This is a genomic window from Thermosynechococcus sp. M3746_W2019_013, assembly GCF_015296045.1.
Lineage (GTDB): Bacteria > Cyanobacteriota > Cyanobacteriia > Thermosynechococcales > Thermosynechococcaceae > Thermosynechococcus.
In genome coordinates, this window is the sequence record NZ_DVDW01000051.1 from 1 (window position 1) to 54,848 (window position 54,848).

61 protein-coding genes, 1 tRNA gene and 1 riboswitch (1 of these 63 running past the window's edge) are annotated in these 54,848 nt (G+C 53.7%); of the genes, 35 read left to right on the forward strand and 27 right to left on the reverse strand.

Going from position 1 to position 54,848, the window contains the following annotated elements; genetic code table 11:
• Positions 1–168 precede the first annotated feature (168 nt).
• The gene (locus IGQ16_RS09250) at positions 169–1,389 is read left to right on the forward strand and encodes a YcjF family protein (protein ID WP_297061176.1); all 1,221 of its coding nucleotides are present in this window, start codon (positions 169–171) and stop codon (positions 1,387–1,389) included.
• Here the strand turns inward: IGQ16_RS09250 and IGQ16_RS09255 are convergent.
• The gene (locus tag IGQ16_RS09255; RefSeq protein ID WP_255325300.1) at positions 1,357–2,130 is read right to left on the reverse strand and encodes a WecB/TagA/CpsF family glycosyltransferase; all 774 of its coding nucleotides are present in this window, start codon (positions 2,128–2,130) and stop codon (positions 1,357–1,359) included. The two genes, IGQ16_RS09250 and IGQ16_RS09255, sit on opposite strands and share 33 nt — an antisense overlap.
• Positions 2,131–2,238: 108 nt before the next feature.
• Between IGQ16_RS09255 and IGQ16_RS09260 the strand changes: the two genes are divergently transcribed.
• Positions 2,239–2,802: a J domain-containing protein gene (locus tag IGQ16_RS09260; protein ID WP_297040731.1), complete on the forward strand. Its 564-nt coding sequence runs from the start codon at positions 2,239–2,241 to the stop codon at positions 2,800–2,802.
• On the opposite strand, the gene IGQ16_RS09265 is transcribed toward IGQ16_RS09260, so the two are convergent.
• The 4 genes from IGQ16_RS09265 to ndhC are packed head-to-tail and all read right to left on the reverse strand — an operon-like array spanning position 2,799 to position 5,151.
• On the reverse strand, positions 2,799–3,083 hold the full coding sequence (locus IGQ16_RS09265; RefSeq protein ID WP_297061178.1) for a DUF3288 family protein: 285 nt from the start codon (positions 3,081–3,083) through the stop codon (positions 2,799–2,801). The genes IGQ16_RS09260 and IGQ16_RS09265 overlap by 4 nt on opposite strands.
• Before the next feature lie 41 nt (positions 3,084–3,124).
• The gene (dprA, locus tag IGQ16_RS09270) at positions 3,125–4,240 is read right to left on the reverse strand and encodes a DNA-processing protein DprA (protein WP_297061181.1); all 1,116 of its coding nucleotides are present in this window, start codon (positions 4,238–4,240) and stop codon (positions 3,125–3,127) included.
• A gap of 6 nt (positions 4,241–4,246) precedes the next feature.
• A complete protein-coding gene (locus tag IGQ16_RS09275) occupies positions 4,247–4,753 on the reverse strand; it encodes an NAD(P)H-quinone oxidoreductase subunit J (protein ID WP_024124286.1) in 507 nt (168 codons plus the stop codon).
• A 35-nt stretch (positions 4,754–4,788) separates the two neighbouring features.
• Complete coding sequence (gene ndhC, locus IGQ16_RS09280) at positions 4,789–5,151, reverse strand: photosynthetic/respiratory NAD(P)H-quinone oxidoreductase subunit C (RefSeq protein WP_041429010.1); 363 nt, start codon at positions 5,149–5,151, stop codon at positions 4,789–4,791.
• A 114-nt stretch (positions 5,152–5,265) separates the two neighbouring features.
• Here ndhC and IGQ16_RS09285 point away from each other — a divergent pair, with 114 nt between their 5' ends.
• Positions 5,266–6,255: a carbohydrate kinase gene (locus IGQ16_RS09285; protein ID WP_024124284.1), complete on the forward strand. Its 990-nt coding sequence runs from the start codon at positions 5,266–5,268 to the stop codon at positions 6,253–6,255.
• Here IGQ16_RS09285 and IGQ16_RS09290 read toward each other — a convergent pair.
• From IGQ16_RS09290 to IGQ16_RS09320, 7 genes are all read right to left on the reverse strand, one after another.
• On the reverse strand, positions 6,197–6,445 hold the full coding sequence (locus tag IGQ16_RS09290; protein ID WP_297061186.1) for a hypothetical protein: 249 nt from the start codon (positions 6,443–6,445) through the stop codon (positions 6,197–6,199). The genes IGQ16_RS09285 and IGQ16_RS09290 overlap by 59 nt on opposite strands.
• 272 nt (positions 6,446–6,717) lie before the next feature.
• On the reverse strand, positions 6,718–7,860 hold the full coding sequence (gene acsF, locus IGQ16_RS09295) for a magnesium-protoporphyrin IX monomethyl ester (oxidative) cyclase (protein WP_041429009.1): 1,143 nt from the start codon (positions 7,858–7,860) through the stop codon (positions 6,718–6,720).
• Between the two features lie 86 nt (positions 7,861–7,946).
• Complete coding sequence (locus tag IGQ16_RS09300; RefSeq protein ID WP_024124281.1) at positions 7,947–8,315, reverse strand: Npun_F0494 family protein; 369 nt, start codon at positions 8,313–8,315, stop codon at positions 7,947–7,949.
• Between the two features lie 24 nt (positions 8,316–8,339).
• Positions 8,340–8,918: a hypothetical protein gene (locus IGQ16_RS09305; RefSeq protein WP_041429005.1), complete on the reverse strand. Its 579-nt coding sequence runs from the start codon at positions 8,916–8,918 to the stop codon at positions 8,340–8,342.
• A 394-nt stretch (positions 8,919–9,312) separates the two neighbouring features.
• Entirely contained in the window at positions 9,313–10,059 is a 747-nt protein-coding gene (locus IGQ16_RS09310) for a dienelactone hydrolase family protein (RefSeq protein WP_225871794.1), read from the reverse strand.
• A 13-nt stretch (positions 10,060–10,072) separates the two neighbouring features.
• Complete coding sequence (locus IGQ16_RS09315) at positions 10,073–10,258, reverse strand: hypothetical protein (protein ID WP_024124278.1); 186 nt, start codon at positions 10,256–10,258, stop codon at positions 10,073–10,075.
• Between the two features lie 26 nt (positions 10,259–10,284).
• Positions 10,285–10,869, reverse strand: a complete 585-nt coding sequence (locus IGQ16_RS09320) for a thylakoid membrane photosystem I accumulation factor (protein WP_297041003.1) — start codon at positions 10,867–10,869, stop codon at positions 10,285–10,287.
• A 172-nt stretch (positions 10,870–11,041) separates the two neighbouring features.
• On the opposite strand from IGQ16_RS09320, the gene IGQ16_RS09325 reads away from it, so the two are divergent.
• From IGQ16_RS09325 to IGQ16_RS09340, 4 genes are read left to right on the forward strand one after another with little or no spacing between them, the layout of a single operon-like run.
• Positions 11,042–11,803 carry a hypothetical protein gene (locus IGQ16_RS09325; RefSeq protein WP_024124276.1) on the forward strand — a complete coding sequence of 254 codons (762 nt, stop codon included), beginning with the start codon at positions 11,042–11,044 and terminating at the stop codon, positions 11,801–11,803.
• On the forward strand, positions 11,800–12,279 hold the full coding sequence (locus tag IGQ16_RS09330; protein WP_024124275.1) for a carboxypeptidase regulatory-like domain-containing protein: 480 nt from the start codon (positions 11,800–11,802) through the stop codon (positions 12,277–12,279). The genes IGQ16_RS09325 and IGQ16_RS09330 overlap by 4 nt, the downstream gene beginning before the upstream one ends.
• Complete coding sequence (cbiM, locus tag IGQ16_RS09335; RefSeq protein ID WP_024124274.1) at positions 12,279–12,965, forward strand: cobalt transporter CbiM; 687 nt, start codon at positions 12,279–12,281, stop codon at positions 12,963–12,965. The genes IGQ16_RS09330 and cbiM overlap by 1 nt, the downstream gene beginning before the upstream one ends.
• Positions 12,928–13,857, forward strand: coding sequence for an AEC family transporter (locus IGQ16_RS09340; protein ID WP_297061189.1), 930 nt, complete (start codon positions 12,928–12,930; stop codon positions 13,855–13,857). The genes cbiM and IGQ16_RS09340 overlap by 38 nt, the downstream gene beginning before the upstream one ends.
• A gap of 11 nt (positions 13,858–13,868) precedes the next feature.
• On the opposite strand, the gene petM is transcribed toward IGQ16_RS09340, so the two are convergent.
• Together petM and IGQ16_RS09350 are read right to left on the reverse strand one after the other, a co-directional pair.
• Entirely contained in the window at positions 13,869–13,970 is a 102-nt protein-coding gene (petM, locus tag IGQ16_RS09345; RefSeq protein WP_011057256.1) for a cytochrome b6-f complex subunit PetM, read from the reverse strand.
• Between the two features lie 86 nt (positions 13,971–14,056).
• Positions 14,057–14,419, reverse strand: coding sequence for a hypothetical protein (locus tag IGQ16_RS09350; RefSeq protein ID WP_297061191.1), 363 nt, complete (start codon positions 14,417–14,419; stop codon positions 14,057–14,059).
• Between the two features lie 110 nt (positions 14,420–14,529).
• Between IGQ16_RS09350 and bchD the strand changes: the two genes are divergently transcribed.
• Positions 14,530–16,527, forward strand: coding sequence for a magnesium chelatase ATPase subunit D (gene bchD, locus IGQ16_RS09355; protein ID WP_297061271.1), 1,998 nt, complete (start codon positions 14,530–14,532; stop codon positions 16,525–16,527).
• A 75-nt stretch (positions 16,528–16,602) separates the two neighbouring features.
• On the opposite strand, the gene groL is transcribed toward bchD, so the two are convergent.
• On the reverse strand, positions 16,603–18,234 hold the full coding sequence (gene groL / locus IGQ16_RS09360) for a chaperonin GroEL (protein WP_297061193.1): 1,632 nt from the start codon (positions 18,232–18,234) through the stop codon (positions 16,603–16,605).
• A 173-nt stretch (positions 18,235–18,407) separates the two neighbouring features.
• Here groL and IGQ16_RS09365 point away from each other — a divergent pair, with 173 nt between their 5' ends.
• The 10 genes from IGQ16_RS09365 to fni all read left to right on the forward strand — a co-directional run bounded on the left by IGQ16_RS09365 (position 18,408) and on the right by fni (position 25,730).
• Entirely contained in the window at positions 18,408–18,581 is a 174-nt protein-coding gene (locus tag IGQ16_RS09365) for a CAP domain-containing protein (protein WP_162147156.1), read from the forward strand.
• Positions 18,560–18,808: a CAP domain-containing protein gene (locus IGQ16_RS09370; protein ID WP_051372761.1), complete on the forward strand. Its 249-nt coding sequence runs from the start codon at positions 18,560–18,562 to the stop codon at positions 18,806–18,808. Before IGQ16_RS09365 ends, IGQ16_RS09370 begins: the two co-directional genes overlap by 22 nt.
• 64 nt (positions 18,809–18,872) lie before the next feature.
• A complete protein-coding gene (locus tag IGQ16_RS09375; protein ID WP_024124270.1) occupies positions 18,873–19,118 on the forward strand; it encodes a chlororespiratory reduction protein 7 in 246 nt (81 codons plus the stop codon).
• Positions 19,119–19,292: 174 nt separating this feature from the next.
• Positions 19,293–19,763 carry a hypothetical protein gene (locus IGQ16_RS09380; protein WP_051372760.1) on the forward strand — a complete coding sequence of 157 codons (471 nt, stop codon included), beginning with the start codon at positions 19,293–19,295 and terminating at the stop codon, positions 19,761–19,763.
• A gap of 19 nt (positions 19,764–19,782) precedes the next feature.
• Positions 19,783–20,670: an acetylglutamate kinase gene (argB, locus tag IGQ16_RS09385; RefSeq protein WP_024124268.1), complete on the forward strand. Its 888-nt coding sequence runs from the start codon at positions 19,783–19,785 to the stop codon at positions 20,668–20,670.
• Between the two features lie 66 nt (positions 20,671–20,736).
• Positions 20,737–21,075, forward strand: a complete 339-nt coding sequence (locus tag IGQ16_RS09390; RefSeq protein ID WP_297061196.1) for a hypothetical protein — start codon at positions 20,737–20,739, stop codon at positions 21,073–21,075.
• A 123-nt stretch (positions 21,076–21,198) separates the two neighbouring features.
• Positions 21,199–22,500 carry a carboxyl-terminal processing protease CtpC gene (gene ctpC, locus IGQ16_RS09395; protein WP_024124266.1) on the forward strand — a complete coding sequence of 434 codons (1,302 nt, stop codon included), beginning with the start codon at positions 21,199–21,201 and terminating at the stop codon, positions 22,498–22,500.
• 9 nt (positions 22,501–22,509) lie between these two features.
• Positions 22,510–23,406 (forward strand): cation diffusion facilitator family transporter, encoded by an 897-nt coding sequence (locus IGQ16_RS09400; RefSeq protein ID WP_297061199.1) that lies wholly within the window; start codon positions 22,510–22,512, stop codon positions 23,404–23,406.
• A gap of 56 nt (positions 23,407–23,462) precedes the next feature.
• Positions 23,463–24,599 carry a geranylgeranyl reductase family protein gene (locus IGQ16_RS09405; RefSeq protein WP_024124264.1) on the forward strand — a complete coding sequence of 379 codons (1,137 nt, stop codon included), beginning with the start codon at positions 23,463–23,465 and terminating at the stop codon, positions 24,597–24,599.
• A gap of 69 nt (positions 24,600–24,668) precedes the next feature.
• Positions 24,669–25,730, forward strand: coding sequence for a type 2 isopentenyl-diphosphate Delta-isomerase (gene fni, locus IGQ16_RS09410; protein ID WP_367116123.1), 1,062 nt, complete (start codon positions 24,669–24,671; stop codon positions 25,728–25,730).
• Here the strand turns inward: fni and IGQ16_RS09415 are convergent.
• Positions 25,727–26,437 carry a DUF2232 domain-containing protein gene (locus IGQ16_RS09415; RefSeq protein WP_297061201.1) on the reverse strand — a complete coding sequence of 237 codons (711 nt, stop codon included), beginning with the start codon at positions 26,435–26,437 and terminating at the stop codon, positions 25,727–25,729. The genes fni and IGQ16_RS09415 overlap by 4 nt on opposite strands.
• 136 nt (positions 26,438–26,573) lie before the next feature.
• On the opposite strand from IGQ16_RS09415, the gene egtC reads away from it, so the two are divergent.
• The 8 genes from egtC to IGQ16_RS09455 all read left to right on the forward strand — a co-directional run bounded on the left by egtC (position 26,574) and on the right by IGQ16_RS09455 (position 35,707).
• Positions 26,574–27,356: an ergothioneine biosynthesis protein EgtC gene (egtC, locus tag IGQ16_RS09420; protein ID WP_024124261.1), complete on the forward strand. Its 783-nt coding sequence runs from the start codon at positions 26,574–26,576 to the stop codon at positions 27,354–27,356.
• The gene (locus IGQ16_RS09425; RefSeq protein WP_297061204.1) at positions 27,331–28,455 is read left to right on the forward strand and encodes an SUMF1/EgtB/PvdO family nonheme iron enzyme; all 1,125 of its coding nucleotides are present in this window, start codon (positions 27,331–27,333) and stop codon (positions 28,453–28,455) included. Before egtC ends, IGQ16_RS09425 begins: the two co-directional genes overlap by 26 nt.
• An 83-nt stretch (positions 28,456–28,538) precedes the next feature.
• A complete protein-coding gene (locus tag IGQ16_RS09430; protein ID WP_297040854.1) occupies positions 28,539–30,065 on the forward strand; it encodes a peptide ligase PGM1-related protein in 1,527 nt (508 codons plus the stop codon).
• Between the two features lie 32 nt (positions 30,066–30,097).
• Positions 30,098–30,242: riboswitch (cobalamin riboswitch) on the forward strand.
• Between the two features lie 32 nt (positions 30,243–30,274).
• Complete coding sequence (locus tag IGQ16_RS09435) at positions 30,275–31,297, forward strand: sirohydrochlorin chelatase (protein ID WP_024124258.1); 1,023 nt, start codon at positions 30,275–30,277, stop codon at positions 31,295–31,297.
• A 127-nt stretch (positions 31,298–31,424) separates the two neighbouring features.
• Positions 31,425–33,032, forward strand: a complete 1,608-nt coding sequence (locus IGQ16_RS09440) for a 2-isopropylmalate synthase (RefSeq protein ID WP_297061275.1) — start codon at positions 31,425–31,427, stop codon at positions 33,030–33,032.
• Positions 33,033–33,035: 3 nt separating this feature from the next.
• Entirely contained in the window at positions 33,036–33,509 is a 474-nt protein-coding gene (locus IGQ16_RS09445) for a hypothetical protein (protein ID WP_297040856.1), read from the forward strand.
• A gap of 97 nt (positions 33,510–33,606) precedes the next feature.
• Complete coding sequence (locus IGQ16_RS09450; RefSeq protein WP_297061209.1) at positions 33,607–34,926, forward strand: AAA family ATPase; 1,320 nt, start codon at positions 33,607–33,609, stop codon at positions 34,924–34,926.
• Positions 34,919–35,707 (forward strand): hypothetical protein, encoded by a 789-nt coding sequence (locus IGQ16_RS09455; RefSeq protein ID WP_024124254.1) that lies wholly within the window; start codon positions 34,919–34,921, stop codon positions 35,705–35,707. The genes IGQ16_RS09450 and IGQ16_RS09455 overlap by 8 nt, the downstream gene beginning before the upstream one ends.
• A 231-nt stretch (positions 35,708–35,938) precedes the next feature.
• Here IGQ16_RS09455 and IGQ16_RS09460 read toward each other — a convergent pair.
• The 5 genes from IGQ16_RS09460 to clpB all read right to left on the reverse strand — a co-directional run bounded on the left by IGQ16_RS09460 (position 35,939) and on the right by clpB (position 41,928).
• A tRNA-Pro gene (locus IGQ16_RS09460) sits at positions 35,939–36,012 on the reverse strand.
• Positions 36,013–36,050: 38 nt separating this feature from the next.
• Complete coding sequence (locus tag IGQ16_RS09465; protein ID WP_297040857.1) at positions 36,051–36,935, reverse strand: alpha/beta fold hydrolase; 885 nt, start codon at positions 36,933–36,935, stop codon at positions 36,051–36,053.
• A complete protein-coding gene (locus tag IGQ16_RS09470) occupies positions 36,936–37,685 on the reverse strand; it encodes a creatininase family protein (RefSeq protein WP_024124252.1) in 750 nt (249 codons plus the stop codon).
• A gap of 9 nt (positions 37,686–37,694) precedes the next feature.
• Positions 37,695–38,945 (reverse strand): MFS transporter, encoded by a 1,251-nt coding sequence (locus tag IGQ16_RS09475; protein ID WP_297061211.1) that lies wholly within the window; start codon positions 38,943–38,945, stop codon positions 37,695–37,697.
• Positions 38,946–39,312: 367 nt separating this feature from the next.
• Positions 39,313–41,928, reverse strand: coding sequence for an ATP-dependent chaperone ClpB (gene clpB, locus IGQ16_RS09480; RefSeq protein WP_297061213.1), 2,616 nt, complete (start codon positions 41,926–41,928; stop codon positions 39,313–39,315).
• Positions 41,929–42,154: 226 nt separating this feature from the next.
• Between clpB and IGQ16_RS09485 the strand changes: the two genes are divergently transcribed.
• The gene (locus tag IGQ16_RS09485; protein WP_024124250.1) at positions 42,155–42,742 is read left to right on the forward strand and encodes a photosystem I assembly protein Ycf4; all 588 of its coding nucleotides are present in this window, start codon (positions 42,155–42,157) and stop codon (positions 42,740–42,742) included.
• Between the two features lie 2 nt (positions 42,743–42,744).
• Here the strand turns inward: IGQ16_RS09485 and psbN are convergent, their stop codons facing one another.
• Positions 42,745–42,876 carry a photosystem II reaction center protein PsbN gene (psbN, locus tag IGQ16_RS09490; protein WP_011057227.1) on the reverse strand — a complete coding sequence of 44 codons (132 nt, stop codon included), beginning with the start codon at positions 42,874–42,876 and terminating at the stop codon, positions 42,745–42,747.
• Positions 42,877–42,962: 86 nt separating this feature from the next.
• Between psbN and psbH the strand changes: the two genes are divergently transcribed.
• From psbH to IGQ16_RS09515, 5 genes are all read left to right on the forward strand, one after another.
• Positions 42,963–43,163 carry a photosystem II reaction center protein PsbH gene (gene psbH, locus IGQ16_RS09495; RefSeq protein ID WP_024124249.1) on the forward strand — a complete coding sequence of 67 codons (201 nt, stop codon included), beginning with the start codon at positions 42,963–42,965 and terminating at the stop codon, positions 43,161–43,163.
• Positions 43,164–43,166: 3 nt separating this feature from the next.
• Positions 43,167–43,400 (forward strand): TatA/E family twin arginine-targeting protein translocase, encoded by a 234-nt coding sequence (locus tag IGQ16_RS09500; RefSeq protein WP_024124248.1) that lies wholly within the window; start codon positions 43,167–43,169, stop codon positions 43,398–43,400.
• A 5-nt stretch (positions 43,401–43,405) separates the two neighbouring features.
• Complete coding sequence (pth, locus tag IGQ16_RS09505) at positions 43,406–44,023, forward strand: aminoacyl-tRNA hydrolase (protein WP_024124247.1); 618 nt, start codon at positions 43,406–43,408, stop codon at positions 44,021–44,023.
• Between the two features lie 72 nt (positions 44,024–44,095).
• Positions 44,096–45,313 carry an ABC transporter permease gene (locus IGQ16_RS09510; protein ID WP_041428988.1) on the forward strand — a complete coding sequence of 406 codons (1,218 nt, stop codon included), beginning with the start codon at positions 44,096–44,098 and terminating at the stop codon, positions 45,311–45,313.
• 130 nt (positions 45,314–45,443) lie between these two features.
• A complete protein-coding gene (locus tag IGQ16_RS09515) occupies positions 45,444–46,262 on the forward strand; it encodes a carbohydrate ABC transporter permease (protein ID WP_024124245.1) in 819 nt (272 codons plus the stop codon).
• Here the strand turns inward: IGQ16_RS09515 and IGQ16_RS09520 are convergent.
• Genes IGQ16_RS09520 through IGQ16_RS09530 form a run of 3 tightly spaced genes read right to left on the reverse strand, consistent with a single transcriptional unit; the run spans position 46,259 to position 49,807 of the window.
• Positions 46,259–47,026: an NAD-binding protein gene (locus IGQ16_RS09520; protein WP_024124244.1), complete on the reverse strand. Its 768-nt coding sequence runs from the start codon at positions 47,024–47,026 to the stop codon at positions 46,259–46,261. The genes IGQ16_RS09515 and IGQ16_RS09520 overlap by 4 nt on opposite strands.
• The gene (locus tag IGQ16_RS09525) at positions 47,023–48,072 is read right to left on the reverse strand and encodes a TrkA family potassium uptake protein (protein WP_024124243.1); all 1,050 of its coding nucleotides are present in this window, start codon (positions 48,070–48,072) and stop codon (positions 47,023–47,025) included. Before IGQ16_RS09525 ends, IGQ16_RS09520 begins: the two co-directional genes overlap by 4 nt.
• Before the next feature lie 4 nt (positions 48,073–48,076).
• Positions 48,077–49,807, reverse strand: a complete 1,731-nt coding sequence (locus IGQ16_RS09530) for a succinate dehydrogenase/fumarate reductase flavoprotein subunit (RefSeq protein WP_297040975.1) — start codon at positions 49,805–49,807, stop codon at positions 48,077–48,079.
• Positions 49,808–50,110: 303 nt separating this feature from the next.
• Between IGQ16_RS09530 and IGQ16_RS09535 the strand changes: the two genes are divergently transcribed.
• The 3 genes from IGQ16_RS09535 (at position 50,111) to IGQ16_RS09545 (ending at position 53,826) form a co-directional block, all read left to right on the forward strand.
• Complete coding sequence (locus IGQ16_RS09535; protein ID WP_024124241.1) at positions 50,111–50,602, forward strand: GNAT family N-acetyltransferase; 492 nt, start codon at positions 50,111–50,113, stop codon at positions 50,600–50,602.
• Entirely contained in the window at positions 50,568–51,986 is a 1,419-nt protein-coding gene (gene dacB, locus IGQ16_RS09540; RefSeq protein ID WP_297061217.1) for a D-alanyl-D-alanine carboxypeptidase/D-alanyl-D-alanine-endopeptidase, read from the forward strand. Before IGQ16_RS09535 ends, dacB begins: the two co-directional genes overlap by 35 nt.
• Before the next feature lie 103 nt (positions 51,987–52,089).
• Entirely contained in the window at positions 52,090–53,826 is a 1,737-nt protein-coding gene (locus IGQ16_RS09545) for a diflavin flavoprotein (RefSeq protein WP_024124239.1), read from the forward strand.
• A gap of 9 nt (positions 53,827–53,835) precedes the next feature.
• Here the strand turns inward: IGQ16_RS09545 and IGQ16_RS09550 are convergent, their stop codons facing one another.
• Together IGQ16_RS09550 and IGQ16_RS09555 are read right to left on the reverse strand one after the other, a co-directional pair.
• Positions 53,836–54,285 carry a hemerythrin family protein gene (locus IGQ16_RS09550; RefSeq protein WP_024124238.1) on the reverse strand — a complete coding sequence of 150 codons (450 nt, stop codon included), beginning with the start codon at positions 54,283–54,285 and terminating at the stop codon, positions 53,836–53,838.
• 119 nt (positions 54,286–54,404) lie between these two features.
• A protein-coding gene (locus IGQ16_RS09555) for a class I SAM-dependent methyltransferase (RefSeq protein ID WP_024124237.1) crosses the window boundary here: on the reverse strand, positions 54,405–54,848 show its final stretch. The gene runs 639 nt beyond the window's last position; only the last 444 of its 1,083 coding nucleotides appear in the window; its start codon lies beyond the right edge, outside the window; its stop codon occupies positions 54,405–54,407.

Genomic DNA, 54,848 nt, shown 5'->3' on the forward strand with positions numbered 1-54,848 from the left:
GTTCTGTCATGCACCCCTCCTCATGCATTCTGCATAACATCGGAACCCGCTTCACTTGAAAGGCGGGCACAAAATTCAGGCTGCATTTCCTCAAGCTTCGCCAATTTGAGTGCTGCTCACCAGTCAAGGTAAGCTAACAAACAGAGGATCTTGCTTGGGGTAAAGGACATGGCTGTTGCTGCCGCTATCATTCTCTTGTTGTTGAGTGGCTGGGTCAATGACCATCCCTGGGGATGGCTACTGATTCTCAGTTTGGGGTTGGGCTATTGGTACTGGCGCCGATCGCCCGCTGCGCCAAACGTGGCTTCCCCTCAATCTCCCTTAGATCCCCAATTAATTGAAAAGCAACTGGCAGAGACTCAGAGCCTTTTGCAGGAACTTCCCCCAGAGGGCCAAGCCTCTCTCCAATCGACCCATCGCCAACTCCAGCAGCGGTTAGATAACCCAAGGGTTGAGGTGTGCGTCCTTGGGCAGTCGGCCTATGCTGTCAATGAGGTGTACCATGCCGTCGCCACACTACTTAATCGCTGTAGCCTTCAGCAGCAAACCCTGGCCACTGTTCCCCAAGCGGACTTAGTGCTTTTGACGGTAAGGGGTGCCCTCACCGCCAGTGAGTTTGAGATGCTGCGGGTGTTGCAAGCAGGACATTATCACGTGCTTGTGGTGTGGGACCCAGAAACGGTGCAGGAGCGCGATCGCGTGGCCCTGTGTCTAAAACAGCAATTGCGAGATCTCCAGATGCCGGAGGAGCAACTCGTTCCCTTTACAGCGCAGGCCCCTGAATCGTTGACCTCAAGACTCCTACAGTACCTCAGCCAGGAGCAAGCCAACCTTGTCCTAGCCGGTACCTATCGCCGTGCCCAACAACTCCATCAACAGGCACAAGCTGCCCTCAATCGCTATCGCCAAGAACGAGCCACCCCCATCATTGAGCGCTACCAATGGCTGGCGGCAGCGGCAACGGCGGTGAATCCCCTCCCCCTTTTGGATCTCGTTATGGCCGGCGGGCTCTTGGTGCGCCTCACCTGGGACTTAGGCCAAATCTACCAGCGCTCCTTCCGGTTGGCGGATGCTGAACCCCTGGCTAAGGAGCTATTGCGGCTCATGGTGCAATTGGGGGCTGTGGAACTGTCGACCCAGTCCCTAGGGCAGTGGCTCAAGGGCAATTCCCTCACCTATCTGGCGGGGAGTTGTTTGCAGGGGGCAACGGCAGCCTACGTGTTGCGCTTGAGTGGTCTGAGCTTGATTCATTACTTTGAGACTGCTCCCCAAGCGCCATCCCTACCCTTGGTGGCTCGCTTGCAGCAAAGTCTTCGGTGGGCACAGCAACAGGTGGGACGCTCTCCCTTGCAAACCCTAGGACACTCTCTTGGTTTGCCGTCGGCGTAGCCAGTGGCGCAGGAGTTGCCCCGCAAAAAGCACAACAAATGCGGGATTGTTCATCAGATAGCGCTGCCAGAGGCGGCGGGGTTCCTGCAGCAGGCGAAAGAGCCACTCTAAACCGATCGCCATCATCCAGCGCGGTGCTTGCGCCACAGTGCCACTGTGAAAGTTGAAGGCCGCTCCCACACCCACCAAGACAACGGGCAAAAAAGGGCTTTGGCGAGCCATCCACTCCTCCTGCTTTGGACAACCAAGGCTGATAAAGACCAAATTAGCCCGGCTATCAAGGATGCGCTGGCGATCGCTGGCCTCCTCCTCAGGGGTCAAGGAACGAAAGGGAGGGGCGTAGGCACCCGCCAACTGGAGATTAGGAAAGCGCTGCCGCAGATTCCGCTGTAGCCGCTCTAACACGAGGGGTTCACTACCGTAGAGGAAAATACGCCAGCCTGCCCTTTGAGCGCGATCGCACAGAGCCAGCATCAAATCAGGACCATAGACCCGCTCTGCTTGCGGAAAACCCAACAGCCGTAGGCCCCACACCAAAGGCATGCCGTCAGAAGTCACCAGTTGGGCACCATTGATCACCCGCTGGAAGGGCGATCGCCACACCCCCGTCATGACCACATGGACATTGGCAGCCACCACATAGCCCCCCTGGCCTTGACCAATCCATTCAGCCACGAGATCACAGGCTTGGCTGTAAGTAGTGACATCAATCCGTGTTCCTAAAATGTGTACTGACGGCACGTTGGAGCTACTCCGCATCTTTCACTTGATTCCAGCGTAGGGGAATGATGGCAGAATTAAAGTGAAGATCCGACAATGCAATGCAAATCTCATGTTGCGTCCTGCCGAATGAATCTAGACGAGTGCTATCGCATTCTGGAGCTGTCGCAGGGAGCGTCCTTAGCCCAAGTTAAATCCGCCTATCGCCGGCTAGCACGACGCTATCATCCCGATGTCAACCCCGGCGATCGCACGGCCCATGAGAAGTTTATTCTCCTCCAACAGGCCTATGAAAAACTAGTGCGGGTGCTGCCCGCCCGCCCTATCCCCGTCAAATCAGAACCGCAAACTCGCCCGCCCCAAACACCGCCACCTCTGTCTGCCTTTGACATTGAACTGAAACACGCCAGCTACCGCCAACTTCAGGAATTCCTCAAATATCGCTGCTATCAACGTGCCATCTCCCTTGTGGAAGGGTTGGCCAGGCGACTGCCCCAAGATGCAGAAGTACGGCAGTGGCAAGCCGTCACCTATCAGTGCTGGGCGCGGCAACTCATTCGCGATCGCCAACCCCAAGCGGCACGGGAATACTTGCACCGAGCCCTAAAAGCAGATCCGGATAACCGTAGCCTTTGGCAAGCAGTCGAAAAGGACTTTCGTACCCTTGATCGCCTCTACGGCAAAGCAATCTAAGTCCAATCCTCCTGTTTATTGCTGCCCACCTTGTAAACGCCGCCGCGAGCGTGGATGGCACGGGTACGCTTAAAGAGTTCTTCCTGCGTCAGTTGCCATTTTTCTAGCAGCTCCGCCATTAATTTCTTATTTGTCTCGGCCCCGGGGAAGCCATCGTAGCGAATCAGCAATCGCCCCAATTCCGCTAAGTTGTAATCACTGATGCCCTCTTGCCGCAGACGCTCGAGGACTAACCGATCTTGAGCTTCGCGAGGATGTTGTAGGTTCTGGGAGTTGATCATTGCAGCCTCCAAGTGACAAGTTCAATGTTTTAACAAATGTTTTAACAGCCAATTCTGCGATAGCGATTCCCTGGCTGCTGCTCTACGCAGCCCATCAGCTCTAGATGGATTAATTCTGCCATGACTACCCCCGTGTCCAAGGACACTCGGTGCACAATGTCATCGAAGGCAACACTATGGCTGCCTTGGCTCAGCTGTTGAATCGCCTCCAAAATCTGTTGCTGCGGGAGCGATAGCGCTGAGGAGGGTGTCGGATCAAGGGGGGGTGTATGCCCTAATAATTGTTCAAGGAGCGCTTCTTCTCCCAAAATAATGTGTGCCCCCTCATTCACTAAACTAAGGGCACCCTTGGCCCGGTGGTTATCCAGGTGCCCCGGCAGCACATAGACATCGCGACCATACTCGGCCGCATAGCGAGCAGTAATCAGAGCACCGGATTTGTAGGGGGCCTCTGCAATAATCACCGCCCGGCACAGGCCGGCAATGATGCGATTGCGGCGGGGAAATTGGGGGCGATCGGCACCCACGCCCCTAGGGTACTCGCTCAAGAATCCCCCGCGTTCATGAATCTGGTAGTAAAGGGAACCATTTTCCGGGGGGTAGATCATATCCACCCCCGTCGCCAAGACCGCCAGTGTGGCACCGCCAGCATCTAAGCAGCCACGATGTGCTGCCCCATCAATGCCTGCAGCCATTCCCGAAACAACAATCAAGCCAGCCCGCGCAAGCGCATACCCCAGCTTCTGCGCCCACCGTTGGGCATATTCTGAAGGATCACGGGTACCGACAATGGCAACGCTTGGTGTGGGTTGACTGAGAATTTCTAAAATACGGTTACCACCATAGTAAAGCAAGGGGGGTGGATCAGGAATGTCCCGCAACAGCGGTGGATAATGGGGGTCACTCAGCACCCAATGGTGGGGATTTAGCTGGCAATGGTGTGCGTAGAGGGTTAGGGGTTGGCACTGCTGCCGATACTGGGCGATCGCCCCTTGGAGTTTAGGACCAATCCCCTCTACTTGTCCAATAGCTGCTATGGGGGCTTCCCAAGCAGTTTTCAAATCCCCAAAGTGCTGCCAGAGTCGTTTGAGTAATATCGGACCCAGGCCAGGTACCTGTGACCAGCTATACCAGTAGGCAGCATCAGGGGGAACCAAGGGAGCTTAGTAGGCTTCCTGCAATTCGTAAAAGTCAGGGGTGATATAGTCTTTGCGCAACGGCCAACCTACCCAATCCTCGGGCATGAGGATGCGCTTCAAGTTTGGGTGCCCTTCATAGACAATGCCAAACATATCGTAGGACTCCCGCTCTTGCCAGTCGGCGGTTTTCCAAATCCAGTACACTGACGGCAGCCGCGGATCATGGCGGGGCAAAAAGACCTTAATGCACACTTCAGGGGGACGATCAGCGTTGTCTGTGAGCTTGACTAGATGGTAGGTGCTTACCAAATCTTGGCCGGGACCCGAGTCATAGGCGGCTTGGCAGCGCAAGTAGTTGAAGCCATCGGCATAGAGGGCTTGGCAGACCGCCAGCAGGCGATCGCGATCGACTTTAATCATTTCTACACCAGAGGCATCCCTACCGAGGGATTCCACACTTAGGTTTTGAGACTGTAGGAGACGGCCCACAGGGCCAGCTTCAACAATGGGGGCTTGGGGGGTGTCACTCATGTTCGCTGCTCCAACTTAAACGGCTATCGACTCACTCAGGACCATTCGAGGGCACGTTTGCGCCATGCATAAACCAGAGCCACGATCAGAATGGCAATGAAAATCAAGGCTTCAATGAAGGCCAGCAATCCCAACTGATGGAAGGCCACTGCCCAGGGATACAAAAAGACCGTCTCCACATCAAAAATAACAAAGACCAGGGCAAACATGTAGTAGCGCACATTAAACTGAATCCAGGCGCCACCAATGGGTTCCATCCCCGATTCGTAGGTGGTCAAGCGGATCAGCCGCCCCGATTTGGGACGCAATAGTGCAGAGGCAGCCAAGGCCAGTACCGGCACCAGACTACAGATAATCAAAAAGCCGAGAAAATATTCGTAACCACTGAGAACAAACACAGTTGCCGTGTCCCTCGATCTTGGAATCGCTACCATTTTGACACACTCCCCTAGCGATCGCTAGGCTAGGGATCAATAGAAAAAACTAAATTGCCCTATAGCGAATCATTAGCAATGTCCCAACCAACTGTCCTCTGTGCTGGCGAAGTTCTCTTTGATTGTTTAGAACTCCCCCCCGCTCCCCCCCAATGTTTTCTGGGGGGTGCCCCGGCTAATGTTGCCTGTGGTTTAGTGAAGTTGGGAGTGAGTGCGGCCTTTTTAGGAGCTGTGGGAGAGGATGCCTTGGGCCAGCGAGCCTGTGCCGAATTGGCCGCCTTGGGCGTCAATATCGAAGCGGTTGAGCGGGTAGCTGGGCTGCCGACGCGGCAAGTGCGGGTTCAATTGGTGGGGGGCGATCGCCGGTTTGTCGGGTTTGCGCCAGCGGGAACCTCTGTCTTTGCGGATATGCAGTTCTGCGGCCAGCAGGTCTCCCCATCCTTACTGACTGGGGCACGATTTTTTGTCACTGGGACGCTCGGACTCGCCAGTGAACCCACCGCCACGACCATTGACCATCTGGTGCAACGACTGCGGCAAAAAGGTGCCTTGGTTCTCATTGATGCCAATTGGCGACCGATCTTTTGGCCTGATCCAAGGGTTGCTCCTGAGCGCATTTGTCCTTTTCTGGCACAGGCGCATTTCCTAAAACTTGCCAAGGAGGAGGCGGAATTATTTTTCTCTGACAGCGATCCCCAAGTTGTTTACCGTGCACTTTGGGGGAGGGCGCCTGACCATGGGGTGGTCATTACTGACGGGGATCAAGCTATTCGCTACTTTTGGCACGAAAATCAAGGGGAATTAGAACCCCCCTCGATGTCAGTTGTGGATACCACTGGTGCCGGTGATGGCTTTGTTGCGGGTTGGATTGCCCAATTATGGCAGGGCACTCCAGAAACCTACCGTGATCCCGAATGGCAAGCGGCCTGTTTAGAATTTGCCACGGTGGTGGGGGCCCTAGTGACGACCAAACGGGGAGCGATCGCGGGTCAACCGACCCTTGCTGAGGTTACGCAATGGCTTCGGGATCATCCCCAGAGAAAAATACGAACACACTCAACGGCCTAGCAGTGGTTGATGGTCTGGCGGCGATCGCTGGCTCATTCCCACGGGCAGGGATGGCTGCCCCCAAGGGACAGGCCCGCCAAAATCCCCGCACTGGCACATTCAGTTTTTCGCAGGTACCACCGCGTCGCCCTTCGGAATAATAAAAGCGACAAAAGCGGCAAGTTGTGGGAGTGACAATTGGGCTATCCATCGCGGGGATCAACTCCGAAGTAAAATCTTTAGACTCTCTACCTTCCATCCTATGAAATTGTCCTCAGGGACTTTTTCAGCGATCACAGGGTCAAAGGGGCCTAGGAAGTGAGTTTTAGCGATCCCCAGTGGTCAAAACTGCTTTTAGATTCTTTTCATACTCCCGCAATACTCCGTAATAATACGGATATCAATCGTAGGAAAAATAAAAAAAAGTTGAGTCCGCAGACTCAACCCATGGAGATCACACTAATTTCTAACCAAGGGAAGAAATTAACGCACAGTAACTGGTGTCGGTTCCTTGGTGGGGATTAAGAATAACTTGATCATCTGCCACAGATTTGACAGATAAAGGGGAAGTTTTTTGAGGAAGCCCCCGTTTTGCTTGGCAATTTCTGTGAGCTTAGCGTTGTTTTCGACACACCGCTCTAACCGCTGATAAAATTCTGGATGATCGACATCGAGAATCACCGGGAAAACACGGCCTGCGGTTTCATTGGTTTTGGCAATGACCTCGCGATCGTACTCGCGGGCATCCAAGCCAATAGCAGCATAGAACTTCGACCGCTGCAAATCGTTGAGATACATTGTGGCAAAGACCGACAGCAGGAAGAAGCGGCACCACAGTTTTGGTGGTAGCCAGCAGACCATGAAGTAGCGTGCCCATTTCTGACCAGAGAGGGAGAGGGGGATTTCCTTAATCTTTTGCCAGAAGGTGCGTGGCCGATCCAGCATTTGCGGTTGGGAACGCATCACGGCATCAAAAAAGTCACCGTGGCGGTTTTCGTCTTGGCACCAGTTTTCAAAGAAGCGGAAGATGGGATAGATGCGATGTTCGGGGTGCTTCTCCAGATGGCGGTAAATCGTAATGTAGCGCCAGTAGCCAATCTTCTCAGAGAGGTAGGTAGCGTAGAAGATGAATTCCGGTTCAAAGTAGGTGTAGCTGCGGTGCTGGGTCAAAAAGCCCAAATCCAAGGACAGGTTAAAGTCAGCCATGGCTTTGTTGAGGAACCCAGCGTGGCGGGCTTCATCGCGAGACATAAGGGCAAAGCACTCCGCCAGTAGGGGGTTGCGATCCTTGAGCTTGCGGCTGAGTTCTTTGTAGAGGAGAAAGCCAGAAAATTCGGCTGTGCAGGAGCGCTCCAAAAATTCAATGAATAACTGGCGAGTTTCGCCATCAATGTGATCCCAAGACTGTTCAAATTCTTCGTCCCGCACAAAATGGTGGCGGTTGTAGTCGCAGCGGAATTCCTCAAGGATGGCCTCAAGTTCTGCTTTGTTTTCAGTAATATCCATGTTGGCCATCGCTTCAAAGTCGGTGGTGTAGAAGCGGGGCGTGAGGATGGTTTCTTTGGCAGGGGCTTTGATACCCGGCCGCAGTTCTTCAAACTGTGGTTTGGCGACGGTATTGACCATAAAAAGCTGCGTCTCGCTTTTGCTAACGGCACTCATAGAGCATGGTAGCGAAAATCACCGATGCGTTACAGGTCGTTACAGAACCGTTACATTCCCCACCAGCGGCTGAGTTGATTGCGCCAGCGATCGCCCCAAGAGGCCGACCATGTGGGTTGGCGATAGTTTTGAATTAACTGTTGCCCCAAGGGAGTGAGGCGGTAGCGATCGGTGAGGCCTTGGCCGTCTACTTCGCGGCGCAGTAAACCGACGCGGATCAACCAGTCCAATTCTGCTTCTGCTACGAGCGCGGGCAAAGGCGATCGCGTGAATCCGGATTTGAGACCCGCCGCTCCAGCAATTTCTAAAAGCGCTACACTCCGCTGCTGCATTGTTTGAAACAAGGGCGGCAAAAAGGGACTACAGCGCAGGGCGCGATCGGCCCGTGCCAAAACCTTCGGAGAATACGCGATCGCCACAGGGTATCTCCTTAACAGAAAACCTCAATAGCCGCTATCAATGAAGGTTGCTCGCTCATGCACTGATGATGTATTGGCAGGGGGTGTCCGAGGTGATTGAGCCGCTGGAGAAGTTGATGGCGAGGAGGCGGCTTCTGCCTCCTGACGACGGCGATCAGGCAAAATCACCCGCTCCATGATGAACTCAATTGTGCCCCTGCGTACCCATCCCCGTGCCACCAAAATATCGCCAAGTCTTGCCCCTGTGGCTCGCTGATCTGCTAAGGCGACTTCAATTTGCGCCGGTGTCACCAATTCTGCCTCGACGAGATAGTTCCCCAAGCGCTTCGTGTAGCTGTCATCATGGGGACGCTGGGCAGCGGCGGGCTTTTTCGGATGTGCCTCAGTCTCTGCTGTCACGCCCGGCAGGCTCTCAAAATCACGCCGATCTCCCGCTAGGGCAACCAAACACTCCTTGATTTTCATGAGAATTTCCGCCGCCCGGCGGGGTTGATTTTGCTGGGCCGCCTGCTCCAAGAGTCGAGCTTCTGCCTCAATCAGCGTTTGTCGTGATGCCACTGCTGCGACTTGTAAAATGCGTGCCTGCTGCTGAAGCACAGCCATATTCCCTTCAAAAAGCGCTTTTTTACACTGTTTGAGAACAAGAGCTCCCTGCTTCAGTAGGACTTTGTGGGTAGGAGTAGTCATAGACAGCAACAGTGGGGATGAAGATTTTTGTAAAAAATCTTAAATTTTGACAAATGTCTTTGGTATTGTTTAGGTAAGGGGGAACAGTGCCGAACCCAACTTAATTATTTATACTATAGCCCTTTGTATTGAACCCATGCTGCTGCAACTACATCAAACAACGACATCAAAGTAAAGGTTCTGTAAAGGTTCTGTAAAGATGAGGTAACACAGCCCTCTTCGACAACACAGGGGATGTCAAGGAGCTTTGAGCCTCTCTGAGGGTGGCTTTCAGAGTGTTGAGCATGTTGCATCCTTGTGAAAAGGACTTTCATTGTCGCGATTGCTGCCGTAGGACGGTGTTGAAGAGTTCTTTCACCTGTTCCCAGGCATCCCGCGCTGCTGCTGCATCGTAGCTCTCCCGTTGATCGCAGAAAAAGCCATGATCCGCAGGATAGATGAAGATGTGGTGGCGAATGCCATGGTGGCGCAGCGCTGTTTCAATTTGTTTCACCTGCTCCATGGGAATACTTTGGTCGCGATCGCCAAAGAAGGCATAGAGCGTACCGCGAATTTTGGGTGTAATTTCAATCGTGGGTAGGCCACCGCCGGGGGTCATGGTTGTAATCCCAGCACCGTAGAATGAGGCCGTGGCTTTAATGTCCGGCAACTGGGCCACCAGATAGGCCACATGCCCCCCAAAGCAAAAGCCAATCGTACCAATGGCATCTCTATCCACCTTTTCGAGGCCACGCAGATAGGCAATGGTGGCTTGGGTGTCACTGAGGAGTTCCTCGGCTTTGGTTTGGTTTTTGTACTGTCGCCCCAAATCAATATCAGCCGCAGTGTAGCCCGTTTCAAAGCCGGGGGCAAAGCGTTGGTAAAGGGCGGGGGCGATCGCCACATAGCCTTCGCGGGCAATGCGTTCGGTCACATCGCGGATATGGGCATTGACGCCAAAAATTTCCTGAAAGACAATCACTGCTGGATAGCGGCCGGCAGCCACTGGCTCTGCTAAGTAGGCATCAATCAGCAGCTCGCCATTGACGACCTTGACCCAACGACTAGTCATCTCCACCATCGTGAACCTCCTAGGTAGAAATGTCGAGGTCAGGAAAGGTGCGCTTGAAGTCGCTCATCAATTCATCCAGTTCCGCGAGGGCGGATTCAATGTCAATCCTGAGGGTGCCATTACCGGGGAGTTCCAAAAGCTTTTTAAGGCTCTCTCGCTTCGCTAAAACAATGGCCAGACGTTCTTGTAGTGTGGATAATTCCATGGTTGACCTCGCTGCAAGGCTCACTTTTACTGTAGCGCTCCTTTGGACGGATTCTGCCCTTGAAGGGGTGTGGGGGGCGCCAGTTCCACATTAATTTCATTTACAGGGCGCGGCCGCAGTTCCAAAGATTGAGAGCGCGGCAGCAGGTCAAAGACTTCCCGCAAGGTGTCATCGAGGGTTTCAAAGGGCACGGTACCGATAAATTCCTGCCGCAATTGCCCTTGACGATCAAAAATCAGGGTTTGCGGCACCCGGCCTTTGTAGTAGTAGCCCGCTTCATTGGGGGAGAACTGCGCCCCAAAGGGCAAGGCATCCACATCAATGGCGATAAAATCCGTGGCGCGACCATAGTAGCCTTGCAACTGGGAAATGGTGGAGGCAAACTGCTTGCAGTCGCGGCTATCGTTGACATAAAACAGCAGCAACGTGGCGCGATCGCTCTGGCGCGATTTCTCGAGGGTCACTTTGGGGGGCACCAAGGAGCCATTGCCAGCATAAAGAGCAAAGATATTCCCATCGTAGCGATCGTCTTGTAACCCCGCCCAACTCGGTGCGGTCCACAGTCCCCACAACAGTAGGACAAGTCCTAACCAACCCCAGACCTGTTTCATTTTCTGCTCCATCAAATCCCGTTCTGTAAAGACACTATACCGTCACGCTATCCCCCTCCGGTGCATTGTAGAACCGATGCCGCGCCTTCTAAGGTAGGAAAGGGGTCTTTACGGCTTTTGCCACTGGCTACAGAGGTGCTCTTTCTGGGGCTTTTTCGGGGTGAGCAAACAAATGAATTTGTACCAACGTTTAGGGACGGTCATCATTTTAAGTACAGCACTACTGGCAAGTTGTGCCCCAGCCTCACAAAAGGGGACTTTGCAGCTCTATGCCAATGGCGAAGAACGCTTGCAAACGGGATGGACAACCAAAGATGGCTGGCAGCTTCAGTTTGACCATGTGTATTTAACCTTAGGAAGGGTGACTGCCTATCAAACTAATCCCCCCTTCGATCCTGAGGGGGGCGATCGCCCCAAAAGTGAAGTCACGGTTGTCTTTAGCGATCCAGTGACGGTGGATTTGGTGGGGGATGAGCGTCCCCTGGGGGGCAGTGCTGTGGCGGCAGTGGGTCACTTCAATGCCCTGCAGTGGCAGACTGTTCCACCCAGCTTACAACTGGTGGGCACAGCACAACGAGGCGGTGTCAGGGTGCCCTTTAACATTAGGTTGGATCAGCCCTTGGCATTTGTTTGTGGCGACTACATTGGCGATCAGCGCAAGGGGATTGTGGCAGCCAATAGCACTGCTGATGTAGAGATCACACTGCACTTTGATCATCTTTTTGGGGATGGGGCTGAACCACCAAGCACAGAGATCAATCGAGATGCGGTGGGTTTTGACCCCTTTGCCGCGATCGCTACCCCTGAGGGAGTCAGGGTTGATTGGGCAGGATTACAGCAAAGACTCAGCCCCCAAGAGGTGGAAACACTGCGCAAAGCCCTCGGGAGTCTGGGGCATGTGGGTGAAGGTCACTGTCGGGAGGTTTCCTTATGAAGACCATTTTAGTGAGCGGTGCCATCCTCGGATTTGTGGTTCCCAAAGCCCTTGCCCATGGGGTGGATTTGCACTACGAACCCCAACAGGTCATTCGCATTACAGCGAGGTACGACAGTGGTCAACCGCTGGCAGATGCTAGGGTGCAAGTCTTTGCCCCCGATCGCCCCCAAACAGCCGTTATCAGTGGTACCACCAATGCCCAAGGGGAATTTCAGTTTGTCCCGGATCGCCCCGGTCAGTGGCAGGTACAGGTACGCCAAGCCGGTCATGGGGGATTGCTGACCATTGCGGTCGCGCCGCAGGGGCAAACAACAACGGCAGCAGCGATCGCGGTTGCTCCAAAGGTGCCAGCAACCGTTTCCCTGAGTCAATACACCCCTGCGCAAATCACCGTCATGGTCTTGGCGGTGCTGTGGGGTGCCATTGGCACTGCTTGCTTTGCGTGGTCACGACGGCGAGTACAGGTGGAGTAATGCACATCCCCGATGGTTTAGTTCCGCCTCTGTGGTGCGGATTGGGCTACGCCGTTAGTGGAGGCCTTCTCTGGGGGGCTTGCCGCCGTTTGCAGCGGGCGACGGTGGACACGCTGGCGATCGTCCCCCGCTTGGCCCTGTTGACAGCCGCTTTTTTCACGGCTTCCGCTGTCTATATTCCAGTGCCCCCCGCCAGTGTCCATCCCCTATTCCTTGGCAGCTTGGGGGTGCTTTTGGGGGAAGGGGCAATGATTGCTGTGGTGGTGGGGTTATTTCTACAGGCAGTCATGTTTGGCCATGGTGGCCTGACCACCCTTGGCCTCAATGCTCTGATCATGGGGATACCAGCACTGCTGGCGGCGGCTGTTTTTCGGGGGGTGTGGCATCGCTGTCCACCCAGGGGGCGATCGCTCCTGGGGTTTCTTTTGGGCAGCGGGGCAGTGTTGTTGGCGGTTTTCCTCTTTAGCGCAGTGGTTGTCCTTAGCTTGCCAGCAACCTTGGATCAACAGCGGGAATGGTTAGCCATTACTGCAATCGTGATTGCCCATCTGCCCCTTGCTATCTTGGAGGGAGTGGTTACGGCTTCACTGCTGGTCTTTTTGGCCAAAGTCAAGCCCGAATTCCTGTCCCAAGGCCTGTCCTTTTCCCGTGAAAATTCTCCTTACCCTACTGCCAACCCTCGCTGAACTGTACGGATTAGTCTTTCTATGCATGGGGATTGGTTATGGCAGTAGCCGCTTTTTGCCACCAAAGACAGGGGCTTGGCTGGCGCAAGGGCTATTCTGGGTGGGGACGCCCCTAACGGCATTGAGTTTTATTCTCACAACCAAAATTGCGGGTCACAGCACATTCGCTCCCCTGTTGGCGTGGCTAGGGATGGGAATCGGCGGCGGTTTGGCGTGGCTGTGGTTGCAGCAATATCCTGCTCACACTCGGCAGGAGCAGGGCAGTTTTCTCTTGGCGACCATGGTGGGCAACACGGGTTTTATTGGCTTTCCGATGACTTGGCGACTGTTGGGGCCGCATCACTTTAGCTGGGCGTTGTTTTTTGATCTGATGGGAACACTCCTCATTTCCTATAGTGCTGGCATTGGCGTGGCGGCCAGTTTTGGCGATCGCGCAATTTCCATCCCAAAACTGCTGTGGCACATTGGCCGTAATCCAACCCTCTGGTGTGTCGGCGTCGGACTGCTGCTACGACAACATCGCCTACCGGCGATCGCCCAGCAGGGACTGTTGACCTTGGCATGGTTCATGGTGATTGCTGGACTCATCTATATGGGCATCTGCCTTGGGGAAGCCCCCCTCAAGCTCCAATGGCAGCGAATTATTCCCTGTCTGAGCATCAAGATGCTGTTGGTGCCGCTGCTGCTGGGGATAGGGTTAACCTTGATGGGGGTTACGGGTCCGCCCCGCCTAGGAATAGTACTCCAAGCAGGGATGCCCCCTGCCTTTATGACGCTGGTCTTAGCCGATGTTTATCACTTAGATCGCGCCTTTGCCGCTAGCTTAATTTTGACCAGTCTCTTTGTCTTAATTCTTTTATTGCCCCTGTGGCTCGTGCTCTTTGCCGGCTAGGGGCATTTTGCTTAATCGTCTGGGGTCAAGCGCAACAGCAGGTAGCCTGCACCTAAACCCACCAGAACCAGCGTAAACGTAATTACCGCAGTATTGAAAATCTCTTCTGCCATAGAGCGGCCTCAGCTAACAAGAACTGATTCTAACATTTCCCGTGAAATTCCCCCTCCGGGTACTTTAGCGAATTGGGTGCCTTTGTTTACCATGGCTGCAAAACAGGTTCGCGCAGCAATTCATAGGTACCGCGATTGACGGTCAAAAACATCCCCCGGGGTGTTTTGGTCAATAGATACGTGTACTCGCCATTAACTGCTTCAAAATAGTCCCCTTGAGGACTCCAATCCCGCAGGGGCAGACGAATCGATAGGCGCGCATCCTGCTTGTGTCGTGCCATATAGTAGGCGGGGCGATCGCCCCCACAGATATTCACCCAATAGCTGCGGGTCTGCGTGGCTACAAACGTCCTCTCGTAGGAGCGACAGGCAAGGGGACGTGCCAGGGCAGTCAAAGGGGTCAGGCTCAACAGGGTCACAGCCACAATTGTCTGCCCAAGGTATTTCATGAGTAGGCTTCCCCATGGGTTTCTCACTCCAGTCTAGCCAAGGAGGCGAGAAAGCGTTTCTGCCCTCGGTAAGATAGGAATGATGACTAGTGTTTACCCAAAAGGATTCAATGACGCTCGCGATCGCCCCCTTTCCCATCACTGCCATCGTTGGTCAAGAGGCTATTAAGCTAGCATTGCTGTTGGCCGCCGTTGATCCCGGTTTGGGAGGAGTGATCATTGCGGGGCGGCGCGGTACTGCCAAATCCGTGCTGGCGCGGGGAATTCATGCCCTATTGCCCCCCATTGAAGTCATTGATCAGGGGGAAATTCCCGTACCGATCATTGCCAACCCCGACCCGGAACGCCCTCAAGAGTGGGATAGCCGCTTGCAGGCTTGGCGGCAAAGCCATCCCCATGTGGAGTTGAAAACCAAAGTTATTCCAGCCCCCTTTGTGCAAATTCCCCTAGGGGTAACGGAGGATCGCCTCTTGGGGGCCGTGGATGTGAGTCAATCGGTGCAGCGGGGGGAAGCGGTCTTTCAGCCCGGCCTACTGGCAGCGGCCCATCGGGGAGTGCTCTATGTGGATGAAATTAATCTACTGGATGAGCAATTGGCCAACGTGCTGATGGCGGTCCTCAGTGCTGGGCGCAACCAAATCGAACGGGAGGGGATTAGTCTAGATCATCCCTGTCGTCCCCTTTTAATTGCCACGTTTAACCCCGAAGAAGGGGAGGTGCCGCCCCATCTGCTGGATCGGTTTGCGATCGCTCTGTCAGCGGATCAGGTGCTGGGCTTGGATGAGCGGGTTGCAGCGGTGGATCATGCCACCCAATTTGCTGATTCCCCCCAAGCCTTTTTGCAGCAATACGAGACTGAGCTAGAAGATCTGCGCACCCAAATTATTCTGGCGCGGGAATGGCTCAAGGAGGTGAAAATTCAACGACAGCAAATTGCCTATCTCGTCACCGAAGCCCTCCGAGGCGGTGTGCAGGGTCATCGGGCAGAACTCTTTGCGGTGCGGGTGGCCAAAGCCCACGCTGCCCTTAATGGTCGCAGTGAAGTGAATGCCGAGGACCTACGCCGCGCTGTGGAATTGGTAATTGTGCCGCGAGCCACTCAAGTGGAACCGCCGCCGGAGCAGCCACCGCCACCCCCCCCAGAAAATCAGCAGTCTGACCCCGAAGCAGAACCCGAGGAGTCAGAGACGCCACCGGAAGAGCAGCAGGAGACTCCAGCCATTCCTGAAGAATTTGTCTTTGAAGCCGATGGCACGGTCTTGGATGAGTCAGTGCTCTACTTTGCCCAATTGACCCAACGTCAAGGGAAATCGGGGAGTCGCAGCCTCATTTACTCCCAAGATCGCGGTCGCTATATCCGCCCCATTTTGCCCCGTGGTCGAGGGGGTCGAATTGCCGTGGATGCCACCCTGCGCAGCGCGGCTCCCTACCAAAAATCCCGTCGCCTACGTCAACCCCAACGCCGTGTCATTGTTGAAAACAGTGATCTGCGGATCAAACGCCTAGTGCGCAAAGCAGGTGCCTTGATTATCTTTGTTGTGGATGCCTCTGGGTCGATGGCGCTGAACCGCATGAACTCCGCCAAAGGAGCCGTCCTCCGCCTTTTGACCCAAGCCTATCAAAATCGTGATATGGTGGCTCTCATTCCCTTTCGCGGTGAACAGGCAGAGGTGCTCCTACCCCCCACTCGCTCCATTGAAGCAGCGCGGCGCCGCCTGGAAACGCTGCCCTGTGGGGGTGGCTCTCCCCTTGCCCATGGCCTAACCCAAGCGGTACGGGTGGGCTTGAATGCCCGGCAAAGCGGTGAAATTGGTCAAGTGATGATTGTGGCTATCACCGATGGTCGGGGGAATGTCCCCTTGAGTCGTTCCCTTGGGGAAACCATACCGCCGCAGACCAAGCCGGATGTCAAAGCCGAGGTACTGGAAATTGCCGCCAAGATTCAAGCCCTGGGTCTAAAGCTCTTGGTAATTGATACTGAGAATAAGTTTGTCTCCACAGGGATGGGCAAGGAATTGGCACGGCAAGCGGGGGGTAAGTATTACCATCTACCTAAGGCCACCGATCAGGCGATCGCCCAAGTAACCCAGAACGCCCTGCAATTTTAGCTACGCATCAAAAACTCTCCCCCCAGTTAGAGAGGAGAGAAAATAGGAAAATAGGAAAGTATGAGGGCAGGTAGCCTACATCATGCCGCCCATGCCCCCCATACCGCCATTAGCGGGGGCTGCGGGTTTAGGTTCCGGTTTTTCGACCACCAGGGCTTCTGTGGTCAGTACCATGCCAGCGATCGAACCTGCATTTTGCAGGGCAGAGCGTACCACTTTGGCCGGGTCAATAATACCTGCACTGACCAGATCTTCATAGGTGCCGGTTGCGGCATTAAAGCCATAGTTAAAGTCACCAGCACGGACATTTTCGACGACAACGGCTCCTTCGGCACCAGCATTGTCAGCAATTTGAGCCACTGGCGCCGCCAAGGCACTGGCGACGATGCGCGCACCCGTTTGTTCCTCAGGACTAAGGCGAGGCAGCAGTGCGTCAATGCGACTGGCCAAGTGGAGCAACGTCACGCCACCGCCAGGGACAATCCCTTCAGCCACTGCTGCTTTTGTGGCATTGAGGGCATCTTCCAAGCGGAGTTTGCGATCCTTCAATTCTGTTTCGGTGGCGGCACCTACTTTGATCACAGCCACACCGCCCACGAGCTTGGCAATCCGCTCCTGTAGCTTTTCTTTGTCGTATTCGGAGTCGGTCTCAGCTAACTGCTTCTTGAGCTGTTCGACCCGCTTTTGAATATCGGCTTTATTGCCCTTCTCCGACACAAGGGTTGTCGTGTCTTTGGTGACGGTGACAGAAGAGGCTTCCCCCAGCATTGTGAGTTCCACATCCTCTAGGGTCAGACCAACTTCTTCAGAAATGACTTGACCACCCGTGAGAATGGCAATGTCTTCGAGCATGGCTTTACGGCGTTCGCCAAAGGCTGGAGCCTTAACAGCGACCACATTGAGGACGCCCCGCAGTTTATTGACCACCAGTGTGGCCAGGGCTTCTCCTTCCACGTCTTCGGCAATAATCACGAGGGGACGACCACTGCGAGCCACCCTTTCTAGGGTGGGAATTAGGTCTTGGATGCTCGTAATTTTTTTGTCCGTCAGGAGCAGATAAGCATTGTTGAGTTGGACAATCATCCGCTCTGGATCGGTGACAAAGTAGGGGGAGATGTAGCCGCGATCAAACTGCATCCCCTCAACAATTTCCATTTCTGTATTCAGGGATTTCGATTCTTCAATGGTGATCACGCCATCTTTGCCCACCTTGGCCATGGCTTCACTAATCATTGCCCCCACTTCGGGGTCGTTGCCGGCAGAAACGGTTGCCACTTGGGCAATCATTTCCCCCTCAACAGGTTTGGCTACTTCGGCAATGCCATCCACAATTGTTTTGATGGCTTTTTCCATGCCCCGCTTAAGAGCAATGGGGTTGGCACCGGCAGCCACGTTTTTGAGACCTTCCCGGATCAGGGCTTGGGCAAGGACGGTTGCGGTGGTTGTGCCATCCCCAACCACATCATTGGTTTTGGCGGCTACTTCCCGCATGAGTTGAGCACCAGTATTTTCGTAGGCATCTTCCAGTTCGATTTCTTTGGCGATCGTCACGCCATCGTTGACAATTTGCGGTGCACCATACTTTTTCTCGAGCACCACATTGCGCCCTTTGGGGCCAAGGGTAATTTTCACGGCATCGGCAAGGGCATTAATTCCGCGTTCGAGCGATCGCCGGGACTCTTCATGAAATGCAACTAACTTTGCCATCGGTGGCTATCCTTTAATAACTTGGAGATCAGAATTGAGGAACTGCAAACTTCGCAGACTGCAAGCCAATGTTCACGATACTCTGCAGCAGTGTCTCAGGGCAATACGAAAAGATGTGGGGGATTCCGCACTTGCTCGCCTATACCGGCCACACATCAACAAGCTTCTTGGCCATGGCTGACCGTCGGCGGGTGAATCGCGATCGCCAGCTCAATGGACTGCCGCCCCTTGTTGCCGATCAGGTACTTGCAGAGGCAGCACAACAGCCGAAGATATGCTCAAATGCCAATACTTTAGCCATACCAATTTTGAGGGACAATCGCCAATGGATGGCTTTATCGCCCTAGGGGGTCGCGGTGGCGGCGGTGAAAATATCATGCAGCAGAAGGGCACCCCCGGATTGGTGCTCCACTATCAGCTAATTGAGCGCTGCCACAAAGGTTGGATGGATAGTGAAGGGCACCGCCAAAATATCCTTCGGCCTGAATTTACCCGTTTTGGTTTTGGCATTGCTTTGAATTCCGTAGGGGACAAGGTCTATGCTGTACAAATGTTTGCGCTGCCACCCCAGTAAGGGGAGCAAAACTTAGTCAACAGATCGAAGAATGTCAATGTCATCAAAGCTAGTCACATGCGCCATGTTCACTGAAGAAATGTACGTTGTCCTTGAATCCACTACCAGCGATGAGACCTTTCTCACCCCCATGGAGCTACAGGCCAAGCTGATTGAGTACTTGACAGAAACAGAGGTTTCCCTCGCACCAGATCTCCTGGCCTTGCCTGATGTGGAAAGTCGTGCCCAGTACCTCATGACAACGGCTTGTGAACTGCCATTGGCCAATGGTGGCTACCTCCAGTGGTACGCCGTGCGTTTAGAAAAATAATTGTTACACAGGGTTACGAAACTCCTGCTCGGAAAATTCCGTTCTAATATAGATAAGGCTCTTAGCTCAATAATCAGACGATTATTGATTCTTTCTTGGTGTCCAACTCCTCAGGAATATCAGGGTAGCAAGACTGTGGCCGATCGCCGTCGTCAACCAAAGAAAAAACAACAAATGACCTATAGTTGGCCGTTGGCAGGCACCTATCAGGCCCTCAGCTCTGCATCGGTGGATTTGATCTGGCGCAAAGTGGTGAATTTGGCTGATGTGTCGTGGCATCCCTTGATTTTGCGCACGAATGTGCCCTACGGACTTGTACCTAAGCCGGGGTTTATTTTCCAAGCAATGACCCGTTGGATTCCTTGGCCGATTCAGATTTTTGTCGAACGGGTATCACCAGGGAAACTGTTGAGTATTCGCATTTTGGTTTTGCCGGGAGTAGAGGAACGGGTGACCTATCGTTTAGAATCGACGGTCTGTGGCAGTCAGATTTCCTGCTCAGTGATGCTGCGGGGCTGGCTGGCTCCCCTGATTTGGTCCCTGATTCGCGACTATGCGGCAGTGTTGGCCGCCCGTTTGGCGATCGCCGCTGAGAAGGAGCCCCCCTCTGCCAAGCCCCCCATTGATCCCTGTTTAGATTTTTAGACTGACAAGAGAGAAGACTATGCTCAGCGATAGCGATCGCGTTCGTGTTCTCAGTGAAGCCCTTCCCTATCTCCAAGCCTTTGCTGGGCGCACCTTTGTCGTCAAATACGGCGGCGCCGCCATGAAGGAAGAGCAGCTCAAAGATTCCGTGATTCGCGATATTGTCTTTCTCTCCTATGTGGGGATTCGCCCTGTGGTGGTTCATGGGGGTGGCCCAGAGATCAATACTTGGCTCGCCAAGCTCAACATTGAACCGCAATTCAAAAATGGGCTGCGCGTCACCGATGCCGCGACGATGGATGTGGTGGAGATGGTCTTGGTGGGCCGCGTCAACAAAGAAATTGTGACCCTGATCAATCAGGCGGGCGGGCAAGCGGTGGGGCTGTGTGGGAAAGATGGCAACCTGATTCGTGCCCGTGCCAAAGGGGAAGATAGCATTGGCTTTGTGGGTGAAGTGCAGGGGGTGGATACCCGTGTGATTACAGCACTGGTGGAGAAAGGGTATATTCCTGTCATTTCCAGTGTGGCTGCCGATGATACTGGGCAAGCCTACAACATCAATGCCGATACGGTTGCTGGCGAGATTGCAGCGGCCTTGGGGGCTGAGAAGCTGATTTTACTGACGGACACCGCCGGCATTTTACGGGATTATCGCGACCCCAGTACCCTTATTTATCGCCTTGACATTGCTGAAGCGCGGCAACTGATTAAAGAGGGGGTTGTCTCGGGGGGGATGATTCCCAAAGTCACCTGTTGCGTGCGATCGCTCGCTCAAGGCGTGAAAGCAGCACACATTATTGATGGCCGAGTGCCCCACGCCCTGTTGCTGGAGATTTTTACCGATTCAGGGATTGGCTCGATGCTAGTGGGGTCCAATGCAGCCTATGATAGCGCCTTTAGTGGTTGAAACTTTTTGCATGAAAAAGGGCGTCCTCAGGTATAACAAGGATGTTTTAGTGTAAGCGTCTATTTTATGAAACTATTCTCTTTGATTTTAATGAGTAGCGGCTTAGCCACTAGCCTGACACTGCTAGCACGCGCCATTCCCCAACCCTACCCCCAAGTGGCTGTGAATAGTTTTATGGATACCTGCATTGAGCGTGGCCGGCGATCGGCGCCCATTTTAGCTCGCTCGGTGATGAGTAACATTTGTCAGTGCTCCATCAACTATATTCAGGAGCGGTTGAGCTACGCCGATTTTCAAGCCCTTGATCCCAATGGTGGCCAACCCCAGTCCCGTCGCCAGCGGCAGGCGCAGCGTGTCTTAGATGAGAGTGTAAACTATTGTGTGCGGCGGCAATTTGGCGGCTAGGAACTTTTTGACAGGAAGTAACGTTCTTCAAATTAGCTTGAGCTGGCGATCGCCCACAGCCAAGGCCAGTCTTTGTGCTAGATTGGGCGTAGGCTAAAGGGTTGAAAATTTAGGACGAATCATATGGGAATCACACACCGCACGCTCGTTGTCAGTACGACAGTGGTCATGACGGCATTGGTTGCGGTCACGGGTGCGGGTCTTCACTGGTCCCGTAGCCTAGCGGGTTTTCGCCAAAGTCCGAAGGAACTGGTGGATGAAGTGTGGCAGGTCATTGACCGTGAATACGTTGATGCCACCTTCAATGGCAATGATTGGCGTGCGGTGCGGCGGGAATTTCTCTCCCGCAACTATACCAAACCCGAAGAGGCCTACAAAGCGGCGCGGGAAATGCTAGAAAAGCTCAATGATCCCTATACCCGTTTTATGGATCCCGAGCAATTTCGATCCATGCAAATTGAAACCTCTGGTGAACTCACGGGGGTAGGTATCACAATTACCCAGGACGAAAAGACAAAAGAGATCACGGTGGTTTCTCCCATTGAAGGGAGTCCAGCCGCTGAGATGGGCTTAATGGCTAAGGATGTGATCCTAAAAATTGACGGCAAATCCACTAAGGGCATGGATCTCAACCAAGCAGTTGGCATGATCCGTGGACCTGTGAATACAAAAGTGCGCCTGACGATCCGGCGGGGCGATCAAATCTTGAACTATGAGATTACCCGTGCCCGTATTGAAATTCATCCTGTGCGCTACAGCCTGCGCCAAACTCCCCAAGGACGGGTGGGCTATATTCGCCTGGTTACCTTTAGCTCTAATGCAGCAGCGGAAATGCGCACAGCTATCCGTGAGTTAGAAAAGCAAGGTGTTGAAGGCTATGTTCTAGATTTACGCTCCAATCCGGGCGGCCTCCTCTTTGCCAGTGCTGAAATTGCCCGCATGTTTCTAAAGCAGGGGGATATTGTCTCTACGGTCAATCGCCAAGGGGAAGCAGAACGCTTACGCGCTGGTCGCGGCTTCCTCACCAATAAGCCCCTGGTGGTACTCATTGATGGCGGGTCTGCCAGTGCCAGCGAAATCCTCGCGGGTGCCCTACAGGACAATGGCCGTGCTGTATTGGTGGGAACGCGCACCTTTGGTAAGGGCTTGGTGCAGTCGGTCCAGCCGGTGGGAGAAGGGGCAGGGATTGCGGTGACGATCGCCAAATACTTTACCCCCAGTGGCCGTGATATTAACAAGAAGGGCATTGAACCCGATGTTGAAGTCACGCTCACGGAGCAGCAGCGGCAGCAACTCACGCGCGATGACATTGCCACTGATCGCGATCCCCAATTTATGCGGGCGCTAGCGGTTCTCAATGAACGCATCCTAGCGGAGCGGCGCAATACTCAATCGGCACTCCCTGCTCAGCCCGCCCATCCTTAGAGTTCGGTGATGACTGTGGCCGACCGTCGCCGACAAGCCCAGCGGGTATTGTTCTTGGCGCTAGGGGTAAATGTCGCCCTGACCGTCATCAAGGCTGTTGTTGGGGTTCTCAGTCAGTCCTTGAGTTTACAAGCCGATGCTCTACACAGTCTGACCGATGCCGGTAGCAGTATCTTGGGCTTAGTGGCTATGCAGTGGGCGAATCCCCACCCTGATCGCGATCATCCCTACGGTCACCAAAAGTTTGAAGCCCTCGGTGCAGTGGGGATTGCTGCCTTTTTGGGCATGGTCTGCTTTGAGATTTTACAAAGTGCCGTTGAACGCCTTTTACATCAAACCCATACTGTAACAATTACAGGGGCAGAACTCTGGATTGTGATCTTGGTTCTCGGCATCAATATTGGCCTCACCCTCTATGAGCACCATATGGGGCATCGGCTGAAAAATTCTGTTTTAATTGCCGACGCCAAGCATACCCTGAGCGATGTGTGGACAACCGCCATTGTGCTTTTAGGCCTGATTGGCGTCTGGACCTTCAACTGGGATTGGTTGGATGTGGTGCTGGCATTCCCGGTGGCCACTCTTGTGTTTTGGAGTGCGTGGGAAGTTCTCAAAGGTAACATTCCTTGGCTGGTGGATGCGGTGGCGATCGCTCCCGAAGCCATCCATGAGCTAGTGATGACCGTACCCGGTGTAGTTAATTGCCACGACATTAGCTCACGGGGGATGGTGGGGCGGCAAGTATTTATTGAGATGCACTTAATCGTGGAGGCGGAAGATATTCCCACGGCCCATGACATTACTGAGCAAATTGAAGCCCTGCTGCAGGAGCGCTACGGACCTGCTCGCATCGTCATCCACGTTGAACCCCCGGACTACCAATCGAGCCAGATCAGCGTTTCCTAAGAACTTTTTAGTTAGAATCTGTTTGAAGCCAGGATCACTAAAGGAAGCTATTGCAGGTGTACGATTGCATTGTTGTTGGTTCAGGGCCTGCAGGGGGTGCGGCTGCCTATCACTTGGCAAAGCGGGGGCGACGGGTTTTGGTGCTGGAAAAGGAGGCGCTGCCGCGCTATAAGCCCTGTGGGGGTGGTGTGTCGCCCCAAGTGCAATCCTGGTTTGACTTTGACTTTAGTCCGGCCATCTCTTTGAAAGTGACGCAAATGGTCTGTACATGGCAGGGGGAAGAGGCTCAACTTCTGGAGTTTCCACCAGAGCAGCCAATGTGGATGGTGCGCCGCGATGTTTTTGACTACTTCTTAATTCAACAGGCCCAGCGACAGGGAGCAGAGTTGCGCCCTCAAACCCCCGTAACGGGTCTGACATGGGGGGGCGATCGCTGGCAGGTACACACCCCCTCAGGGGATTTTACAGCCCAGTACCTGATTGGCTGTGACGGTGCCAAAGGCTCGATGGCCAAGTGGCTCGGATTTAGGGGTCGTCAGCAGCGGGTGGGAGCAGCGATTGAGATTGAAGCAGCGATGCCTGATCATTCCCTCACGGCAGCCCACTTTGACTTTGGTCGCCTCCACAATGGCTATATTTGGAACTTTCCTAAACGCGATGGCTACTCTATTGGGGTAGGCACAGTGGCCTTGGGGCGTAAGCAAAACCTGCGGGCGATCGGGGCAGAGTATGCTGAAACCTTTGGAGTTGATTTCAATCAAGTCAAGGTCTATGGCCACCCTCTCTACTGTTGGCAGCAGCACCAACGCCTGCATACCCAGAATGCCCTCCTGGCTGGCGAAGCTGCCTGTGTCGTTGATCCATTTACTGCCGAGGGCATTCGCCCCTCTCTGTTGACTGGGATGTTGGCTGCCCACGCCATCGATCGCGCCCTCAGTGGAGATCCAGAAGCCCTTGCCAATTACTCACAGCAAGTACAGCAGGAATGGGGCGCCGATATGATCTGGGCAAAGCGGCTCTCCACCCTTTTTTATCGGATGCCCCGCACTGCCTATGAACTCGCCGTCAAGCGTTTAAGTGCTCGACAGCGGATGGGGCAAATTTTCTGTGGCCAATTACGCTACCGCGATGTGGCAGCCAATGGCCTGAAATTGTTGGCATCGGGCTTCAGGCTGCCTGGGGTTCGACGCTAATGTTGGTCATGAATGTTGGTCATGTAGGTGAATAGCTGCCCAAAAAGCCTTGGAGACCTTGCCCCTATAATGTTGGTGCAGCCCAACTTAGGAACATTACTGGTGAACAGTCCCATTGAGCAGCGCAAGGCCGAGCACCTCAAGCTTTGTATTCAAAGTGATGTCAGCCATCAAGAAGTCACCACGGGTTTCGAGAAGTATCGCTTTCGCCATTGTGCCCTGCCCGAACTGGACTTTGCCGAGATTGATCTGAGGGTTGAGTTTCTTGGCTGGCGGCTGGCAGCACCCCTGCTGATTTCCTCCATGACCGGTGGCACACCCCAAGCAGGAGAAATCAATCGCCGTTTAGCACGGGTGGCGCAGCAAAAGAAAATTGTGATGGGTGTGGGATCCCAACGGGTGCTGCTGGAGCATCCGGAGGTGGCAACCACGTTTGCGATTCGCAGGGAGGCACCCACCATTCCTCTGTTGGCCAATCTTGGCGCAGTGCAGTTGAACTATGGCTGTGGCGTTAGTGAATGCCAAAAAATTATTGACCTCTTAGAAGCGAATGCCCTGATTTTGCACTTGAATCCGCTGCAAGAGGCCGTGCAAACGGGGGGCGATCGCAACTTTAAGGGATTGTTAACGAAAATTGGCGTCCTTTGTCGTTCCCTACCTGTGCCCGTGATTGTCAAGGAAGTGGGCAATGGTATCAGTGCTGATGTAGCCAAGCAATTGGTGGATGTGGGTGTAGCGGCCATTGATGTGGCGGGGGCAGGGGGAACCTCTTGGGCAAAAGTGGAAGCAGCGCGTGCCCAAGATGCCCGTCAACAGTTTCTCGGAGACACCTTTGCTGAATGGGGTATTCCTACGGCTCGCTGCCTTGAGCAAATTCACACTGCCCTACCAGATACGCCCCTGATTGCCTCCGGTGGACTGAAAAATGGCATTGATGTAGCCAAAGCCTTGGCCCTTGGTGCAGGTCTTGCCGGTTTAGCTCGCCCCCTTTTGCAGGCAGCCCATCAATCAGAGGAAGCACTGGCTCAACGCATTGACTTTATCCTTGAGGAATTGAAAACCGTGCTATTTTGTACCGGCAGTGCCACCCCCCAAGCTCTCTATCAGCGCCGCTGTCTCGAGAGGATTTAGCGAGGCTCTTCAAGGATGGTGCGCAGCCACGGCGGTGGATCCGGAATGGGATTGCCCAATCGCTCCAACAGTGTCCATGCCAAAATGTGCACGACTAAGGCATAAACCGTGGACTGGAAAAAGACGAGCAGTAGTGCCACGACTTGGATCAAGGTCACCGTTGGCTCCAGCAGCAAATTTAGATTGACCAGTACCCAATCAATAAAATTCGTGACCTGCCGATTGAAGTAAATCCAGAGGTTTTCCCCCAGGAGAATGGACACAAGACTAATCTGAAAGAAAAATCCTGCAGTGCCAATCACTGCCCCACTGAGGATGGAGCGTCCCCAGCCCGCTTTTTTTGCCCAGCAGCCGCCAAAAATGACCCCCATAATGCCGTGGGGCAAGAGAAATTGCAGACTGCGGGGTGGCCCCATCAAAACGGAAAGGAGCAACGCACTCACAATGGCCGCCATCCACGCGGCGCGGCGGTTCCAGCGTAAGTAAACCAACGCAATGGGAATCGGAAAAAACAGGCGCAGGACTGGGCCAGCGGGTAAATAAAAGTTAACCACCCAGAGCAGGGCAGCGGTACTAGCCAGGAAGGCTGTTTCCGTAATGACGAGGGTACGCTGAATTTGCGATCGCCCCACGCTTTGGCTTTTCTCAGGGGGCACAAGGGCTTCGATGTCGGGAAAATCATCCTCTAGGGAGTCCGTCGGGTTCATTGATTGCAGATAGCCTTTTTTCTCTACACTTTAGCAAGCTTTACTGCCGGCCCTCAAACTGGGTATCGCTCCCCGAAAAATCCTTTGCTGAAAGTTAGAATCGTGGGTAGGGTATTTTACAAATTCGTATGTTCCTATGTGTCGTCTTTATGCCTATATGGGGCGCAAAACCTCCCTTGCCCATGCCCTAGTGGATGCTCCCCATTCCCTGTTGGTACAAAGTTATCAACCCCGCGAAATGACAGCGGGACTCTTGAATGCAGATGGCTTTGGGGTGGGCTGGTATGCTGCCCACCAAGATGTGCCCCCCTTTCTGTATCGGCAAACAATACCCATGTGGCATGATATCAACTTTACTGAGCATTTAAGCCGCTACATTGAATCTGCCTGTTTTTTGGCCAATGTCCGCAGTGCCACACCGGGGCAAGCGGTGCAGATGACGAATACCCAACCCTTTCGCTGGGGACGCTGGCTGGGGATGCACAATGGCTTTATCGACAACTTTCGCCAAACCCTCCACCGCCCAATGCGCGATCGCCTGTCGGATATTTGTTACAACATTGTTGAAGGCTCGACGGATTCTGAACATCTCTTTGCCCTCTTTTGCAATGAATTGGTGTTGAATCCGCAATTGTCACCGGTGATGGTTCTGCGGCAAACACTGCAAATCGTCTTTTCCCTAGCGCAGGCAGCGTCTACCCGTGTCAGTGCCGCCATGATTCTCACCGATGGTTTGTATATTCTCGCCAGCCGCTGCTCCCAGGGCACACCACCCCCCACCCTGTACTGGAGTCAGGATGCCGAGAAGATTCAACTCACCTCAGAACCCGTAGATACTCAAGCGGAGTGGTATCCTTTACCAGAAAATAAATTGCTGTTGCTGAGTTTGCACAGTGAACCAGAAATTTACGCCTTCTGAGACCTCGACCCGCTGGAATCCCTTTGATCGCGAAGTTTTTTGGCAAGCCTTTCAAAACCAGCGGCAATTTACGCTCCAATTAGTTGCCCAGTTGAGCGAGGTAATTCTTTGTGCTCAGCCCCATCCCCTCTATAGTCCCGTGGGGTGGCATTTGGGACACATTGGTTATACTGAGGCCTTTTGGCTATTACCTGAAGATTCCGGTTTCAGAGATCGCGATCGCTATTGGTATGCCGCCGATGGCCGACCTAAGGTGGAGCGACAGCACTTGCCACCACGACGCCAATTACTGGAGTACCTCGCAGGGATTCGCCAACGTACGGGCGATCGCTTCCACTGCCTGAGCGACACGCAATGGCAACAGGAAGCTCGTCTCTGGTGGTGGATTTTGCAGCATGAAGCTCAGCACAGTGAAACAATGCAAATGGTGCTGGCGATGCAGGGAATCTTTGCCACGTTACCCCCTAGCCTATCGCTGCCACAGGAACACCAACGGATTGCCGCTGGCCGGTATGCCATTGGCAGTGCAGACCTTTTGGCTCTAGATAACGAACAGCCCAGCCAGTGGGTCGAAACACTCCCCTTTAGGATTGATGCAGCACCGGTGACGTGGCGGGAATTTCTCGCCTTTGTTGAACGGGGTGGTTACCAGCAGCGGGAATGGTGGTCCAGCAGTGGCTGGGAATGGCGCCAAGCAGAAAAAATTACCGCACCGTTTTACCCCATCCCTGAGAACTTGGATCTCCCCATGTGGGGACTCAGTTTCTACGAAGCAGAAGCCTATGGCCATTCCCAAGGCAAACGTTTACCCAGTGAACGGGAATGGGAAATTGCTGCCCAGCAGGGACTCTTGAATCGGGGCTACGTTTGGGAGTGGACCCAAAGTCCCTTTGCCCCCTATCCGGGCTTCCAGAGCTATCCCTACCGTGGTTATTCTGCCCCCTACTTTGATGGTGAGCATTTTGTCCTCAAGGGGGGGAGTCACTGGACGCGCCCCATTCTCAAGCGGCCCTCATTTCGCAATTGGTATAGCCGCAGCACCCGTGAGGTCTTTGCCGGCGCACGCTATGTTCACCAAGAAAATTTGATTTCTCAGTGAAGAAAGTTTGAAAAAGGGGGTCAAATGATCCGAGAGAGACCCCGCACTTTCTACACTAGGGAAAATAGTCTGGAAAGGTAGAGATGTCGATCGCCGAGGAGTTCCGCCAACTGCAAACGCGGCTCTTGGAGTGCTGGGACGGAACAGAAACCTTTATCCCGGAACTGCCCAGAGGCCCCGGCGGCATTGAGCGCGATATTGTGGTGGTGCCTTCCCTCAGTTTTCCCCAACCGGAGCTAGGCAAGATCACAGGCTACACCCACTACGAGGAGCGGCAGCTTTATACGCTGATCCAGTTGCGCAATCCGCGTACCCGCATGATCTATGTCACATCCCAACCCCTGCATCCCAGTATTGTGGATTACTACTTAGATTTACTGCCGGGGGTGCCCAGTTCCCATGCCCGCGATCGCCTGCTCTTGCTGGCCACCTACGATCGCTCCGATAAACCCCTCACCGCAAAAATTTTAGAGCGACCTCGCCTCTTGGAGCGTATTCGTCAAGCCCTGCGTCCCAACCAAGCCTACATGGTGTGTTTTAACTCCACCCCTTTGGAGCGGGAACTGGCGGTACGCTTAGGCGTTCCCCTCTACTCTACGGATCCGGATCTCCTTTATTGGGGAACCAAGGCCGGCAGCCGAGAACTGTTTGCAGCAGCGGGAATCCTCCACCCGATTGGCAGTGGCTTTTTGCAGGGGGTGCCAGAACTGGTGCGGGCGATCGCTCATCTACAGGAAAAATGCCCTGACCTTCAACGGCTGGTGGTGAAACTCAACGCAGCCTTTTCTGGAGAAGGCAATGCTCTTCTCGACCTCCGCCCCCTGCGCCCCTTGGGCAGCCCGCATACCCCCGATCATCTCCAGCGGATTGAGAATAGCCTAGAGGACATGGTCTTTCAAGCTCCCAATGAAACTTGGGCCTCCTATCGGCAGCGGTTTACAGATCTGGGGGGGATTGTCGAAGCCTTTGTTGAAGGGACAGTCAAGCGATCGCCCAGTGTCCAAGGGTGTATTACCCCCAAAGGCAGTGTTGAAATTGTTTCGACCCATGAACAGTTACTCAATGCCCCCACAGGTCAAATTTTTATTGGCTGTGAATTTCCTGCCCATGCCGACTATCGCCAGCAACTGCAACAACTGGGGCAAAAAGTAGGGACGTACTTGGCACAGCAGGGAGTGATCGGCTGTTTTGGTGTGGACGTTGTTGCAACCCAGACAACAGCAGGCTGGGAGCTTTATGCCATTGAAATTAACCTGCGCAAAGGCGGTACTACGCACCCCTTTATGACCTTAAAATTCCTCACCGATGGCCACTATGAGCTAGCCTCTGGACTGTTTTACAGCAAGCACCGCCGTCCTAAGTATTACATTGCCTCCGATAACCTCTGCCAGCCCCACTATCGCGGCCTCTTGCCCAATGATCTCTTGGATATGATTGCTCGCTACCATTTGCACTTTGACTCCAGTACCGAAACGGGCACCGTCTTTCACCTCATGGGGGCACTTTCGGAATTTGGTAAGCTTGGACTTGTCAGTATTGGCAACACCCCCGAAGAAGCCCAAGCCATCTACAATCAAACGATTGGTGTTCTCGATGCCGCGGCGCTATAAGCACCTAATGTGCCTACCCCCCGCATAGACAGGGGTTTGAGAATCTCGTTAGAATTGGCAACGTTCACTGTGAAAAGCAGCCTGTAGGGAAAACCCAGTGCAAGTCTGGTGCTGTGCCGCAACTGTGATGGGGAACTCCCCTCAGCCAGAATGCCTACTTGCTGTGGTTCACTCTATTTGCCTGCGTTGCACGGGCATGGAGTTTCAACGTGGTTGTTGCGCTTAACGATTCAATTCTCAATCCCCTTGGTTTTAGTCTCGATTTACCCCCTCTCCCCCAGCCTCGTCCCCTCTTGCTCATTGGTCATGGCACGCGTGATGCTGAGGGTCGCCAAGCATTTTTGGACTTTGCCCAAGCCTATTATCAACTGGATTCCTGTCGGCCTGTTTTTCCCTGTTTTCTGGAGTTAACCGAACCCTCGATTTTTGAGGTTCTGAGCCAATGTGCGGCCGCAGGTTATACCGATTTGTCAGTGCTGCCGATTTTGCTCTTTGCTGCTCGCCACAATAAATTTGATGTTACGAACGAGTTGGATCGGGCCCGGCGTGCTTTTCCGCAGTTGCGCTACCACTATGGCCGCCCCTATGGCCTTGCCCCAGAAATCTTGAGCCTCTGGCGATCGCGCCTCGAACTACTGGACTTCCCAGAATTTAACCCCCAAGGCATTGGCCGTGAAGAAACCGTTCTCTTAATGGTGGGACGCGGCTCCAGCGATCCCGATGCCAATGGCGACGTCTTTAAGCTAGCCCGTATGCTCTGGGAGGGCAGTGGGTACCAAACGGTTGAGGTGTGCTTCATTGGCATCACCCATCCTCGCCTACCCGAAGGGTTTGCGCGGGCGAATCTTCACCGCCCCCGCCGCGTGATTGTCCTACCCCACTTTATGTTTACAGGGGCACTCGTCAAGAAAATCTATGCCCTCACCGCAGAAGCCCAAGCCGCCTATCCCAATGTTGAATACGTGAACCTGCCGGAAATTGGCTTGCATCCGCAACTGTTTTATCTAACGCGGCGGCGGGAAATTGAGACCTATGGGGGACAGGTGGCCATGAACTGTGAAACCTGCAAATTCCGCTTGGTGGCAGGCCATGGCCATCTTCACCACCATCATCACGATCATGAGCACCCCTCCCACAGCCACGATCCTGGGGGTCACCCCCATCACCATGCATCAAGCGTGGACCTAGATCACTTGCCCAGTTATCACCAACGCATTTGGCAGGTTCCGTGACCGACTCCCGACCGCCAGCGGATAAGACGCAGGGCTTCCCGCCGCAAAAGCTAACCATTGCTCCCCAGCGAAAATGTTAGAGTTAAAATGACTGGTACTCTTTCTCAAGCTTGGATGGGGCTTGTCTATGCGCATTAAATATCCTCCCCAGACCGTTGATCGGGTGTTAATTTTCGATACCACACTGCGGGACGGTGAACAGTCTCCAGGGGCCTCACTGAATGTGGATGAAAAACTGACGATCGCCCGTCAACTGGCTCGCCTGGGGGTGGATATTATTGAGGCGGGTTTTCCCTTTGCCAGCCCTGGCGACTTTGAAGCCGTACAGCGGATTGCCGAAACTGTAGGCACTGAAACCGGTCCTGTCATTTGTGGTTTGGCTCGTGCCACCCGCCAAGATATTGAAGCCGCCGCAAAAGCCCTCAAACCCGCCTACTATCCTCGCATTCACACGTTTATTGCCACCTCCGATATTCACCTAGAGTACAAGCTCAGGAAAACCCGCGCTGAAGTACTGGAAATTGCGCAAGAAATGGTGGCCTATGCCAAGTCTTTTGTGGATGATGTGGAGTTTTCCCCAGAGGATGCTGGGCGTTCAGATCCTGAGTTTCTCTATGAAGTTCTAGAGCGGGTCATTGACGCTGGTGCAACGACGGTCAACATTCCTGACACTGTGGGGTACACCACCCCCGCCGAGTTTGGTGCCCTGATCAAAGGCATTAAGGAAAATGTGCCCAATATCGATCGCGCCGTCATCTCGGTTCATGGTCACAATGACTTGGGTTTGGCGGTTGCTAACTTCTTGGAAGCGGTGAAAAATGGCGCCCGGCAACTGGAGTGTACGATTAATGGCATTGGTGAGCGTGCGGGGAATGCTGCCCTTGAGGAATTAGTCATGGCACTTTATGTGCGGCGGCAGTACTTCAATCCTTTCCTAGGTCGCCCACCCGAATCAGAGGAACCCTTGACGAATATCAACACCCGTGAAATTTATAAAACCTCCCGCTTGGTCTCAAACCTAACGGGGATGCTGATTCAACCCAACAAGGCGATCGTGGGTGCCAATGCCTTTGCCCACCAATCGGGGATTCACCAAGATGGCGTCCTCAAGCACAAGCAAACCTATGAAATCATGGATGCCCAACTGATTGGCCTTGCCGATAACCAAATTGTCTTGGGCAAGCTCTCTGGCCGTAATGCCTTTGCCACCCGCCTACGGGAATTGGGCTTTGAACTCAGTGAAACGGAACTCAATAAGGCCTTTTTGCGCTTTAAGGATCTCGCCGACAAGAAAAAAGAAATCACTGACTGGGATCTGGAGGCGATCGCCAAGGATGAAAGCCAAGGGATTGATCTGCAGGGCTATCAACTGGAATTTGTCCAAGTTTCCTGCGGTGATCATGCCCGCCCAACAGCAACGGTGACCGTGCGTACCCCCAGTGGTGAAGAGTTGACCGATGCCGCCATTGGCACTGGCCCTGTGGACGCGGTCTATCGTGCCATTAACCGTGTGGTGCAAATTCCCAATCGCCTCATTGAATACTCGGTGCAATCCGTTACCGCCGGCATTGATGCTATCGGTGAGGTAACAATTCGGCTACAGCACGAGGATCGCATCTATGCTGGCCATGCCGCTAACACGGATATTATTGTGGCCTCTGCCCAAGCCTATATGAATGCCCTGAACCGTCTCTACCGCGGTCTTGAACAACGGGCGCTACATCCCCAAGCGTAGCTTATGCCAGAGTCCACCCCTGCTAAGCCCTTGGAAGCCAATGGCGTCTATTTATGCCCCGTTTGCCGTCACGGGCAAATTGCGCCGATGGTACTGATGGATACCTATGCCTGTAACTTTTGCCGCCATATTCTCAGCTTGGATTTTGTCCATCAAACAGCACGGCTCGAAGACAGTGCCATGGCATTTCGCTGGCAGTGGACGGGTACCAACTGGCGATCGCTCAACACGCCCCCCGCTAGCCTCACCTATACGGCTATAATTCTGGCAGTTTTATTGGTAACCTTGCCTCCCGCCTTAATTTGGCTGGGCTATCAACTTTTTCCCCCCCTCAGTAGCGACCCACGTGCCTATTGGTTTCCCCGCTTTTGGGTAGCTCTGACCTTTTTTGCGCACGCACTCATTGTTCTACGAGTGTTTGCTGGGCTGTTGCCCACGCCTTTTTGGCGGCTTCCCCTTAGGCAGCGTTCCCTTTAATTTTAGCCACTGGCACTCACTCAGAAGGTAACGGCAAGGACACTGAGCAATGCCTAGGGGTAACGAAGCCGAGATTGAACGGAAGATAGTCCTACCTTTGTTAAAGGCATGGGGCTATGATCTTCAAAACTATTGGATCAAGCCAAAGCTAGGGAATGGCTATCCCGATTTTCTCATTTCCTTGCCGCTGGCGGGCGATCGCTCCTTCAACTACCTTGTGATTGAGGTCAAATCCTCAAATGAGTCAAGGCTCAGCGGTCAACAGCAACTGCGGGAATACATGGCAGCAGCTCAAGCGGTTTTTGGCCTTTTAATCAATGGTAAAGATTACCAACTCTTTTATCAAAATCCCCTAAAAAAGCCCCTGTGCCAACTCAAGTGGGCCGCCGGCCAGTTGGAGCGAAAAAGCATTCAAAAACTGACCAAGGTACTGCACCGCAATGCTGCTGAAGCGCTCGTGAGCGCCCTAACCCAAGAGCAACTCAAGATTTATCATCACCTTGAAAAAGTATTGCAAAAAAATTATGCTTTTCCCTCAACACATCCTCAGAAGACTTCCATGATTATTACTGTCTTTAATCATAAAGGGGGAGTGGGGAAAACAACCCTTACCCTGAACCTAGGTGCTGCCTTTGCTGCCATGGGCAAGCGCGTGCTACTCATTGATATTGATCCGCAGTCGAATCTTAGCATTGGTTTAGGCATTGATCCCCTGAGGGATATTGAGGATCAAGGCCGGAAAGACATTGCTCACCTCCTCTTAGAACCAAAGGTCACCCTCGAGGAAGTCGTCTATCGAAAGCGTTGGGACAATCTCCACTTAGACGTTGTCCCCTCCCACATTCGCCTCGCAGACCAAGAAGCCGACCTGATTAGGACAATAGATATCGATCGCGTCCTGCAAAGAAAGCTAAGAAACCACCCCTACGATATCATCCTAATTGATCCACCCCCTGCCTTTGGTAAAGTCAATGCCATTGCTTTGATGGCTTCCCATGGGGTTCTGATTCCGATAGAATTTGCCCCTTACCCCATACGGGCGATTGAGTATGTCTTGGCCCGCCTAGAAGCCTTCAGACCTGTAATGGATAACCCGCCGCGGCTTCTGGGTATTGCCGTTAATAAGTACGATCAGAGGAACTCTGCTGTCAATGCGCAGATGCAAGAGAGGCTCCAGGATATCCTTGAGAGAGTAGCTCGCGAGTATGCTGTCGTTTCTAATCTCTTGCCTAAAGACACATGGATTCCTAAGCGCGCTGCTATAGAAAAAGCAACAGATTTACAGCAACCCATATTTAGCAGAAATCTATATGCGGAATTATCAAGAGCAGATCAAGAACCAATTGATGAGCTAACGACAACATTTGAAAATTTGGCGCGCCATCTTTCCACTGAGGCATTTCCACAGCATGAGTAAATCCAACAGACTCTCAAGGTACCTTGGTCTATACGATGTGCATCAGGGTCAGGTGCACATTGATCTCCTAAAAGTTCCCGATGACTATCCCCAAGCGCTACTGTATGTTTCACCGACTTTGATCCGTGAGGATCTAGAAAAGTACCAGACCAACCTGATTCCCTTAATTATTCGCTCAGTCACCAGCCAGACAGGGGATGTAGAGTACGAAGTTGTCTTTGGCAAGGAAGTTGTGGACTTTGCTCGGGAATTGGGGATTAAGCAGTTGTGGGCCACCAGAGTTGAACTGGCGGATGACCAAGAAGTCTCAGATTTCCAAGAGCGTATCAAAACGCTGATGCAAATCAATGCCCAAGGGCATCCCCCTCAACAGGAAGGGGTCTACTTACAGTTGCCTCTGTCAGCCTCAGAATTCACGAACATCCTCGATCGCTATCTGCAACCACTCAAAAAACAGATAGAAAGCATCCATCAAGAAATGACTGAGCAATCTCAGCAGGTGATGAATCTCTCAGAACAAGTTAAAATCCTTAGGAACATCCTAGAGTCATCCCCCACCCCATTACAAAAGCGGCGAAATATTCGCATCAACCGCTACAGAGATGCTGAGAGTCTTAAGCAGCGTGTTCCGGGATTGACCATCGACGAGGCTCAGGTTGTTATTGGACGCCTCGAAAGGTATAGAAACCACCAAGGGGGTAGAAAATTTCGGTCGGTTGATGAGTTGAAAGAAATCGCCCCCTCAGGCCAGTGGGATTCTCTCAGCATTTGCTTTAATTAAGCGGGTTACCACGGGGACAGTTACTCAAGACCCGCCTCTCAAGTGGGAGCGATGACGATTTGCTGATTATCCATGACACCCCCCGTGCCAAAGTGGGGAGATGGTCTGGATCGGCTTCGAGGTAAACGGGTTCAGCATAGAGGAGCGATCGCTCGATAGGAATAATAAAGTTCACCGTCAAAGCGCAGAAGGAGAGCGATCGCCCTAACCAAGTTTTCAATACTCTCAAGATCGGAGCGGCGGGATTTGAACCCACGACCCCCACTACCCCAAAGTGGTGCGCTACCAAGCTGCGCTACGCCCCGTTAAGCTTTACCAGTATAACATGAGTTCAGAGCATATCCTAGGTGCTGATGGAAATTTTGCCCAACCATTTCAGAATGTGGGTATTCACCTGCTCAGGTGCTTCATCTTGGGGGCAATGGCCAATCTCTGGTAAGGCAACAAACTCCTGCACACAGGGAAACTTAGCTAACTTCTGAGCTTCATCAATCGGTTCCCAGGGATCGGCGGCGCCCCAAAGGAAATAGGTGGGGCAGGTGATCTGCGGTAGCAGGTCTTCGGGTAAGGGGCCCTGGGAATAACGCACAAAGGCCAGAAAGACATCGGCAGCCCCGGCGTCTTGGGCAGGGGTGAGTAATATCTCCACTAGTTCATCGGTGACCGCGGCAGCGTTGGCATAGGCTTGGTGGAGAATGCGGCGCACAGTACGGGGTTGGGCAATTTGGCGGAAAAAGTAGGTGCCAAGGGTGCGATTGGCTAAAAGTTGCTGGAGTAGGCTGGTTCCCCAGCGGCGGTACCAAGGGAGTTGCTGTCGTTTGCGATCGTGAAGCTGACGCAGAGAGCAGTTGAGCAGGATCAATTGACGGACCCACGCTGGCTGGAAAACAGCGGCCTGTAAAGCGACCACGCAGCCAATAGAGTTACCAATAAGAACGGTAGGCTGGCCAATCACCTCATGGCAAAAGGCCAAAACCAAGGTTGACCAGGTCTCAAAGGTGTAGGGGAGAGTCGAGGGAGCGGGTTTGGCGGAGCCACCAAAGCCCAACAAATCAATGGCGTAGACCCGATGGTAAGCGGCAAGGGGAGGAATATTGTTGCGCCAATGCAAACTAGAGGCACCAAAGCCGTGAATCAGCAGTAGGGGGGTACCTTGGCTACCTTGATACCGATAGAGAATCGGGTATCCTTGCCAGTGCCATGTTTGAGAGGGGAGAGAGACAGTCATTTAGTCGGCTTGAAGAAATTGACGGTAGCGATCGCTCAACTCCTGAACAGCCCGCTGATAAAATTGCTGTCCATGCTCAGGGGTGGCCAAACTGGAATCTGCCCCCATACGACCATCAGGATAGCGGCGGCGAAAATCTGCGGCACTGTAGATAGCATGACTGCTATTGACTTCGGGATTGAGGGGAACCCGCTTAATGGCCTCTGGATAGAGAAATTGGGTCACCGCGACTTCACTGGGGGTGGCATGGGAACCCTCGCGATCGCCATACCATTCTCGCGCCAGTTGCATCACCGAACTACACATAAACCAGTTGGCCAATTCACAGCGCACTTGATCAGCCTCTGGAATTTGTAAATCTGTCAAGACAGCATAGGTTTCAGCAAAGGCCGCCTTGACTGTAGCGATATTGCCGCCGTGACCATTGATGAAAAAGAAGCGTTGAAAGCCTGCCCGTACCAAGCTCACTAAATAGTCGCGAATCACCAGAATTAACGTACTAGGGCGCAAACTAATGGTGCCGGGGAAAGCCGTATGGTGTAGAGCCATGCCCACGGCAATGGTGGGGCCAACAAGCGCTTGGGTGGTTTCCCCGACCCCTTTGGCGATCGCCTCAGCACAGAGGGCATCAGTACCGATTAGACCCATAGGGCCATGCTGCTCCGTAGAGCCTATGGGAATAATCATCCCCTTGGAAGTGTTGAGATAGGCTTCGACCTCTGGCCAAGTACTCAAATGTAGTAGGGGCATCCCTCCCTCCTAAATCGCATCCTCAAGAACCGCGCGTGTATTCCGCCACGCCCAAATCCCAGCGATCGCCACCACGCCCCCCATCCCCACCATGACCACCGTGAGGCCAAGGAAGTCGGAAAGAATGCCCGCGATCGCCAAGGGCACACTGAGGGCAATATTGACAACGTTATTTTGGAAGCCAAAGACCTTACCCCGCATCGTCGCAGGAGTCCGCATCTGGATCAGGGTCTGCATGGGAATACCAATTAAAGACGCTCCCATCCCCAGCAAAATACTCAAGCCCAGACCCAGCCACAGATGATGTACAAAGGCAAAGACCAGCAAGACAGCTGCCATCACCAAAAAGCCAATCAAGGGCAGGGGCCGATGATGCAATTTCTCCCCCCATTGACCCAAAACCCCCGCCCCTAAAATCAACCCCAGCCCTGCAGCGGCCAAGAGAAAGCCAAACTGGTTGGGCCGCAAGCCAATTTCTTGGGCTATACTGACCGCCAGCACTGTCAAGGCGGCAAAGACACAGTAGAGGATTGTTAACTGGAGCATCGCAGTGCCCAAGAGGCGATTTTTGCGCACGTAGTCAAACCCCTCCCGCAAGTCCTGCCAAACATTCAGGTGGCGATCGCCCTCATGAACTGCTTCTCGGTAGCGAATCGAGGCTAAAACCAACCCCGCGATGACATACAGCACACCGACAACAATTTCACGGGCATAGACACCGCCTATGGCCACGGCACCACTTAGCAATGGCTCGCCAATGGCAAATCCCACCACCAGTGACCCCATCATTGTTGTGATAAAGAGGGCATTTGCCGAGAGGAGATTTTCCTCCTTCACCAGCAGGGGAATTGCCGCCTGTTCTGCTGGGGCAAAGAATTGCGTGAGGATGGACTCAGAAAAGGCAATCAGGAGCAGCAGTGTAAACCGCTTTGGAATCACGATCAGGGCAAAGACCAGTAGCCCCCGCAAAATATTGGTAATGCTCATTAGCTCCCGCTTTGGGTAGCGATCCACAAAGGTGCCCGCCGTTGAACCAAAGAAAACCGCTGGTAGCGTATTGGCGATCATTACGGCTGAGGCCTTAGAGCCCGGCAGCTCATAGCTGGCATCGTAGGAAACCGCCAGTGTAATTAGGAGGACGAGAAAAATTTTGTCCGCCAGTTGGGAGATGATTTGACCGCCCCATAGCTTGAGGAAATTCTTGTTCCGCATCAGAGCAGCAAACCCTTCTGGACGGGGCTGGGGACCAGAACTTACCATTGCTGTTGCTCACCGACTATGAACACAAGTTTCCTCATCACCAAAGATTGGGGCGGGCAGCCTGAATCCAATATACCGTCACAGCCTAGGATACATGCCCTTTTTCTTGCTCCTTGTTGGCCCTCTAACACGCACAAGGGGAGTAAAACTCCATGGGATAGGCGCCGTCATTGCTGGTATTGATAACACCTACACTGTCTAGCAGCAGGTTTCTTTGATCTGGCAATGCTCTGACTATCGGGAGTAGCAGTTAACTGAACACCGGCGTCATCGGCTAGGCCGGCGAAGGCCCTGGACAATGCTACCGATCAAAAGAGGACCGAAGGGATAGCCCCACTCAGTCCTCCCGTCTGACCTTCAGTTGCGCCTAAACGGTTGCGAGTTCCACTTGGCGCCGGAAGCTGAGGCGTTCGTTTTCGCCCACATCCACTAGAATTGTATCGCCGTCGAAGAAGTCACCCCGCAGGATGCTTTTAGCAATGGGGGTTTCCAGTTGTTTCTGGATGGCGCGTTTCAGTGGGCGGGCACCATAGACAGGATCATAACCCACTTCGGCCAAGAAGTCGATCGCCTTCTCAGTGAGGGACAAGGTCATTTGGCGATCGCTGAGGCGTTGCTGCAACCGCTGCACCTGCAATTGAACAATTTGCCGCAATTGATCCTTGCGCAAGCTGTGGAAGATGATAAATTCATCCACGCGGTTGAGGAATTCCGGTCGGAAGTGGGCCCGCATTGCCTCCATAACACGGTTGTACATTTCTGTGTAGCGACTGTCATCGCCGGCCACATCGAGAATGTACTGGGAACCAATATTGCTGGTCATGATGATGATCGTGTTCTTAAAGTCCACCGTGCGCCCTTGGGAATCAGTGACGCGGCCATCATCAAGAATTTGCAGAAACACGTTGAAGACATCAGGATGGGCTTTTTCGATCTCGTCGAAGAGAACCACGGCATAGGGACGGCGGCGAATAGCTTCCGTGAGTTGACCGCCTTCGTCATAGCCCACATAACCAGGAGGTGCCCCAATCAACCGAGAGACGGCATGTTTTTCCATGTACTCGGACATATCAATGCGCACCAGCGCCTCTTCGGTGTCAAACATAAAGGCTGCCAAGGCCTTAGCCAATTCCGTTTTACCGACACCCGTTGGCCCCAGGAAGATGAAGCTGGCAATGGGACGATTGGGATCCGCTAGCCCGGCACGGGAGCGCTGAATGGCCTCCGCGACGGCGGTGACCGCCTCATCCTGACCAATCACCCGTTTGTGCAGCTCTTCTTCAAGGTGCAGCAGTTTTTGGGCTTCCGACTCCACCAGTTTGCTCACGGGGATGCCAGTCCATTTGGAGATGATTTCAGCAATGTCGGCCTCGGTCACTTCATCCCGCAATAGGGAGTGACCCCCCACTTGAATCTCCCGCAGTTTGGCTTCGGCTTCCGCCAGTTTTTTGTGGAGTTCTGTGAGTTTACCGTATTTGAGTTCGGCGGCACGGTTGAGGTCGTAGTTGCGTTCCGCTTGTTGGATCTCGATGTTGACTTTTTCGATCTCCTCTTTGATGGCTTGGAGACGGTCAATAACTTCTTTTTCCGCTTGCCACTGGGCATTGAGACGGCTTTGCTCCTCCTTGAGGTCGGCTAGCTCTCTTTCGAGTTTCTCAAGGCGATCGCGGGAAGCAGCCGAGGTTTCCTTTTGTAGCGAGAGCCGCTCCATCTCCAATTGCAGGATTTTGCGGTCAATCTCATCCAGCTCCTCAGGTTTCGAGGTGATTTCCATTTTTAATTTGGCCGCCGCTTCATCCACCAAGTCAATGGCTTTGTCGGGCAAGAAGCGATCGCTAATGTAGCGGGCGGAGAGGGTCGCCGCTGCCACCAAGGCGGTATCGGAAATTTTTACACCATGGTGGATCTCATAGCGTTCCTTGAGACCCCGCAAAATGGAGATGGTGTCCTCCACACTGGGTTGATCCACATAGACCTGCTGGAAGCGCCGTTCAAGCGCCGCATCCTTCTCAATGTATTTGCGGTACTCATCTAGGGTGGTGGCGCCAATGCAGCGCAGTTCCCCCCGTGCCAGCATTGGTTTGAGGAGGTTGCCGGCATCCATGGCTCCTTGGGTTGCCCCTGCGCCAACAACGGTGTGAATCTCATCAATGAAGAGAATGATTTGACCGTTGGAATCTGTGACTTCCTTGAGAACAGCTTTCAGGCGCTCTTCAAATTCACCGCGATACTTGGCACCGGCAATCAAGGCGCCCATGTCCAGGGCAATCAACTGGCGATCGCGCAGGGAATCGGGCACATCCCTCGCCACAATCCGCTGGGCAAGGCCTTCAGCAATCGCGGTTTTCCCCACCCCCGGCTCACCAATCAGGACGGGGTTATTTTTGGTGCGCCGTGAGAGAATCTGAATCACGCGGCGAATTTCATCATCGCGGCCAATCACCGGATCCAGTTTCCCTTGGCGAGCCAAGAGGGTCAGATCACGGCCATATTTTTCCAGTGCCGCATATTTACCCTCTGGGTTTTGATCCGTAACTTTTTGGGAGCCACGAATTTGCTGAATCGTTTCCCGCAGCACTTTTTCGGTAAGGCCAATGTCCTGAAAGAGTTTCTTGCCAAAGCGATCGTCTTCGGCAAAGGCCAACACCAAGTGCTCAATTGAGATAAACTCATCGCCAAACTGTTTGCGTGCCTCTTCGGCGCGATCGAGAAGCTTGTCGAGGCTCTGTCCAAGGTAGACGCCGCTGGGATGACTGATTTTTGGCTGACGGCTAATAAACTCGTCGGTCAGATCCCGGATTCGCTGCACCGAACAGCCAGCTTTTTGGAAAATTTGTGTCGCCAGTCCCTCTTGCTCTAGCAGCGATTTCATCAGGTGTTCACTTTCCAGATTCTGATGCTGTGCCTGCTTGGCCAGATCCGGCGTGCGGGCGATCGCTGCCCATGCTTTTTCGGTAAATTGATTTGGATTGGATGGTTGCATAGCTGACCCTTTGACCCGTTTTTACAGTTTATAACTATTTATATTGTATGGATTGCAAGAAAAACCCTTTTTCGGACTTCCCTACTCTACCGGTAGAATTAGCCACCCAAGGGTAGTTCTAGCCTAGCTTTTATGCAGAGCCTTGTGGAGCACAGGGATTCTTCCTTTGGGAATACCCCCAGTTTCTCTTAAGATGTAAGGTGCTTGAACTTTGGCAACGCGAGCTATGACGAACTCTCCTATAACTCCTATAACTGAGCCATCCCCCCGTCAAGAGTCCGTTCTGCGCTATAGGGTGCTGGGATCCCGTCGCCCTAGTAACTACTTTTGGGCAACAGCGGTCTCCATTGGTGGCCTTGGTTTCTTTCTAGCTGGCCTCTCTAGCTACTTGCACCGCAACCTCTTGCCCATCGGCAACCCAATTGATTTGGTCTTTATTCCCCAAGGGATTGCCATTGGCTTTTATGGGCTGGCGGCGCTTCTGTTGGCAACCTATTTGTGGCTGGCGATCGCCTGGGATGTGGGCGGTGGCTTTAATGAGTTCAACAAAGAAACGGGCTTTGTGCGCATTTTTCGCTGGGGCTTCCCCGGTAAAAACCGCCAAATTGAGGTAAGCTGCCCCATTGGCGATGTCCAAGCTGTGAAAATTGTCATTAAAGAGGGACTCAACCCAAAGCGGGCCCTCTACCTGAAGATAAAAGGCCGGGGTGAAGTCCCCTTGACTCGCGTGGGCACCCCCCTGCCCTTGGCTGAATTGGAAACCCAGGGAGCAACGATCGCCAGCTTTTTGGGGGTTCCCGTCGAGGGATTGTGATTTTAGTCTTCGTGATCGTCGAAGGGATCCGCTAGCTCCTTTGAGGGGGGGCCAAAAGAAAGATAGATGGAGTAACCAGTCACACCAATGCAGACGGCAGCGAGAGCAATGCTAAGAACTGTTGCAGGTTCCATAGAAGCGTACTAAATGGGAGCAAGATATGCTTCTATAATATTACGAAACATTAAAACGCTGTTCATTTCGTTCAAAAAAGGAATTTATGGCACGACGGACTTGGCTCGGGGATATTCTCCGCCCCTTGAACTCTGAATACGGTAAAGTCGCTCCCGGTTGGGGTACCACGCCCCTGATGGCGGTCTTTATGGGGCTATTTTTGGTCTTTTTGCTGATCATTCTGGAAATCTATAACTCAACACTGATCATCGATGGTGTTAACGTGAGTTGGAAAGCACTGGGATAATCCATGAACGTTTTTGGGATCGGTCTGCCGGAACTCATCGTCATTTTGGTGGTGGCACTGCTCATCTTTGGCCCGAAGAAGTTGCCGGAAATTGGCCGCAGTCTTGGCAAAACAAAGCGCGCCTTTGAGGAAGCCTCCCGCGAATTCCAAGATGAAATGAAGCGGCAGACCGCTGCCCTCGAGGAGGAACAACAGGCCAAGGCAGAGGCTGAATCGCCTCGGGAAACCTCCCTTTAGGTGGCATGGCACTCCAGCCCTGTGTCATTGTTGGCCTTGGAAATCCAGGAATAGAGTACGCCACAACTCGCCACAATGTTGGTTTTCGTGTCCTCGATGCCCTAGCGGAGCGCTATAGGGTGCAGCTGACCCAGCAGCGGCGCTTCTTGGGGGAGGTAGGGGAGGTGTTGATTCATGGTCAAAAGGTGCGCCTCCTCAAGCCCACCACCTATATGAATAGCTCGGGGCAATCTCTTTATGCCCTGTTGAACTTTTATAAGCTGCCCCTCGAACGAACCCTTGTGGTCTATGATGATGCTGATTTGCCCCTGGGGCGGCTGCGCTTGCGCCTGAGTGGCTCAGCGGGGGGACACAACGGGATGAAATCCATTATTCAGCATTGTCATTCCCAACAGTTTCCTCGCCTGAAGGTGGGCATTGCCTTTGGCGATCGCCTGAAGCAGCAAATGGGACCTCGCAACGCTGTGCCCTTTGTTTTGGGACATTTTTCAGCCACTGAACTGGCTATTTTACCCGCTGTGCTTGACCTTGCTGTGGATGCGATTGAGTTGAGTATTCAGTCTGGGGTTGAAGTGGCCATGAATCTCTACAACGGCAAAAGTATTCCCCTACCCCAATCCTGAACCCACAACTGGAGGTCTGAGGGTAAAGCAGATCCCAAGTTAGATTAAAGACAGGTGTTTTCGGTGCAAAGTATGGACATTGGCGAAAGTGTGCGCATGGCGATCGCCACCCTCAAGGCCAATCGGCTCCGCAGTGGCCTAACGATGTTGGGCATTATCATTGGCAATGCGGCAGTGATTGCCATGGTTGGTGTGGGTCAGGGGGCACAGCGCTATGCCGCTAGCCAGTTTGAATCCTTGGGACCCAATACACTCTTTATTGTGCCGGGGACACCCCAAGCCCGTAACCGCACGTTTAATGTGCCGCAAACCCTTGTCCTAGAGGATGCCAAGGCGATCGCCACCCAAGTGCCCACGGTCAAGGAAGTGGCACCGCAAATCCAAGTGCAACAACGGGTAACCTATCGCGGCCGCAACACCAATGTGCTGATTGTGGGTACCACCCCGACCTTTCCCTCAGTGCGCAGCTTTACTGTGGCGCAGGGGCGCTTTATCTCTAATGAGGATATGGAACGGCATCGCCGCGTCGTGATTTTAGGCTCGGATTTGGCGAAGAAGCTCTTTATCAACGAGAATCCTGTGGGTCAGCAGGTGCGGATTAAGAATCTTTCCTTTGAGGTGATTGGTGTCATGGCTGAAAAGGGCGCCTTCCTCGGCAATAATCAGGATGAGGCGGCCTACATTCCCATTACGACGATGTCTTCCCGCATTGTTGGGCAGCGCTCTCCCTATGGAATTTCTTTAACCTTTATCTCGGTGTCTGCCCGCGATGAGCAAAGCATTGATGCTGCTAAGTTTCAGATAACTAACCTACTGCGGCTGCGGCATCAAATTGTGGATGAGGATGATTTTACTATTCAAACTCAAAAGGAAGCCCTGCAAATTATCGGCAATATCAGCAATGCCCTGACCTTGATGTTGGCGGCGATCGCCGGCATTTCGCTGCTGGTGGGGGGTATTGGCATTATGAACATTATGCTGGTGTCCGTAACAGAGCGTACCCAAGAAATTGGCCTGCGCAAGGCCATTGGTGCTACTCAGCGGGATATACTGGCACAGTTTATGATTGAGGCGATGATCCTCTCTGCCCTCGGTGGCCTAATTGGTACTGGCCTCGGTGTGGGCGGTGTCATGCTGGTGGCGATCCTAACCCCCCTCCAAGCTGGCGTTGCCCCCGTTGCTGTGGCTCTGGCTGTCGGTGTTTCGGGCAGTATTGGCCTCTTCTTTGGGGTGGTTCCCGCTCAGCGGGCGGCGCGGCTGGATCCGATTGTTGCCCTGCGCAGTGTCTAGCAGTGTTTAAGAGTACCCTTGGGAAATTGCAGATGGAAACGACAACGCTGGATTGGATGGCTGGCGGCCTAGCGATCGCCATTGTCATTGGTGGTCTGTTGATGATGTTTACCAATCTTTGGACGCGGCGATGACCCTGCGGCAAGGCTTGACCTACCTACTGTTGGGGGCGATCGCGATTGCTATGCTCCTCCCGTTGGTATGGCTCACCAGTACCGCCTTTAAGTCTGCCAATGAAGATATTTTTGCCTTTCCGCCCCGCTGGCTGCCCGCCGAACCCACATTGGCAAATGTTGTGACGGTTTGGCAAACGAATCCCTTTGGCCAGTACCTGTTCAACAGTACACTGGTGGCGGTTTTAACGGTGGCCTGTAATCTCCTGACTTCAGCCTTGGCTGCCTATCCCTTGGCACGGCTGTCCTTTCGCGGGCGGGAGGTGATTTTTACCGCCATTTTGGCCACGATCATGATTCCCTTTCAAATCATCATGATTCCCCTGTTTATTTTGGCGGTGCAGTTGGGTCTGCGCAATACCTATCTGGGAATAATGCTGCCGAGTTTGGCTTCTGCCTTTGGTATCTTTCTATTGCGGCAGGCTTTTATGGCAGTGCCCAAGGAACTAGAGGAGGCGGCTCGCCTCGATGGCTGCTCAGAATTGGGGCTGTGGTGGTTTGTGATGCTGCCTGCTATTCGCCCTGCCCTCGTTACCCTTGGGATTTTTGTTTTTATTGGCGCTTGGAGTGATTTTCTCTGGCCGCTGTTGGTTTTGGATCAACCGGAACTTTATACGCTCCCCATTGGTGTGGTGACCTTGGCGGGCACGTTTTCCTTGGATTGGCGACTCATTGCCGCTGGCTCAGTGATTTCCATTGTGCCCGTGTTCATTGTATTTATTTTCTTGCAGCGATATATAATTCCCTCACACACTGGTGCTGGCCTGAAGGGTTAACTTCTTAGGCTGCGATAGCGACTCCTCTGGCGGTGAGCATGTTGGCGGAAGAAGGTTTGAATTTCCGCTGCTCGGCCAAGGGCAATGAGGGTATCCCCCGCCGCTAGGGGCAGGGTTAAGGGGGGATGGGTCACCAAGGCGCCGTTGGGATGGCGAACAGCGACAATAATAAAGCGCCCGCGGCCTTCTGCTTCCACATCGGCGATCTCTAGCCCTGCTAGGGGCGACTCTGGGGGCAGCGTAAACTCCTCAATTTGGAGATCAAGCTGGCTGAGCAGCTCAATGAGGTGACTGCGCTCCTCTTTTTCCTCCAGAAAATCCAAGACTGTGGGGCGAGTAATGAGCTGTACCATGCGCTGGGCGCTGATACTCGAGGGCAAGACCACATGATCTGCGCCGGCAAAACGCAGTTTGGACTCTGTGGTGGGTAATTCACCGTAGGCCAAGATTTGCAATTTGGGATTGAGGCGACGGGCAATTAGCGTAATAAAGACATTGCTGGCATCATCGTCTAAAACCGCCACCAAAGTGCGAGCGCGATCTGCCCCCACGGCCAAGAGTTCATTTTCATCCATCAGATCATCACCGCGATAAAAAGGGTGCCCTGACTGCTGGGCAAGCCGTAGTCGCTGCCGCTGGTTGTCAATCACAACAAAGGGAATTTGGGCGGCGGCCAAGTTCCTCGCCAAGGTGCGACCTAGAGAACCATAGCCGCAAATGATGACGTGCTCCTTGAGCTCAGGAAGATGAGAGGGGGGTGTCATTGGGGGTAGCGGACCCGGGCGGTATACTTACGAATGAGCTTGGGGGCATCTTGGGCGTGCCCCAATAAAATCAATGTATCGCCCACTTCCACAAGGGGATTGGTGCGGGTCGGGAATAGTTGGCCATCGCTTTTGCGCAAGCCAACAATGATAAATGCCCCTTGACCGCGTACCTCCAGTCCTGTCAAGCGCGTACCTACATAAGGGTAATCGGGGGTAATCTCCAGTTCCTCGAGGCGGGCATCAATATGGCTCAAGAGGTCGTTGAGGGTTTCGCGATCGCCCGTTTGTTCGAGGAAATCAATGCGGGGCCGCCGAATGAGGTTCGTCATTTGACTGGCGCCAATTTTTGTCGGCAAGACAATGTGATCTGCCCCTGCCAGGCGTAGCTTCGATTCTGTCGTAGCGAAATTCGCCCGCGCCACAATCAGCAAACTCGGATTCATAGAGCGCGCCGTCAGCGTAATAAAGACATTGATCGTGTCATTGGGCAGCACTGTAGCAAGGGCGATCGCCCGATCAATGCCCACCGCTTGTAGCGTTTCCTCCTCCACCGCACTTCCTAAATAGGCCAAATAGCCCGACTGGATGGCTAAATCAATGCGCTGTTCATTGACATCCAAAATCACAAAAGGGGTTTTGGTGGCGGTTAACTCCTGAGCGACCACCTGGCCAATGCGGCCAAAGCCACAGACAATAACGTGGTGCTTGAGTTTGTTAATGTCGCGGCTGGCCCGCTGCATCTCTAGGAGTTGCTTAATCTCCCCTTCGGTAAACAGTTGCACCACTGCACCGATGGTATAGACGGTTGCAGCACTGCCGGCCACAATAATCATCATGTTGAAGAAGCGTTGCGCCGGCGTAATCAGGGGTCGCACTTCGCTATAGCCAATGCCAAACACGGTGATCACGTACATATAGAGGGCATCAAGCCAGTGCCAGCCAAAGCTGGTATAGCCCGCCACTGCCACCAACATGATGAGGATAAAGAGGGTGATGCCAATAATAAAACGGTTGAGGGCAGGGGTTGCAGGTAACCGTCGCATGGCTTTAATACGTGCGCTCTTGGGGGGGAAACAGGGTAATGGTGACGGGCAGATAGTCAATCTGAATGCCGTTGCTGTTGTGATAGGTGGCTAGGGTGTGGCATAGGAAGTTGACATCATCCCGCTGGGGATAGTCCTCACGGAAGTGGGCACCACGACTCTCTTGGCGGGCAAGGGCGCTGCTTAAAATGACTTCAGCAACCACTAGGATATTGGCCAACTCAAAGGCTTCTATCAGCTCTGTGTTCCAATAGCGCTGGCGATCGTCAAGACGAATCCGGCCATAGGCAGCCTTGAGCTGTTGCAATTCCCCTAAGCCCCGCTGCATTAACTCAGCCGTGCGAAAGACACCACAGTATTGGGTCATACAATCCTGTACTTGCCGCCGCAGTTGGGCAAGGCGCAGATCCCCTGCTTGATCAAAGAGGTGTTGAATCTGCTGCTCTGCTGCTTGTAGATAGGGCTGGGGGTCCAATTGGGGGCGGGGCAGACTCGGTAAATCCTTGGCGATCGCGGCACCGGTGCGGCGGCCATAGACTATACATTCTAAGAGAGAATTACTGCCCAAGCGATTGGCACCGTGCACCGAGACACAGGCACATTCGCCGGCGGCATAAAACCCTGTCACCATTTCTGTGGCATTGGCCCGCACCTGACCATTGACATTGACCGGAATCCCCCCCATGGAGTAGTGCACTGTCGGACGCACAGGAATCGGCGCCACCACCGCATCCACCCCCGCCAAGCGATGGGCTTCCTCCCAACAGAAGGGAATGCGATTCAGGATTTTTTCGCGACCCAAGTGGCGGACATCGAGATAGACAAAAGGCCCACCCGCAGAACCATCACGGTGAATGCCCCGCCCTTCGCGAATTTCGATGGCGATCGCCCGCGAGGTAATATCACGGGGAGCCAGTTCCATACGACTGGGGGCATAGCGTGCCATAAAGCGTTCCCCCTCGGCATTGAGTAGATAAGCCCCTTCGCCGCGCACCGCCTCAGAAATTAAGACGCCCGCTGGATACAACCCCGTCGGGTGAAATTGCACAAACTCCATATCCTCAAGGGGTAAGCCTGCCCGTGCCGTCATCCCTAAGCCATCCCCAGTGGAGGCAAAATCATTAGACGTGGTATTAAAGACCCGACCATAGCCCCCTGTGGCAAAAAGAATGGCGGGTGCCCGCAGAATGTCCAGTTGACCCGTTTCAATGTGGTAGGCAACGACCCCCTTGGCCTGCTGCTCCTCGACAATCAGCCGCAGCACATACCACTCACTCAAAAAGGTGACATTGTACCTCAGGAGATTGCAGTAGAGTTCGTGGAGAATGGCATGACCCGTTTTGTCGGCGGCATAGCAGGTGCGCGGGTGAGTGTGACCGCCAAAGGGACGTTGGGCAATGCGGCCATCGGGCAGGCGAGAAAAGAGCACCCCCAAGTGCTCAAGGTCAATCACCACACCGGGCGCTTCTTGGGCAAGAATGGCTACAGCATCCTGATCCGCAAGAAAGTCTGACCCCTTGACCGTATCAAAGGCATGGCTTTCCCAAGAGTCTTCGGTGTCCACATTTTTGAGGGTAGCCGCAATGCCCCCTTGGGCGGCAACGGAGTGGGAACGAATGGGATGGGTTTTGGCCACAAGGGCAATGGGGGTCTCGGGGGCCAGCCGGCAAATTTCCAAAGCAGCCCGACAGCCTGCTAGGCCACCACCGACAATCACAACGCCAAAGTCTTGCATCGTCCGTTTGTTCAGCATCCTTTCCTATACTAGTTTGGCGATTAGGAGAGTGACGGCGGCAGCAAAGATGAAACCAAGATAAAAACAGTCGCAAAATGATCTTGCGCGCCTCACGCTGAATCGTTAGAGTGGCAGTACGGTTCTTTTTTCAGTGGGGTGCCCGAAGGCCGGTCTTCGCCACGACCGTTGAGGCAGAGTGGTTTTGATGCTTTTGCCTGGGTTCTCTCTCTGTGAAAAGAACTGTCATTCTACTGGAGGCAGCCGTCCTTGAGTGCATTTTTTCTTCACTATGGGGGGTGTGGGGTGCGCCATTGGTGCGATCGCGATCGGGCAGCGGTCATGCACCTCATTGCCAATGTCCTCAGTGAGTTTGGCCTTTCTTGGCAACCCGAGGGAGCCGATGCCGATGTGGTTCACGTTGAAGATTACTACCATCGCCGGGGTGGACAATTTTGGGTGGTGGAGCAAGCTGCGGAAGTCGTTGGCACAATTGCTTTCTATCCCATTCAGCGGGGCGAAGCGGCTGTGGAAATTCGCAAGATGTACCTTCATCCGCGGGTGCGTGGCCAAGGCCTAGGGACATTCCTCCTGCACCATCTGGAAGCAGCAATTCAAGCGGCGGGCTACCGCAAAATCTGGATTGAAACCGCCTCAGTGATGACTGTGGCTGTGCATTTGTACGAGAAGGCGGGCTATCGGCCCGCCACGGGTGTGGAAACGCAGCGCTGCGATCGGGTCTATGTCAAGGACGTAGTGCTCCATGGTATGGCTTCGATGGCTTCTGCCCCCTGCTAGTCTTATTCTCCTGCTGGTTTCCCCTGCCGTCTTTGGTCTCTGCCGCCAAGACTTGGCTCGCGCTATTGCACAGGAGATCCAAAATCCCCAATGGCAACGGGGACAGTGGGGCATTGTGGTGCGGGATTTGAGCAGTGGCGAGGTGCTCTACAACCACCAAGGGGAAAAACTCTTTTTGGTGGCTTCGAATGTGAAGCTGACCACGGTAGCTGCTGCCCTTGACTACTGGGGAGCGAGTCATCGCTTTGTCACCACCCTGAGCGCGCGATCGCCCGACCGAACAACCCTGCGTCTTCAGGGCAGTTTTGATCCCAGTTTCAGCAGCCAAGCCCTGCAACAAATGGCCACTAGCCTTGCTCAGCAGGGGATTCGCCAGATTCAAGTCTTGGAGCTTGGCGGCGTAACACCCGTGACGATTGAACCCACATGGGCAATCGAAGACCTCACGATGGGCAATGCCGCCGTCATTCTGCGCTTAAGTATTAATCAAAATGCCCTCAACCTAGAGGTGAGACCGCAACAGTTGGGTCAACCCTTAGCCCTACGGCAGCCGGAGACTAATTTTCGAGTGGTCAATGAGACCCGCACCGTGGCTCCCTCTGAGCCGGAATTTTTGGAAAGTGAGGTGCGCGGCCAGCAGATCATTGTGCGCGGTCAACTCCATAGGGGCAGTGAGCCAGCAGAAATGCGCATTCCCCTGCGGGAGCCCATCCCCTATCTTCAGCAGCAGGTGCAGCGTGCCTTTGCCCAAGCAGGCATTCAGGTGCAGCAGATTCGCCCTGTGGAAACAGCAGAGCCGTTACCGGATTTATTGGTGCGCCATGCCTCACCCCCCCTAGGCCAGTTAATCTTGCCAATTCTCCAAGAGAGTGACAATTTCTATGCAGAAATGCTCTTTGCAGCTCTGGAGGCTGCACAACCCGGTTATCGCCAACGTTACTTGGCGCAGATTGGGGTGCAAGGGGCTGTGTTAGTGGATGGTTCCGGACTGTCGCGGCAAAATTGGCTGACCCCCAATGGTTTAGTGACGCTGTTGCAACAAATGGCGCGCACCGATCATGCCTTGCTGTGGCGGCGATCGCTCCCCCTTGCGGGGCGATCCGGAACCCTGCGCCAGCGTCTGCGGGATACGGCAGCTCAGGATCGCGTCTGGGCCAAAACAGGGACTTTGCGAGGGGTGGCTGCCCTAGCAGGCTATGTGGAACCCCTCGAGGATCGCCCCCTAGTCTTTAGCATGGTTGTCAATCAAGCAGGGGAAACAACGGCACACCTGCGTGCGGGGTTGGATCGGATGGTGGTTCTGCTCGCCCAATTGCGGGCTTGCGATCGCGCCTCAGAGGTTGGGGGCGATCGCTGGGGGCTAGGGTTCCACCGTCATTTGTAATCTAGGGAACTGCGTTATAGTGTTCTCAAAAAGGGGTGCCGAATCTTGGCGAGCAGTGCTCAGGCTGTCGGCAATCGGCGGGGTAAATTTTAGGAGGTATCCAATGCTAACGGAAACGCGTCCGCGGGACGTTCAAGTGGCGGAAATTGCACCGGGGATTTTGGTTCTGCGATCGCGCACTTGGGATCGGCTGAAGTTTGAAGTAGAATATGGCCGCCAACAGGGAACCACCTCCAATTCCTACCTCATTCAGGCCCCCCAACCCACGCTTCTAGATCCGCCGGGGGAATCCTTTACCCAGATTTATTTACAAGAACTCCAGCAGCACATTGATCTGAGTCAACTGCGGTACCTGATTCTCAGTCATGTCAACTCCAATCGCCTTGCCACCGTCAAGGTCTTGCTGGAAAAAGCGCCCCAGATCACTATTGTCTGCTCTAAGGCTGCAGCAGTGGCATTGCGCTCTGCGGTTGGTGAGCAGTTGAATCTCTGGATTCCGCGGGCGGAAACCCCCTTGGAGTTGGGGGGCGATCGCCAACTCATGTTTATTGCCGCTGCTACGCCCCGCTGGCCCGATGGTCTAATGACCGTTGATCCCCAAAATCAAATTGTGTTCAGCGACAAGCTCTTTGGTGCCCATGTCTGTGGCGATAGTCTCTACGATGAGCAGTGGAAAAAACTGGATGAGGATCGTGCCTACTACTTTGAATGTTTGCATGCAGCACAAACCCGCCAAGTGGAAAGCATTTTGGATCGCTTGGCAGAACTGACACCGCCCCCGCGCCTCTATGCCCCCGCCCACGGCCCGATTGTCAAGTTTAGCCGTAGCCGCCTCTTTCAGGACTATCGCGACTGGTGCCAAGCCCAAACGGCACAGGACACCAAGGTAGCGCTTTTCTATGCCTCTGCCTATGGCAATACGGCAATTCTGGCCAATGCGATTGCCCAGGGGCTAACCGCCGCCGGCGTTCAAGTGGAAGCTGTTAACTGTGAAACCACTCCCCCAGCGGAAATGCAAGCCTTGATCCACAGTAGCGACGGCTTTATCATTGGCTCGCCCACCCTAGGAGGGCACATGCCGACCCAGGTGCAGACCGCCTTGGGCTTTATCTTGGCAGAAGGCAGCCAAACCAAGCTGGCTGGGGTCTTTGGCTCCTACGGTTGGAGTGGCGAGGCCATTGATGACATTGAGCAAAAGCTCGTTGATGCCGGCTATACCCTTGGCTTTGAAACACTGCGGGTGAAGTTTACCCCCACAGCTAGCGATCTTGAAAAATGCCAAATTGCTGCCAGCGAGTTTGCCCAAGCCCTGAAAAAACTGCGCAAGAGCCGCACTGTTCGCCCTCCCAGTCTAGCGGAGGCACAAGTGGATCGCACCGAACAGGCTGTGAATCGGGTGGTCGGTTCCCTGTGTGTTCTGACCACCCTACCCGAAGGGTGTTTTCACCTTACCCAAGCGGCGGCTATTTTGGTGTCGTCGGTCTCCCAAGCCTCTTTTCATCCCCCTGGCATCACGGTGTCCTTGCCCCAGGAATGGGCGGAAAGCCTCTGCCTAGTGGGCGATCGCTTTGTCTTGAATATTCTCAAGGAAGGCAGTCCCCTAGTACGTCAATTTCAGCAGGCGCAACGCCTGGGGGAGCAACAGCTAGCGACGCTTGGCCTCAAAAGCGCTGAGAGTGGTGCCCCCATTTTGCTCGATGCCCTTGCCTATTTGGAGTGCACCGTAGAGTCCCGCATGAACTGTGGCAATCACTGGCTCATCTATGCCGTGGTCGAAAGTGGCGAGTTGCTGCAAACCAGTGGCTTAACCGCAATCCAACATCGCAAAACCAGCAGTTAGCCCAGGCATCTAGAACGCGTTTTCAGCGGTTAATTCAGCCCCTTGTTGCTGCGCTAGCTCCTCGGGATGGGTGAGCAGATAAAGCATCGGCAAATCTTCTTCGCAAATATGGCGGACCACCAGAGTACCAATGGCCTCTATCGTTGCCGGCGTTAGGTTTTCAGGATGCCTGTGCACCTCCTCAAGCCGGCCACTCAAATCTCGCAGCAAATTTTGGTGAGCGGCACGGTGGGAGAGATAGAGGGGATGGTTGGCAGTAGCCATCAGGGTCTCTTCGTGCTGAAAGTGGCGTTCCGTTTCCCTGGCGCAGGCTTGTAACTGCGGCTTGACCTGGGAAAAGGTTGCCCCGGCGGCGATCGCCGAGCGTAGCTGCTGTAACATCTCCAAGAGTGCCTGATGCTCCTGATCGACCTTCGCCAAGCCAGAGACAAACGCTGCCTGCCATGCCAGCCCATCCATGAATAAACCCTCCCGATTGCAACGGGAAAAAGTATTTTGACCTATTGCCTTCAGCCTAGCTGCTTCCCATTGCAGCAGGTAGGCACTGTTACAAACCGTAGCGGACTAGGGCTTTTGGGCTAAGAAGGCTTAACCGCTACCCAATACTTACTCATAAAGTGGTGCTGCACCTCTTTGACCACCAGACCCGCCTTTTCTAAGCGAATGTTGAGATCATCCTCGATATAGTTGCGGTAAAAGGGCTCGTGGAAAAGGTTGGCAAAGTTTTCCATCATCGGACGCTGCTCTGGGGAATCCAAGGCTTGAATTGAGTCACAGATGACAAAGATGCCTCCCGGCTGCAGAACGCGGGCGCATTCATAGATCACGTTTTGGCGCACGGGGGCGGGCAGTTCATGGAAGAGAAAGACACAGGTGATGGCGCTAAAATAGCTATCCACGTAGGGCAGGCTTTCAGCGTTGCCCTGAATCAGTTGCGGCAGCGCACCCGCCTGGGTCGCCAGTAGGGCGTTGGCTTTGCGCAGGTAGGCGGGGGACAAATCAAGGCCAAAGAGCACCGCCGC

Excerpts from the sequence above, each read along its gene's own strand:
- IGQ16_RS09290 (WP_297061186.1), bottom strand. The coding sequence starts at position 6,445 with ATGGATAGCCCAATTGTCACTCCCACAACTTGCCGCTTTTGTCGCTTT.
- IGQ16_RS09515 (WP_024124245.1), top strand. The coding sequence starts at position 45,444 with ATGACCCTGCGGCAAGGCTTGACCTACCTACTGTTGGGGGCGATCGCG.
- IGQ16_RS09330 (WP_024124275.1), top strand. The coding sequence starts at position 11,800 with ATGAAGACCATTTTAGTGAGCGGTGCCATCCTCGGATTTGTGGTTCCC.
- IGQ16_RS09260 (WP_297040731.1), top strand. The coding sequence starts at position 2,239 with ATGAATCTAGACGAGTGCTATCGCATTCTGGAGCTGTCGCAGGGAGCG.
- IGQ16_RS09365 (WP_162147156.1), top strand. The coding sequence starts at position 18,408 with ATGGCTGACCGTCGGCGGGTGAATCGCGATCGCCAGCTCAATGGACTG.
- cbiM (WP_024124274.1), top strand. The coding sequence starts at position 12,279 with ATGCACATCCCCGATGGTTTAGTTCCGCCTCTGTGGTGCGGATTGGGC.
- psbN (WP_011057227.1), bottom strand. The coding sequence starts at position 42,876 with ATGGAACCTGCAACAGTTCTTAGCATTGCTCTCGCTGCCGTCTGCATT.
- IGQ16_RS09500 (WP_024124248.1), top strand. The coding sequence starts at position 43,167 with ATGAACGTTTTTGGGATCGGTCTGCCGGAACTCATCGTCATTTTGGTG.
- IGQ16_RS09510 (WP_041428988.1), top strand. The coding sequence starts at position 44,096 with ATGGACATTGGCGAAAGTGTGCGCATGGCGATCGCCACCCTCAAGGCC.
- IGQ16_RS09485 (WP_024124250.1), top strand. The coding sequence starts at position 42,155 with ATGACGAACTCTCCTATAACTCCTATAACTGAGCCATCCCCCCGTCAA.
- acsF (WP_041429009.1), bottom strand. The coding sequence starts at position 7,860 with ATGGTCAATACCGTCGCCAAACCACAGTTTGAAGAACTGCGGCCGGGT.
- psbH (WP_024124249.1), top strand. The coding sequence starts at position 42,963 with ATGGCACGACGGACTTGGCTCGGGGATATTCTCCGCCCCTTGAACTCT.
- dacB (WP_297061217.1), top strand. The coding sequence starts at position 50,568 with ATGGTATGGCTTCGATGGCTTCTGCCCCCTGCTAGTCTTATTCTCCTG.
- IGQ16_RS09380 (WP_051372760.1), top strand. The coding sequence starts at position 19,293 with ATGACCTATAGTTGGCCGTTGGCAGGCACCTATCAGGCCCTCAGCTCT.
- IGQ16_RS09525 (WP_024124243.1), bottom strand. The coding sequence starts at position 48,072 with ATGCGACGGTTACCTGCAACCCCTGCCCTCAACCGTTTTATTATTGGC.
- fni (WP_367116123.1), top strand. The coding sequence starts at position 24,669 with ATGTTGGTGCAGCCCAACTTAGGAACATTACTGGTGAACAGTCCCATT.
- IGQ16_RS09520 (WP_024124244.1), bottom strand. The coding sequence starts at position 47,026 with ATGACACCCCCCTCTCATCTTCCTGAGCTCAAGGAGCACGTCATCATT.
- IGQ16_RS09320 (WP_297041003.1), bottom strand. The coding sequence starts at position 10,869 with ATGAAACAGGTCTGGGGTTGGTTAGGACTTGTCCTACTGTTGTGGGGA.
- groL (WP_297061193.1), bottom strand. The coding sequence starts at position 18,234 with ATGGCAAAGTTAGTTGCATTTCATGAAGAGTCCCGGCGATCGCTCGAA.
- bchD (WP_297061271.1), top strand. The coding sequence starts at position 14,530 with ATGACGCTCGCGATCGCCCCCTTTCCCATCACTGCCATCGTTGGTCAA.
- IGQ16_RS09455 (WP_024124254.1), top strand. The coding sequence starts at position 34,919 with ATGAGTAAATCCAACAGACTCTCAAGGTACCTTGGTCTATACGATGTG.
- IGQ16_RS09325 (WP_024124276.1), top strand. The coding sequence starts at position 11,042 with ATGAATTTGTACCAACGTTTAGGGACGGTCATCATTTTAAGTACAGCA.
- IGQ16_RS09465 (WP_297040857.1), bottom strand. The coding sequence starts at position 36,935 with ATGACTGTCTCTCTCCCCTCTCAAACATGGCACTGGCAAGGATACCCG.
- IGQ16_RS09430 (WP_297040854.1), top strand. The coding sequence starts at position 28,539 with ATGTCGATCGCCGAGGAGTTCCGCCAACTGCAAACGCGGCTCTTGGAG.
- IGQ16_RS09285 (WP_024124284.1), top strand. The coding sequence starts at position 5,266 with ATGTCCCAACCAACTGTCCTCTGTGCTGGCGAAGTTCTCTTTGATTGT.
- clpB (WP_297061213.1), bottom strand. The coding sequence starts at position 41,928 with ATGCAACCATCCAATCCAAATCAATTTACCGAAAAAGCATGGGCAGCG.
- IGQ16_RS09265 (WP_297061178.1), bottom strand. The coding sequence starts at position 3,083 with ATGATCAACTCCCAGAACCTACAACATCCTCGCGAAGCTCAAGATCGG.
- IGQ16_RS09400 (WP_297061199.1), top strand. The coding sequence starts at position 22,510 with ATGACTGTGGCCGACCGTCGCCGACAAGCCCAGCGGGTATTGTTCTTG.
- IGQ16_RS09275 (WP_024124286.1), bottom strand. The coding sequence starts at position 4,753 with ATGAGTGACACCCCCCAAGCCCCCATTGTTGAAGCTGGCCCTGTGGGC.
- IGQ16_RS09470 (WP_024124252.1), bottom strand. The coding sequence starts at position 37,685 with ATGCCCCTACTACATTTGAGTACTTGGCCAGAGGTCGAAGCCTATCTC.
- IGQ16_RS09305 (WP_041429005.1), bottom strand. The coding sequence starts at position 8,918 with ATGGCTGTGCTTCAGCAGCAGGCACGCATTTTACAAGTCGCAGCAGTG.
- egtC (WP_024124261.1), top strand. The coding sequence starts at position 26,574 with ATGTGTCGTCTTTATGCCTATATGGGGCGCAAAACCTCCCTTGCCCAT.
- IGQ16_RS09445 (WP_297040856.1), top strand. The coding sequence starts at position 33,036 with ATGCCAGAGTCCACCCCTGCTAAGCCCTTGGAAGCCAATGGCGTCTAT.
- IGQ16_RS09375 (WP_024124270.1), top strand. The coding sequence starts at position 18,873 with ATGTTCACTGAAGAAATGTACGTTGTCCTTGAATCCACTACCAGCGAT.
- IGQ16_RS09250 (WP_297061176.1), top strand. The coding sequence starts at position 169 with ATGGCTGTTGCTGCCGCTATCATTCTCTTGTTGTTGAGTGGCTGGGTC.
- IGQ16_RS09315 (WP_024124278.1), bottom strand. The coding sequence starts at position 10,258 with ATGGAATTATCCACACTACAAGAACGTCTGGCCATTGTTTTAGCGAAG.
- ctpC (WP_024124266.1), top strand. The coding sequence starts at position 21,199 with ATGGGAATCACACACCGCACGCTCGTTGTCAGTACGACAGTGGTCATG.
- IGQ16_RS09545 (WP_024124239.1), top strand. The coding sequence starts at position 52,090 with ATGCTAACGGAAACGCGTCCGCGGGACGTTCAAGTGGCGGAAATTGCA.
- IGQ16_RS09550 (WP_024124238.1), bottom strand. The coding sequence starts at position 54,285 with ATGGATGGGCTGGCATGGCAGGCAGCGTTTGTCTCTGGCTTGGCGAAG.
- IGQ16_RS09440 (WP_297061275.1), top strand. The coding sequence starts at position 31,425 with ATGCGCATTAAATATCCTCCCCAGACCGTTGATCGGGTGTTAATTTTC.
- IGQ16_RS09530 (WP_297040975.1), bottom strand. The coding sequence starts at position 49,807 with ATGCAAGACTTTGGCGTTGTGATTGTCGGTGGTGGCCTAGCAGGCTGT.
- IGQ16_RS09475 (WP_297061211.1), bottom strand. The coding sequence starts at position 38,945 with ATGGTAAGTTCTGGTCCCCAGCCCCGTCCAGAAGGGTTTGCTGCTCTG.
- IGQ16_RS09370 (WP_051372761.1), top strand. The coding sequence starts at position 18,560 with ATGGATGGCTTTATCGCCCTAGGGGGTCGCGGTGGCGGCGGTGAAAAT.
- IGQ16_RS09350 (WP_297061191.1), bottom strand. The coding sequence starts at position 14,419 with ATGAAATACCTTGGGCAGACAATTGTGGCTGTGACCCTGTTGAGCCTG.
- argB (WP_024124268.1), top strand. The coding sequence starts at position 19,783 with ATGCTCAGCGATAGCGATCGCGTTCGTGTTCTCAGTGAAGCCCTTCCC.
- IGQ16_RS09390 (WP_297061196.1), top strand. The coding sequence starts at position 20,737 with ATGAAACTATTCTCTTTGATTTTAATGAGTAGCGGCTTAGCCACTAGC.
- petM (WP_011057256.1), bottom strand. The coding sequence starts at position 13,970 with ATGGCAGAAGAGATTTTCAATACTGCGGTAATTACGTTTACGCTGGTT.
- pth (WP_024124247.1), top strand. The coding sequence starts at position 43,406 with ATGGCACTCCAGCCCTGTGTCATTGTTGGCCTTGGAAATCCAGGAATA.
- IGQ16_RS09415 (WP_297061201.1), bottom strand. The coding sequence starts at position 26,437 with ATGAACCCGACGGACTCCCTAGAGGATGATTTTCCCGACATCGAAGCC.